Raw genomic sequence first — 57,671 nt, forward strand, 5'->3', positions numbered from 1 at the left:
GCGCCAGCGGCGACGAGGAGGCTCAGCGCCGGCCCCGCGGAAAGCGAAGCGCCTGGAACGGAAATCAACAGCCCCATTCCAGCACAAACCAAAAAAACTGTAGACAAGCTCGATTTCCATCGAGTTTGTCTACAGTCTGAAGCAAGGGCATCCCCTTGCTTATCTTACCATCATTTCTGGTCTCCTAAAACGTATTCAGCGATATTTACAGCGTGATCCCCAATTCGTTCGAGGTTGCTGATAATGTCAACGAATACAATCCCAGCCTGTCCGGAGCAGTTTCCTTCATTCATGCGAAGGATATGCTGCTTTCTAAGCGTACGTTCCATACTGTCAATCTCATTTTCTTTTTTAACAACTGCAGAAGCGATTTCAAGATTTTTCTGATCAAGTGCCTGTAATGCTTCATCAACTGTCTGTACAGTAAGATTGAACATGATTTCAAGATCATCCATCGCAGTATCAGTCATCTTCACTTTGTTAGCCTGCTGGTATTCAACCAATTCGATGATGTTTTCGAAATGGTCACCGATTCTTTCGATATCGCGGACTGTATCAATCAGCATGCTATGTTCTTCTGATTCATGTGCTGATAATGAGCTTGTTGCTAAATCAACGAGATAATCAGTTATCTTGCGGTCAAGATTATTAATTGCATCCTCAAGCTGATACGCACTGCTAGCATGCTTGGTATTATGCGTTTTTAAGAATTGATTTGTTTCTTCAAGTCCTTTTAATGCAAATTTACCCATACGGAGTACTTCTTCCTTCGCCTGACCTAACGCGATAGAAGGAGATTGTTCGATAAATACTGGATCAAGATGCTGCGCCTTATAATCAACGATCGTATCTTCACCAGGAATAAGTTTAGTAACAATCAAGGCTAAGATCGCGATGAATGGCAGCTGGATTAACGTATTGGTTGTATTGAAAATCCCATGCGCAAATGCAATGGACATTTCAGGATTTAGATGTAATTTATCACTTAATAATTCAATCAGGCTTGTAAATGGCCGTAAAAGAATCAAGAAAATCGTTGTACCGATAAGATTGAAAAGCACGTGTGTTGCAGCTGCCCTCTTCGCAGCTACAGATGTGCCAATTGCAGCAAGAACTGCAGTGATCGTGGTGCCGACATTGTCACCAAACAAGATTGGTAATGCCCCATCAAGATTAATCATGGATTCAGCATGAAGACTTTGAAGAATACCAATAGTTGCACTGGAACTTTGAACAATCACTGTAAAAATAGTTCCGACAACAACTCCCAGGATCGGGTTTGAGCTCATCTCTACAGTCAAATCATGAAATGATTCCAAGCTTCTTAATGGTTTCATTCCTCCACTCATTAATTCTAACCCATAGAATAACGCTCCAAATCCAAAGACAATTTGTCCAAAGTTATGGATCTGCTTATTTTTAAAGAAAAATAACATAATTGATCCGACTGCTATGATAGGCAATGCATATTCGCCAATATCAATACCGATGATAAACGCTGTGACTGTAGTTCCGATGTTGGCACCCATGATTACCCCGATAGCCTGTCTTAATGTCATAAAACCGGCGCTTACGAGCCCGACAGTAATAACCGTAGTACCACTGCTTGTTTGTAATAGTACGGTTACAAAGATCCCTGCTAAAACACCCATTAAAGGATTCGTTGTAAAACGGTCCAAAATGTCCCTCAACCGTTCACCTGCTGATTTTTGCAGTCCGTCTCCCATAAATTTAATGCCGTATAAAAAAATTCCAAGACCCCCAAAGAACTCAAACAGCATTTCTTGTAAATTCAATTCCATTTTTTCAACCCCTAGAAAAATTTCGACAAAGAATTACAAACCTTCATTATTATGAAGGGATTTTTAATTAAAAGTAAACTGTTTAAGGTCCAAATTTACAATACCTTAACAATAGGGCTTTATGTTACAAAAATGTTACAGAAAGTACCCTGTCGCTTGTTTTCTCCATGGTTAAAAAGCTAAAATAATAGGCGGAATTGATATAAGGACGTGTATATATGAACCTCTTAAAACAATTTGTGAAAAGCCTGTATTCACCTCGTGATATCGCAGCATTCAGGTATCAGGGAATCGGAAAGACTATTTCATATGTTTTCCTGTTAACATTTTTATCAATACTTCCCTCTTCATTCTATTTTGCTTCAAGCATTCAGGACGCTCTTACCTCTTCAAGAGCGGTGATTGAATCAGAGCTCCCAGAGTTCAGCATTCAAGAAGGCCAGCTGAGGTCGGAGGCCAGAGAGCCTATTACTATAAAGAATGGAAGTTTTACGATGGTCTTTGATTCTACAGGTGCTGTTGAGTTAGAAGATTTCGCAGAAACCAATTCTGTTTTTGGGCTGCTGAAAGATCATGCCGTTCTTAATGCTGGTGGGCAAAGCAACACAATCCCATACACTTTACTCGCCGATGAAATGCTATCCAAAAAAGATATGCTCAGTTTGATTGACAGAGCCGGAGCCTTTCTTCCAATCGTTACTGGTTTATTCTTTACAGCTATTTACATTCTCTCTAGCGGAATGAAGTTTATCGAAATAACCCTCCTTGCCCTCTTCGGCTTACTATTAAAGCAGGTTGCAGGAAAAACCCTGGAATATAGGCATTTGTGGCGGATGGCAGCCTACAGTGTGACACTTCCCAGTTTATTCTTCACTATAATGGCTTTGCTGAAGACTGATGTGCCGAACGGCTTCTTGATCAACTGGTTCGTCAGCTCAATGATTCTTTTATTGGCAATCAAGGAACTTCCCTCCCAGAAGAATGATTTGGAGTAAAATGCGCCTTTGGCGTATTTTTTTTGGCTTAGGCTGTGTTAAAGCTGAATGTTGATTTTTAACCCTGTTGATTGTAGTGGAAGGCGCGAAGACTCCTTCGGGATGAAGCGGGTAGGTGAGACCTAGGTAGAAATGGCCCGAAAAGAAGGGGCCATTTTACCCAGCAGGAGCAAAGCGACGAGGAGGCTCACCCCACGCCCCGAGGAAAGCGAAGCGCCTGGAACGAAAATCAACAGCCTCGTTTAACAGAGCCTTGGCTTAAGGGACTGTTGATATCAACATTGGCCTAAACCATATACTTTCAAAAAACGTTTTAAAATCTAGTAATAAGTGTTCTTAACTCTACTTCAGGTACATATCATTTGATATAGGCATGAAAGAGAGGCTGATCCTGTGAAAAAGCTAGTGGGATTATTGGTATTCATAATAGTAACGTATGCGGTTTACAATGACTTGACTGCTGGGACTCTTCCCGCAGCAAATATGAAAATAATAGAAGCAAAGGAAAAGGAAGTTAAAAAGATTGAAGAGGAATCGGCAGGGATACCATATTTTGAACACGAGGTTAAACCGGGAGACACCGTTTTATCCGTATTGGACAGCAACTCAAAAACACCGCTTGCTGTACCTGTTTCAAAGGCAGTCGACGACTTCAAGCGATTGAATGATGGAACAGATCCGCAAAAGATCAAATTTGGCAGGACATACAAATTCCCGGATTATAGCAAGGGAAATAGTGAAGGCTAACAAATAGTCTTTCCTTGTCAACGGAAGCAGAAGATTGATAAAATGGGGATGTGCATCAATAAGAATTTATTATTTGAATTCCATTTTTTCAAAGGAGCGAATCACTGTTGAGTGAAATTATACATCGTACCAAGACCCGTCCAATTCGGGTTGGAAATTTAACTATAGGCGGCAATAACGAGGTTGTCATCCAAAGTATGACAACCACAAAGACACATGATGTAGAGGCGACTGTAGCTGAAATCAAGCGTCTTGAAGAAGCAGGCTGCCAGATTGTCCGTGTTGCATGCCCTGATGAAAGAGCAGCAAATGCAATACCTGAAATCAAAAAACGCATCAATATCCCGCTTGTGGTCGATATTCATTTTGATTATCGCCTCGCACTAAAGGCGATTGAGGGCGGAGCAGATAAAATCAGGATCAATCCAGGGAATATCGGGAAACGCGAAAAAGTCGAGGCAGTCGTAAAAGCAGCCAAGGAACGCGGAATCCCAATCAGGATTGGTGTAAATGCTGGTTCACTTGAAAGGCGCATCCTGGAGAAATACGGATATCCAACGGCGGACGGCATGGTCGAAAGTGCGTTGCATCACATTAAAATCCTTGAGGACCTTGATTTCCACAACATCATTGTTTCCATGAAGGCTTCTGATGTGAACCTTGCAATTGAAGCTTATGAAAAAGCTGCAAAGGCATTTGACTACCCGCTGCATCTTGGAATTACTGAATCCGGAACATTATTTGCAGGAACAGTAAAGAGTGCCGCTGGTCTTGGCGCTATTCTGAGCAAGGGTATCGGGAATACAGTAAGGGTTAGCTTAAGTGCCGATCCTGTTGAAGAAGTCAAAGTTGCCAGAGAGCTTCTAAAAGCATTTGGCCTTGCAGCAAATGCGGCGACATTGATTTCATGTCCTACATGCGGAAGGATTGAAATTGACCTGATCAGCATTGCAAACGAGGTCGAAGAGTACATTTCAAAAATTAAAGCTCCTATTAAGGTAGCAGTTCTTGGCTGTGCTGTAAACGGCCCTGGCGAAGCGCGTGAGGCAGATATCGGGATTGCTGGTGCAAGAGGGGAAGGGCTATTATTCCGTAAAGGAGAAATCGTCCGAAAGGTTCCTGAAGCGACAATGGTGGAGGAACTAAAAAAAGAAATCGATAAGATTGCAGAGGAGAAATTGCGTGAAGCTGCTGAAGCAGCCGCTGCAGTCCAGCAATAAGCAGATGTAAGACCCGGGAACTTTTCCCGGGTCTTTTTATAGCTTGCTTTATGCACCGTTAAAAAAACGGCAGGATGAAGATGCCAATCAGGATTGAAATAACCCCGATTCCTATTGCCCAGGTACCCAGCTCAGAACCCCTTCTGCGGGCCATGAAGCCAAGGACAATTCCGGCTGCTCCGAAAAGAACAGGCAGTATAAACAGCGACAAGATCGATAAGGCAAGAGCTGAGTATGCCAGCCCTCTTCCTCCAGTCGTACTTTCTTCTTCTGAGCCTCTGTTTCTGATTACAGGTGCAGGTGCCGCAATTTCTGCCGCGGTTTCTTCGCGGTAGCGATCGTCACGTTCAGGAGAGGCAATTGCAGTCATTTCCTGGTAGTGTTCGTCACGCTCGGATGAGTCGATTGCCGTCATTTCCTGGTAGTGTTCATCACGTTCAGGCGAAGCAATTGCCGTCATGTTCTGATAGTGTTCATCACGTTCAGGAACAGCAATCTCGGTTGCGGTCTCTTCCTGGTAAATTTCAGCACGTGCATCCCTTACAGTGATGACGTCCTGCTCAGGTTCAGTAATATATTCGGTACCAAGCTGTTTACGTTCTTGATCTGCCACTATAATCCCTCGCTTTCTGTAGTGGAGCATTTATTATTGTTTACAACGGGGGTGTATTTCATCATGGCAATGTTTGACTTGCCATGTTTACGAAGTAAAAGTAACTTTTGCCGTATATGTACATCTGGTAAGATTAAGATATAGTTTTTATTAAGGAGAAATCTGCATGAAAAAACGATTTGGCATAGATATTGACGGAACAGTTACATGCCCAACCACCTTTGTTCCTTATTTGAATGAAGCATTTAATTTAAATATTACGCTGGATGACATAAAGCAGTATGATTTTATGCCGCTTGTAACAGTATCCGAAAAAGAATTTGCGGCATGGTTCAAAAAGATGGAGCCTGTCATTTACTCCCAGTCTCCACTGGCAGAAGGAGCAAAAGAAGTTTTAAAAAAATGGGAAAAGCAGCATGAATTATTTTTCATCAGTGCAAGAGGGAGCCATCTAATGGACCTGACGAAGGAGTGGTTTACAGCTCAGGAACTGGGGTTTGATGATATTCATTTGATTGGTTCACATGATAAAATCGAGGCAGCACGGAAATATAATGTTGATATTTTCTTTGAGGACAAACATGATAACGCAGTAATTCTCCATGAAGAGCTAAACATTCCGGTCCTGCTCTTCGATACTCCCTATAACCAGGAGCCCATTCCTGAGGGAGTCATCCGCGTAAAAACGTGGATTGAAGCGAGGGACTGGGTGGAGAATTGGCTTAATCATAGTTAAACGGCCCTGTTTCTGGCCGTTTTTTATTTTGGAGAACCTTATAATATAATTATCCGCTGCAAGAAAAGGCCTGGCTGCTGCCAGCCAGGCCTTTCATTTATGGTTTAATTATTGTACACAATCAGGGCAGCGGCCATAAATCTCAAATTTATGCCCGGAAATATCATACCCTTTAAAGCTGCCCTCGATATTTCTCATCGGACAAGTCTCAATTTCCTTGGTCTTGCCGCAATCCAGGCATATAAAATGATGGTGATGTTCTTTATGCGAACAAGTAAAACGGAAATGCTTCTCCCCAGACAGCTCTGTCATTTCCAGAATTCCAAGCTCAACAAACACGCTAAGGTTCCTGTAGATCGTATCAAAGCTTAATCCCGGGTAGTTCCCTTTCATCTGCTCCAAGACATCTCTTGCCGTCAAATATTTATCATTATCGGAAAAAAGCTGAAGCATGTCCTCCCGCTTTCCGGTATGTTTATAACCCTGTTCCTTCAGAAGGTTCATGGCATCATTTACATTCATAAGAGTCACCCCGCTAAATAGGTCTTGTTGAAGCGCGTTTCTTCAGCCATATGGCCAAGATCAGGATGAGTACCGCAATCATGACGATTGTGCCGCCTGGTGCAAGGTCCATGTAGTAAGAGAGAATAAGTCCTCCCAGTACAGAGATTTCGCCAAAAAGGATGGAGAAGAAGATGGTTTGCTTAAATCCCTTAGCAAATCTGATACTTGCTGCGACCGGCAGCGTCATCAAAGAAGATACAAGCAGGATACCGACTATTCTCATGGAAGCAGCAATAACCAATGCAACCATAATAATAAAGATGAAGTGCAGCGTCTTTGCAGCTATGCCTGTAGCCCGTGCATACTCTTCATCAAAAGATAATAAGAATAATTCCTTATACAGCAGAATAACCAGCGCAATGACGAGTATACTGATGATCGCAATCGTCCAGAGATCTGTCCTGCTGACAGCACTGACACTCCCAAACAAGTAACTGAACAAGTCTGTATTAAAACCATCGGCAAGCGAAATAAAGATGACACCAAGCCCGATTCCGCCTGACAAAATAATCGGTATAGCCAATTCTTGATAGTGCTTGTAAACAGATCTTAATTTTTCAATAAAGAGCGAGCCGCCTACCGAAAATGCCATCCCCATATATAACGGGTTCACACCGCTGAAAAGCATGAACTTCTTTTCAAGCAGCAAACTTGCCGCTATACCAGCCAATGTCACGTGGCTTAGGGCATCCGCAATGAGTGACAGCCGGCGGACAACAATAAAAACACCAAGAAGCGGAGCAATCACCCCAATGATCAATCCTGTCAGGAAAGCATTCTGCAAAAATTCATACTGCATCAAACCTCTGATCATGAATGGGCCCCCTCATGATGATGATGGTCATGTGTCAAAACATGGATATCATGCCCGTAGATTTCTGAAACCTCATTAACCTTCAGTTGTTCAAATTCTTCGGTACTTCCATGGAAGTGCATGTTTTTATTCAGGCAGGCTACATTTGTAACCTTATCGGATATCGTCCCGATATCATGAGTTACGAGCAGGAGCGTGATTCCGTTCTTTTTATTAAGCGTTTCAAGCATTTCATAAAAGGAATTGACATTCTTAGCATCCACACCGACTGTAGGTTCATCAAGAATCAGCAATTCCGGATTGCTGACAAGAGCTCTTGCAATAAAAATCCGCTGCTGCTGGCCCCCGGAAAGCTCTCCGATATTCCTGTCAATATACTCTGCCATTCCCACAGATTCTATGGCCTGCCTGATTTTATCATCATCCGTTTTTTTCAGAAATGTAAAAAGACCAAGCTTTTTTGTCAAACCGCTAGCAACCACTTCAAAAACAGTTGCCGGAAAACCAGTATTGAATGAATTTGCTTTCTGTGACACAAAGCCGATCTTATGCTGGTCCTTGAATTTATTGCTTTCCTGTCCAAATAATTTAATCAAGCCTTGCTGCGGTTTCAGCAGTCCCAGCATCAGCTTTAGAAGGGTTGATTTACCAGAACCGTTTGGCCCGACAATTGCCAGAAAGCTCCCCTTCTCAATATTCAAATTTATATTTTCAAGTACATTCTCTTTTTCGTATCGATAATACAAATCCTGCACCTGGACAATATATTCTTTATTGCTCATTTAATCACCCGCATAAAATAAGAATCATTACGATTTACATTAAGTAGTATATCTTTATCCTTGCTGATTGTAAACAATATGATTCGCATTATCCGAAATTCCCCACTCCTGATAGCAAAAACAGCACTTAAGAAAGAAAAAGTGTCACTATTTCCTCCGCTGGCTCATAGGCTACTATGGAGGAGTGATGAACTTTGGCTATTTTTGAAAATATCATAAACCATAAAATAAGCAATATTACGGCTGATGAACTGTTAAAATATGCGAAACAATTTCAAATCTCTGTCTCAAAACCGCAGGCTCAGAAAATTGCCGAGTACTTACGAGGGAAAAAAGTCAATATTTTCAATAATTCGGAACGGACTGCTTTGATCAAGGAAATTGCCAGGATCACAAACCCGGAAACAGCTCGGGAGGTTAACAAGCTTTTTATCCAGTTCACTAAATGAGACCTCATAAGTTAGTTGCTAATTTTACAATTCGGTTTTAAAGATAAATAAAAAGCTGCCGGTTCCTTTGCCTTATGGCTAAGTGTAAACCGTCAGCTTTTCTCTTTATCTCCTGCTTATCCCATCATGATCTTATCCAGCAGGCTTTCCTCAAATTGTTTGCTCTTCAGCATTGCGATTTCATGTTTGTACGGTGCTTTTTTATTGTTCTTGTCTTCCCCGACAAATGGGGTTTCGAGTATTTTCGGAATGGCTGTCAGCTGAGGATGGTGCACAATATAGCTTAGTGCATCAAAACCGATATGACCAAATCCGATATTCTCATGGCGGTCCTTCCTCATGCCCATAGCGTTTTTGCTGTCATTGATATGAAGAACCTTCAGCCGGTCAATACCAATGATTTTGTCAAATTCATTCAGGACACCGTCAAAATCCTCGACAACCGGATAGCCTGCATCATGAGTATGGCAAGTGTCAAAGCAGACAGAGAGTTTGTCATTGTAGTTGACCCCGTCGATAATCATTGCTAACTCTTCGAAGGACTTTCCGCATTCCGATCCCTTTCCCGCCATCGTCTCGAGGGCAATCTGGACATTGTCATTGACCGTTAGGACCTCATTCAGGCCCTCGACAATTTTCCGGATGCCTAATTCTGTGCCTGCACCGACATGCGCTCCAGGGTGCAGGACGATTTGCTTCGCTCCGAGTGCCTCTGTTCGATCGATTTCACTTCTGAGGAATCTTACACCCAAGTCGAAAGTATCGGGATTGGAGGTATTACCGATGTTGATGATATACGGGGCATGGACTACAATCTCACTGATGCCGTTCTGCTCCATATGTCTCCGGCCCTCTTCAATATTAAGGTCCTCGATTTTCTTCCGTCTAGTATTCTGGGGTGCCCCAGTATAAATCATAAAGGTATTTGCTCCATATGATACTGCTTCTTCACTGGCAGCCAGAAGCATTTTTTTGCCGCTCATTGAAACATGTGAGCCAATTAGCATACCTAATCTCTCCCTAACACATATTACTTTTTCTTCTGAAGACGGTTTTGTCTCTTTTTAATCTTATCCATTTCCGCCTGCATTTTCTTCTTGTAGCCCGGCTTTACCTTCTTCGGCTTGGAAACAAGCGATTTAGCAACTGCTTCGCCTGGTGATTCTTTTTTCTTTCTGTTCTGGCGCCTGTTGCGTTCTTCTATCTCAGTGAATTCACCCTTTTTCAAATCAATGTTCTTAAAGGTGACTCCCATTTTCTCAAGTCTCACTAATGCATCCTCATCACTTTGCTCATAAATCGTCAGCGCGATTCCTGATGAACCTGCACGTGCTGTCCTTCCCACCCTGTGGATATAAAAATCGAGGTCAGTAGGAAGTTCATAGTTAATTACATGGCTGATTCCCTGGATGTCAATTCCCCTAGCAGCAAGGTCGGTCGCAACAAGATACTGGAATTCAAGATCTTTAATCTGCTTCATGACCCTCTTCCGTTCACGCGGACTCAGGTCACCATGGATACGGCCAACTTTCATGCCCTTCTGGATTAAGCCATCGGCAATCTCATCTGCCTTTTTCTTCGTATTCGCGAATACGATTCCAAGGTAAGGGTTAAATGCAAGCAATGCCGAATGGACAAGGCCGATCTTATCCCTATGTCTTGATGGCAAAAGAATATGCTCGATATTTTCAGCTGTTGCCTGTTTAGGATCAACCTGGACATATTTTGGGTTTTCCATGTATTTTTTCAGGAATGGCTTCAATTTCTCCGGGATGGTAGCTGAAAAAACAAGCATTTGAAGCTTTTCAGGCATGCGGGATGCAAACTGGTCTATATCCTCAATGAAGCCCATATCAAGCATGAGATCCGCTTCGTCAACAACCAGTACCGATGCTGTATGCACGTATAAGGCATTTTCTTTTACGAGATCATTAATCCTGCCTGGAGTACCGATTACAATTTGAGGCTGAGTCTTAAGCTTTTCGATGGTTCTTTGCTTATCTGTACCGCCAATGTAGCAGCGAGCGGTAATTCTTTCATCCTCTGGAGCACTCTCGGCAATTTTCAATACTTCATGATAGATCTGGTTGGCAAGCTCGCGTGTAGGCGCCGCGATGACAGCCTGGACTTCATTGCGGGCAGCATCGATCTTGTTCATGATTGGCAAAACATAGGCATGCGTTTTGCCTGTACCTGTCTGCGACTGGCCAATCGCGCTCTCCCCTTTTAAAATGGTCGGAATCAAGCGCTCCTGTATTTCTGTTGGCTCATGAAAGCCAAGCTTTTTCACAGCATTTATGATGAAAGGCTTAAGTTCATATCGTTCAAATTTTGTTTCTGTCATTGTAAATCTCCTTTTTTACCCTTGTCCTTTTATCGCTCAGGACTTCAGCCCGTTCCGTAAGCTGGTCTCTTCAGGTTCATCCTGTAATTATAATAAAGATTGCAGAAAATCTCCAATCAGTACTATATTAACCTTTCCTTGTAAAAAAACAACCTGTTTCATGGCAAAAGCAATTTATTAAACCATTTCCAGTCAGCTGCATACTCTAATAGGAGACGATTAATGGAAAGGAGGGGTCTCTATGCTTCAAGGACCCCGTATGAATTCCCGAGGGATGCCGCAGCACTTCATGGGACCCATGCCCATGGGAAGGCCTGGCATGCCACCTCGCCAGATGCCCCCAGGAAGCTTTGCACCTATGCCAAGGATGCGCCAGGGACAGTTTGGCCCAATGAATAGCCGAGGGCCACAAAGAAAACAAGGTGGCGGCCTGCTGGCCAAAATTCTCGGCAAAGGAGGAGGAAGAGGTCCGGGGAGCCCTGTAAATGGCCTGCTATCAGCCGGAAGCAGTCCGGCACGTGCGGCTGCAGGCTCTGGAGGAGGCTTCCTGAAAACATTGACCGACCCGGCAGCCCTTAACGGCTTTCTTACCAATACACAAAAAGTGCTGAGCACAGCCCAGCAATTCGGTCCAATGATTCAGCAGTACGGCCCTCTCGTCCGCAACCTGCCTTCGATGTGGAAACTGTATAAAGGCCTTAAGGATATGCCCGATGCGGATGAGCAGGCAAAAAGTTCGCCTGTTGAATCGGAGAGCACAGAAGAAATTGAGTCGGTGCATGAACCCGTCAAGAAAAAAGCTTCAGCAAAAAAGCGCAGAAAAACATCAGCCGGTAAGGGAAAGCAGGCTCCTAAAGGATCTTCATCCCCAAAACTTTTTATATAGCCAGGCGGATCCTTTAATACATTCCAGTGAAAAAAGTCACTTTTGTATTCTTTCTGCAAGTCTTATATAATAAAAGAGAGAATCAGAGGTTTTCGCAGGAGGATGACGCAATGAATGTTATTAAAATTTCACCGCGCGGCTATTGCTATGGCGTAGTAGACGCTATGGTCATTGCACGCAATGCTGCACTCGACAAAAGCTTGCCGCGGCCTATATATATACTTGGGATGATTGTCCATAATAAACATGTCACCGATGCCTTCGAAGAAGAAGGCATTATCACACTAGATGGAAACAACCGCAGGGAAATCCTGGAGAAGGTTGATGGCGGGACCGTTATTTTTACTGCCCACGGAATTTCACCAGAGGTCCGGGAGCTGGCTAAAAAGAAAGGCCTGGTTTCCATCGACGCAACCTGTCCTGATGTCACGAACACCCACAACCTGATCCGTGCCAAGGAAGAAGAAGGCTACGAGGTCATTTATATCGGCAAAAAAGGTCACCCTGAACCCGAGGGCGCAGTTGGCGTCGCACCTGGAATTGTCCACCTCGTTGAAACAGCTGCAGATGTTGAAGCACTATCATTGGATGCTGAAAAACTGATTGTAACGAACCAGACGACAATGAGCCAGTGGGATGTTGCAGAAATCATGGAGAAAGTAAAAGAAAAATTCCCGCATGCAGAGGTCCATAAAGAAATCTGCATGGCAACCCAGGTTCGTCAGGAGGCTGTTGCGGAACAGGCAAAAGAGGCTGATGTCCTCATCGTTGTAGGCGATCCAAAAAGCAATAACTCCAATCGCCTGGCGCAGGTATCAGAAGAAATCGCTGGCACCAAAGCCTACAGGATTGCAGATATTACTGAATTGGATATTGATTGGATAAGAGAGGCAAAAACGGTCGCTGTGACCTCTGGAGCGTCGACACCTACGCCGATTACCAAAGAGGTCATTACCTTCATTGATCAATTTGACCCAGAGAACGAAGCAACATGGGTCAAAGAGAAAAAGGTTCCTTTAAGCAAAATCCTTCCAAAGGTAAAAAAGGCAGAAGCAAGTCTATAGACAATATAAAGCAGCCTGAATGAATTCAGGCTGCTTTGCTTTTATAAGGTTCTTTCGAAGTATCTTAAATAAATGTAAAAGGGTCGGTGCCGATTTCAGATGGAAGGAAAACGACATCATAGCCTTTTTCCTTGCAGAGCTTATCCATTGCTTTGGCTACCCCTTTTTTCATCACCTTTTCGACATTATGGCCTGGATCGATCATATTCAAGCCTGCCATCATGGCATCATGAGCAGTATGATAATATATGTCCCCAGTGATATAAACATCAGCTCCGCGGAATTTGGCCTGAGTATAATACTTATTGCCATCACCGCCCAGGACAGCAGCCTTTTTCACTTTTGCATTTAAATCACCGACAACACGGACCGTGTCAACCTCAAAGGCTTGCTTCACTTTTTCAGCAAATTCTCCAAGTGTGGTTTCAGCCACTTTACCGATGCGTCCAAGCCCCAGCTGTTCCCCTTTATTCTCAAGGCTGTAAACATCATAGGCGACCTCTTCATATGGATGAGCTTTAATCATAGCTTGTAATACTTTTTTTTCAAGACTTTGCGGAAAAATAGTCTCCACCCTGACTTCATTGACCGATTCAAGCTTTCCCTGTTTCCCTATATGAGGATTTGTATCTTCACCAGGAAGGAAGCGGCCTTCTCCCAATCCTGAAAACGAACAGTGGCTGTAATTGCCTATAGAACCAGCACCCGCATTGCCGAGAGCTTCCCTCAGTTTTTCAGCATTTTCCGCTGGAACAAAAACAACCAGCTTTTTCAATTTATCTTCGTATGTAGGTATCAGCACTTCCGGGTCCTGTAACCCCAGAGCATCGGAAAGCAAATCGTTCACTCCGCCGACAGCCACATCGAGATTTGTATGGGCAGCGTAAACCGCGATATCATGCTTGATTAGCTTTGCAATCATCCTGCCTGAAGGGGTTTCTGTCGCGATTTTCTGGAGCGGCCTGAAAATCGGTGGATGATGGGCGATGATTAATTGGACATTCTTTGCAATAGCTTCCTCCACCACTTCCTCAGTCACATCCAAAGCAACCAGGACATTTTGCACATGCTGATTTAATGCGCCTATTTGCAGCCCGATTTTATCACCTTCCATCGCGTAGGCCTTTGGGGAAAATTGTTCAAATAGCTGGATGACTTCATGTCCGTTTACCTTTTTCACTTAAGTACCTCCTCTGCCATCTTGATCTTAAGCTCAAGCTCCTGCCGTTTTTCAGCCGTTTCATCATTTTGGACTGCGATTTCAAGCTGCTGCTTGATTCGTTCCCAGTTCTTTTTTTCATGGTTCCATTTTTCTATGAAAGCTGGATGCTTTTCTTGCATTAAAAACGGGCCGAACAGGATGCCTTTCTCCCGGTCGATTTGCTCGTAAGGCTTTAATGGTTCCCCTTTTTCTGCTACGAGGATCTCGTAAATTTTTCCATCCTCTTTAAGGATTTCTTCCTTTATTAATTCCCATTGATGGTCGATCAGCCAGCGGCGTACTGCAAAGCTGCCTACATTCGGCTGCAGAATCAGCCGTTTGACTCCATCAAGTTTAGAATTTCCACGCTCCAGGATATTTGAAATCAAAGTCCCTCCCATACCTGCGATCGTGATGCACTCCACCTCGCCAGGCTGGATCACATCCAGGCCATCTCCCTTGCGGACTGTTATAAAATCTGTAAGTCCCTCAGATTTAACCTGTTCCAGTGCAGATAAAAAGGGCCCTTCTGCGACTTCACCTGCTATGGCAAAAGAGACATTTCCCTTCTTTACAGCATTGCAGGGCAGGTACGCGTGGTCAGAACCAATATCAGCCAGCCTGGCACCCTCCGGAATATTATTTGCAACGGCTTGCAGCCTGTTTGATAGCTTTTCAGCATTCATGAAAGTCACCTTCTAGTTCTTAGTTTGCTTTTATTAGTATATGAAAAGGTCGAGGCCCTTGTCCAATTGTGGAAAGAAATAAAAGTAAAGGCCCTTTGCTAAAGCAAAGAGCCTTTTAAACTTACTTCAATTCTGTAGTCAGCCATTCAGCCATTTGTTCTTCCTTGCCTGCAGCCATTCCAGGAGGCATGTTGCCTTTACCGTTAATCAGGATATCCTTGATTTCATCCTTGGAATACTTGCTGCCAACGCCCTTCAAAGAAGGACCTGACACACCTTCGTACTGATTGCCATGGCAGCCAGCACATGTTTGCTGATAGAACTCTTCTGGGTTAACCTCAGCAGTTTCTTCAGTCTTGCCGCCGCCTTCCTTTTCCTTCGCAAGGTCTTCGGAATCTCCGAGGCCTTTGAAAGAAAGCAGGAACATCAAGCCGATACCCATAACCATGATCAAAACGAATGGAATGATTGGATTACGATTCATTTAAATACCCTCCCTTATGTATAACATCACTTTTAAATAATAATTTCAAGCAACTATTATTTTACTTGAAAAACGTTTACAGGAAAAGCAAAAAAGCAAACTTTGTCACACTTGTTCACAATTTAGACAAAAAACCCCATCAAATGATGAAGTTTTTGTGGAAATTACTCTTTATACTATTTCCAACCTAGCAGCCAATTAATCTTGCGATGACCATTCTTTGAACTTCAGATGTTCCTTCGCCGATTTCCAGCAGCTTGGCGTCCCTCATATAACGTTCTACTTCATACTCTCTCATGTATCCATAGCCTCCATGAATCTGGACAGCCTGGTCAGCCACCTCCATGGCTATTTCAGAGGCATAGAGCTTGCACATGGAAGCTTCTTTAGAGAAAGGCCGGCCCTGATCCTTAAGCCATGCAGCTTTATAAACCATATTTCTGGCAAGCTCAATCTTCATTGCCATATCTGCAAGTTTAAATTGAATTGCCTGGAATTTTGACAGTGATTTGCCAAACTGTTTTCTTTCCTGTGCATATTGAAGTGCTTTTTCGTATGCAGCTTGGGCTACACCCACAGCCATTGCTCCAATACCAATACGGCCGCCATCCAGTGTGATCAGGAATTGCTTAAAGCCATGGCCTTTCTTCCCTAACAGGTTTTCTGCCGGCACCCGTACGTTTTCCATTACCAGCTCTGTCGTATTGGAAGCATTAAGACCCATTTTTTCATAGTTGTCGATCACTGTAAAACCGGCAGCGTCTGTTGGCACGATAATCGCACTGATTTCTTTGGTGCCGTTGTTTTCACCTGTAATGGCTGTCAGTGCCAGGTGCTTTGCATAGCTCGCATTTGTAATGAAGCATTTGCTTCCATTGATGACATATTCACCGTTTTCTTCTTTTGCTGTCGTCTGTGTCCCGCCTGCATCCGACCCGGCATTCGGCTCAGTCAGCCCAAAAGCGCCCATCGATTCACCCGTACAGATTGGAGCAAGATATTTTTGTTTTTGCTCTTCTGTTCCAAATAAATTTATCGGTGCACCGCCCAATGAAATATGAGCTGAGTAGGTAATACCAGTCGATGCACAGGCCCTGCTCAATTCCTCAGTAACGATAGCAAAACTGATCGTATCCGCTCCTGCTCCCCCATATTCCTCTGGAAACGGCAAACCAAGCATTCCTAGTTCGCCGAGTTTCTTGAAGATTTCTGTCGGAAACTGCTTTGTTTTATCTCTTTCAATCGCTCCAGGAGCAACCTCTTCCTCAGCAAACTCTCTAATTGTCCTTTTAATCATTGCCTGTTCAGATGTTAAATCAAAATTCATTTCCATCCCCCTTAAGCTGTTGAATACGTTTTCATTTTTCATTATAAAGGTGAACAGACAATATTCTCAACATTTAAAAACTTTTAAATATTTAATTATTATATGAATATAGTAATTGCCAGAATGACAATGCCTATGAAGCCGGAGATTTTATAGGAAACAATCCTCCAACTATAACCAGCAGCAATCCATAAAAGACAATTCCCAATCGTTACCGCATATAACGCAAAGGTATTGCCAGGATAAAGAATTTCCGCCAATTGGACGCTGACGATCAGAAGAATAAGCGAGGCGGCTAGCAAAGGGATTAATTTTCGATAAGATTTGGAGATCAAGTACCATGCGGTTACAATTGAGCATATGCCGAAAATAGCCACTAGGCCAATTTGCAAAGTGAGAGACAATTCAGTAAAATAAAATAAAAATATTGAAAGCGATAACAGGGCAAGCAGGATAACATCTATAAGTGATAAGAAAGAGAAACGCTTCCTGGCTGCAGCCGGTGATTCAGGCGAACTGCCTTCTGTATACAGATTCAAAAGAAAATCACAATAATGCTCAGGCAGCATGCGATTTGTTTTCCAGTAATTAATTTCATGAATAATAATTTTCTTTCGGTGATCTTCCATCATATCCACGTCCTGTCGAGTAAGTCGGTATAAAAAAAGGAATAATTTACTTTTATTTTAAAAAGTAAATTATTCCTTGGCAATCCTATTCTAAAAAGTCTTTCAGGCGTTTGCTGCGGCTTGGGTGCCTTAGCTTGCGAAGTGCTTTGGCTTCGATCTGGCGAATACGTTCACGCGTAACACCAAATACCTTGCCCACTTCTTCCAATGTGCGAGTACGGCCATCGTCCAGTCCAAAACGGAGGCGCAGAACATTCTCTTCACGGTCAGTGAGTGTGTCCAGAACATCTTCAAGCTGTTCCTTCAATAACTCGTATGCAGCATGTTCTGAAGGAGAAGTTGCGTCCTGGTCTTCAATGAAATCTCCAAGATGTGAATCGTCCTCTTCTCCAATAGGAGTTTCAAGGGAAACAGGCTCTTGAGCGATTTTAAGAATTTCACGTACCTTATCTGGTGACAGATCCATGTCTTCACCAATTTCTTCAGGAGTCGGTTCGCGCCCTAAATCCTGAAGAAGCTGTCTTTGGACTCGGATTAATTTATTGATGGTTTCAACCATGTGGACCGGAATCCTGATTGTACGCGCCTGGTCTGCAATCGCACGAGTGATCGCCTGGCGGATCCACCATGTAGCATACGTACTGAATTTGAAGCCCTTGCGGTAATCAAATTTTTCTACAGCCTTGATCAATCCCATGTTACCTTCCTGGATCAAATCCAGGAACAGCATGCCTCGGCCTACATAGCGCTTCGCTATGCTTACAACAAGTCGAAGGTTAGCTTCTGCAAGGCGTCTTTTAGCTTCTTCGTCCCCTTGCTCAATCCGTTCGGCAAGATTGATTTCTTCCTCTGCAGATAGCAAATCGACGCGTCCGATTTCCTTAAGATACATTCTTACAGGGTCATTGATTTTGACTCCTGGGGGAACACTCAAGTCATTCAGATCGAATTCTTCATCATCTTTTGAAAGCTGTTTCAGATCGGGATCCTCTGACTCATCGCTCTCGCCAACGAGTTCAATTCCCTGCTCTCCAAGGAACTCATAATATTCATCCATTTGGTCTGAATCGAGCTCAAAGCTTGAGAGCCTTTCAGCAATATCATCATAGGCAAGGACGCCTGTCTTTTTGCCCAGCGCAGTTAGCTGGTCTTTCACTTGTTCAACAGTCACTTCATTTTCTGTGACCTCTTTAGAACGGGCCGACTTTTCAGCCATTTGTCCCCCTCCTTCCAAAAATCAAAAACAATCAGCATAGGGATTTATAGTGTCTTGCGCAAGCTGATAATTTCAGCAGCTATTGCCGCAGCACGCAAGAAGTCATTTTGTCGTTCTGCCTGTTTTTGTTCTGCCACTTTTTCCTTTATTTTTAACATTTTTTGATAATTCAACACCTGCTTGATATAATCAGTTAATTCCTGATCGCTGAGCTCCTCGTTAAGGGGCATCATTTCTATATCAGCAACGACCCTTTTTAGCTTATTATCCTTTAGATAATTTAAGAACGCACTTGGGTCGGGATCATGTCCTTTTTCATAGTATGCAAATAAATAAGTAATAATAGCCTGATGTTCATCAATGTTGAACGTATTTCCCTGGAGCAGGCCCTGAACCTTGTAGGCTATATCCGAATCCCTCATCATGTGGAAAATCAGGCGCCTTTCAGCTGTATGATAGGCTGGCTTCAGTTCGGCTTTCCGGCTGAAAGCCACTGGGTTTCTTTCCGGCTGCTGCCTGGGCTGATCTTTTCCCCGTTGGTTATTAGCCTGTGACAGCTGGTTTTGCTGCTGCACAAGTGCATCAAGCGAAAGCGAAAATTCGTTGGCAAGCTGCCTCAAATACAGGTCTTTTTCAACGGCCTTTTCAAGCTGGCTAATTTCTTTAAGTACTTCTTCGATATATTGAAGACGATCTCCTTCATTCTGAAGGTTTTTCCCTCTTCGGTAATATGATAATTTAAAGGCCATCAAGGTTGAGCTTGCCCCGATGATGTCATTTTTGAACTTTTCCTCACCGTGGATCTTTATGAACTCATCGGGATCCAGACCATCAGGCATCATTGCTACCTTGATCGTAAATCCAGCTTTGGAAAGCATGCCAGAAGCTCTGAATGCCGCTTCTATACCAGCTTTATCTGCATCATAGCAAATTGTAACAGCCTGGACATTTCTCTTCAGCAAGGATATATGCTCTTCGGTAAGCGAAGTCCCCATCGTAGCTACGCCATTTTCGACACCAGCACGATTTGCTGAAATGACATCAGCAAAGCCTTCAAAGAGGACAGCCTGCTGCTGTTTCCTGATAGAGCCCCGAGCAAGATGGAAATTATATAAAACCTTGCTCTTGTTAAAGATTTGCGTTTCAGGGCTATTCAGATATTTGGGTTCTTCGCCCCCCCGTGCCCTGCCTGAAAACGCAATCGTGTTCCCTTGATGGTCAAGAATCGGAAACATAATTCTATCCCGGAACCGGTCAAAGTAGGTCCCGTCTTTTTCCCTCTGTATGACCAAGCCTGCTTTTTCAATCAGAGCTAATGAAAAGCCTCTCTTTTCAAGCAGTTTTGTCACAAAATCCCAAGAAGGCAGTGCATAGCCAATCTGGAAGCGGTCGATGGATTCCATTGTGAACCCCCTATTTAGCAGGTACTCCAATGCATCCTGACCTTCTTTTGTGTTTACAAGCAAATGATGATAGAATTTACGCAATAACTCATGCGCTTCAATCATTTGCCTTGAACCTTCAGGTAATTGCGGTCCCCTGCCTGAAGCAGGGCCTTCCAGCTGCAATTCGACATTTGCGCGCTCGGCAAGCTTGATTGCGGCTTCCTGGAAGGATAGTCCATCAATTTCCATTAAAAATGAAAAAACATTTCCACCGGCACCACAGCCAAAACAATGATAAATCTGCTTGTCAGGCGATACCGAAAAGGAAGGGGAGTTTTCCCCATGAAATGGACAGAGACCAAAATAGTTCCTGCCCTGTTTCTTCAGCTGGACATAATCACCAATGACATCGACTATTTCAACCGCCTGACGGATCTCATTGACTTTTTCCTCGGCAATCCTCTCTGCCATATGCATGACCTCTGATTAGTTGTGATTCTTTGAACATATCTTAAAATTCGACAAAAGCATGCTTAATCCCTTTATAAACTTCCCCCTGTCTCTTTCAGTAAAGGGTTTTGGCCCTTTTCCATAAACTCCCTGCCTTCTTGCCTTTGCGGAAAGATGCCTGAGTTCGAGAGCAGTTTGTATCTCTTTTTCTTCAAATAGAGTTCCCCTTGGAGAGATGGCATAAACCCCTTTCGCAAGTAGGGTGGAAGCAAGACCAATATCCTGCGTCACCGCAAAATCACCTTTCTTAACGTGATTCATTAAATAAAGGTCCACAGCCTCTTTGTGGGAATCTACAAATACCCAATTCTGCCCTTCAAGGTTGTTCCTCATGTGGGCATATGAAGCCACAAAAATCACTCCGATTGAAAACTCGGAAGCAATTTCGACAATTTCCTTCATGACTGGGCATGAATCAGCATCCACAAATAGAGTCTGATTGTTGATTTCACTAGTATTAATTCTACATCCCCCCGCGTATTCCTTCTTAGGGACTATATTTTTTACAGGGAACTTTGTCGAATTTTTTCATGGTCATTATCTTGACAACTGATAATAAATAGTTTATTCGTAATCTGTCAAGTCTAAACCTAAACAGATACATTTTTATCACAATTTTTTATTATAGTATAAGAAAGCCTATATTTCCATTATTTTTTCTTGGTAAAGAATATCGTTTATAAGACTCAAAAAGAAAAGCACATAAAAATGGATATGTGCTAGGAATTGAGATTTTTCTTGCGGACCATATTAAGGATCACATTAGCCGTTTCCTCGACCGCTTTATTGGTTACATCTATAACAGGACAGCCAATCTTCTCGACAACTCCATCGAAGAACTGGATCTCTTCCTTGATACGCTCAATGTTTGCATAAATGGCTTTATCATTCAGGCCAAGTGATATCAGGCGCTCTCTTCGAATTTGATTTAACTTGTCAGGAGTAATCCTTAAACCAAAACACTTTTCCTTCGGAACCAGGAACAATTCTTCCGGAGGATCTACCTCTGGAACCAATGGCACGTTTGCGACTTTGTACCTTTTATGGGCAAGATATTGTGACAGCGGCGTTTTTGAAGTCCTCGATACGCCGACAAGCACGATATCCGCCTTTAAAATTCCCCTCGGATCACGTCCGTCATCATATTTAACAGCAAACTCAATCGCTTCTACCTTCTTAAAATAATCTTCATCAAGCTTCCGGACCAGGCCTGGTTCATATAGTGGGGTTTCGCCGCTGATAATCTGGATTTGCTGCATAAGAGGGCCAATGATATCGCAGGCATATACGCCTTCCTTAGCTGCGGCCTCTTTTAGATAATCACTGATTTCAGGTTTAACCAGCGTATATGCAATCATTCCTGCATCATGCTTTGCTAGTGCTACTACTTCATCGATATGTACTTTATCTTCAACATACGGATATCTTTTTAGCGTCACATCCACATGCTCAAATTGGCTGATCGCTGCCTTTGTAACGAGTTCAGCTGTCTCGCCGACAGAGTCAGAAACCACATAAATTATTGGCGTTTTATTCATTTTAATAACCAGCCCCTTCAATAATTGCTCCTTATTCCTCTGCCAATGCTACGAATGCCTTCGTAATGTTGGTCTTTGTCAGCCTGCCTACAAGCTCGAATCCATCATCCGTATCTTTGATGATCGGAAGGGCGTCAATCTGCTTTTCAATCAATTCCTTTGCGGCATCGATCAACAAGTCATCACGCCTGCAGACTGTAATATTCGGCATCCGCGTCATGATAATATTGACCGGAAGCGTTGTCAATTCCTGTTTGCCGATGCTTGCTCTCAACAAATCCTTCCTTGAAAGAACACCGACAAGCTTTGAAGCTTTGTCCACTACAAACAATGTCCCTACATCCTCAAGGAACATGGTGCAGATGGCGTCATAAACTGAAACATTTTCAGGTACGACAACCGGTATGGACTGATAATCTCTGACACGAATTTTCTTAAGGTTCTCAGACATCAGCTGTGAACCTGATTTTCCAGTGTAAAAGTATCCAACCCGAGGCCTTGCATCCAAATAGCCGGCCATTGTCAGGATGGCAAGGTCCGGCCTTAATGTCGCCCTTGTCAGATTTAGCCTGTCGGCAATATGTTCACCAGTAATCGGGCCATTATCCTTTACAATCTGCAGGATCTGCTCCTGGCGCTTATTCAGTTCGATTGTCCTCACCACCTAACCGGATTAATCACTATTATTATTGAAAACCTAAATATATAGCCTCTATTAACTTAATGCAGTAAATCGGCTGTCAGTTTTGTATTCGGAAAAAATTAACTGAATACTGCTTTTAAGATATTATATCTTAATGCCGGTAAATAAAAAGCAGATATTTGATATTATATTGGAGAATATGCGACTTTTACAGTACATTTTTATGTGCCTCCCTGTGAAGGAAGGCACATTATGGAATTACTTCACAACAATATCATTGACCTTGCCCAGTTTCATGATCAAGACAGCTAGTGCAGCCATCTGGTTAAGGCGGTTTTCCTTAACAGCATCATTATCCGACATAACCATCGTATGGTCAAAATACTGGTTGATGACAGGTTTTAGGGAAACTAGCATTTGATAGTAAGATGATGCCTCAACGCCGGTTTCAGTATTCTTGGCGAGCTCAAGATATTGATTATATAAAGCTTGCTCATGTTCATTTTCAAACAGATCCGGGTTGATATCCCCCAAGACCTCTTTCTTGCTGGCGATGTTCAGAACCCTGCTTAAGGCTTCAATGCTTTCCTTGAATCCTTCCTGAGAACTTGCCTCCTGAAGGGCATCGGCCTTTTCCATCAGCTTTGCGACTACGCCTAGTTCACCGCCAAGGACTGCATCAATTATATCATAGCGGATACCGCGTTCCTGCAGCATATGCTTAACTCTCAGCTTGAAGAATTGGATTAAATCGTGATAAATTTCTTCTTCTGGCCGTTTTGCAATGCCAGCTTCAGAAATCAGGTTCAAAGACAGCCCAATCAAATTTTCCAAGGTCACTGCCCATTGTTTTTCGATGAGTATCTGAACGATTCCGGTCGCCTGCCTTCTTAATGCATATGGATCCTGTGAACCACTTGGTATGATTCCAAGGGCAAAGAAGGAAATGATCGTATCCAGCTTATCAGAAACCGCCACTAGAGCTCCAGCCGCGGATTTCGGAAGGGAATCTTCTGCATTCCTTGGCATGTAATGTTCATTGATTGCTGCAGCAACTTCGGCAGACTCACCCTTTTGAAGTGCATACTTTTCACCCATAATACCCTGCAGCTCAGGGAACTCATATACCATCTGTGATACCAGGTCAAATTTACTGATTTGCGAAGCTCTGTCTGCTGCGCTGATGACATTTGAAGATATCTCCATTCTGTCGGCAATCAGCTTTACAAGATTGCGGACACGTTCGCTCTTTTCTGCGATTGTCCCTATCTCTTCATGATAGACGATTGTCTTTAGCTTATCTAATGCAGTTTCTATCTGGAGCTTTTGATCTTCTTTATAGAAGAACGCAGCATCAGCCAATCTTGCCCTTAATACCTTTTCGTTTCCGCGTGCGACTTTTTCAATATGGAGGTGATCTCCATTGCGGACTGTGACAAAATGAGGCAGCAAGTCTCCTTCATTTGATTTCACAGGGAAGTAACGCTGGTGCTCCTTCATAGAGGTTATCAGCACCTCGCCTGGGATCTCCAGGAACTCCTCTTCAAATCTGCCATATAACGCAGTTGGATATTCAACTAGATTATTGACTTCTTCTAGTAAATCTTCATCGACAGGAATGCTCCAGCTATTTTCTTCCTCTATTTTTTCAAGCTGCGATAAAATGGCCTCTTTACGCTTTTGGGCATCAGCCACAACGTATTCTCCCAATAGGATTTCTTCATATTCTTCAGGGCTGGAAATGGCCACTTCCCCAGCTCCAAGAAAGCGATGTCCTCTTGTTACATTCCCTGTTTTCACTCCAGCAATTTCGAATGGGATGATATCACTGCCAAACAAGGCTACAAGCCATTTAATCGGACGCACATACCGCATGTCAAGATCTGCCCAGCGCATGTTTTTCGGGAAGTTCAGGCTTGTGATAATCCCTTCAAGTTCAATTAGCAAATCTGCTGTTTCCTGCCCCTTGATGAACTTTCTGATGTGTGCGTATTCAACACCATTAATCTCTTTAAAGAAAATATCTTCAACGGTCATTCCCTGGCCGCGCGTGAACCCGATTGCTGCCTTTGACCACTCCCCTGATTCAGAAAGAGCAATCTTTTTGGCTGGGCCCTTCGCTTCCTCTTCGCTGTCTTCCTGGCGTTCATCTACATTCATGACAAGCACCGCAAGCCTGCGCGGTGTCGAATATAAATTTATGCTTCCATATCCGATTTTGTTGCTGTTAAGCCAGCTCTCAACCTTCGCACCCAGCTGGTTGATTGAATCGGTGATAAATCTTGCAGGCATTTCTTCCAATCCAATTTCAAGCAATAAATTACGCTTAGTCATTTTCAATCTGCTCCTTCCGTTTAATAATCGGGAAACCTAATTTTTCTCTTTCTTCATTGAAGGTTTTCGCTACTTTCTTGGCCAGGTTCCGGCAGCGTGCAATATAGCCAGTTCTTTCGGTAACAGAAATCGCGCCGCGGGCATCAAGAATATTGAAAACGTGGGAGCATTTCAGCACGTAGTCATAGGCAGGATGTACAAGACCTTCATCCATTTGACGGTGTGCCTCTTTTTCATAAATATTGAAAAGGTTGAAAAGCATTTCCTGATCAGAAGTTTCGAATGTATATTTTGAATGCTCATATTCTGGCTGTCCGAAAATATCCCTTACTGTGAAGCCATTAGTCCATTCCAAATCAAAGACATTCTCTTTATCCTGGATATATGACGCAAGTCTTTCGATACCGTAGGTTATTTCAACGGAAACCGGTTTACAATCCAATCCCCCTACCTGCTGGAAGTATGTGAATTGGGTAATTTCCATCCCATCCAGCCATACCTCCCATCCAAGGCCTGCGCAGCCAAGCGATGGATTTTCCCAGTTGTCCTCTACAAAGCGGATGTCGTGTTCCAGCGGGTCGATTCCCAGAGCCTTCAATGATTGAAGGTAGAGTTCCTGGATATTGTCTGGAGAAGGTTTCATGATCACCTGGAATTGGTGGTGCTGGTACAGCCTGTTAGGGTTTTCTCCATAACGGCCATCAGCAGGGCGGCGTGACGGCTCTACATAGGCAACATTCCACGGTTCTGGACCGATTGCCCTCAGGAATGTGTAAGGGCTCATTGTTCCCGCGCCTTTTTCGACATCATATGCCTGCATAAGGATACAGCCTTGTTCTGACCAATGTTTTTGCAATGTTAATATCATGTTTTGAATATTCATCTGTACACCTCCGAAGATTTTCTGCATCTTTGCTAATCGTTAAAAAACCAAATAAAAAACTCCCGCCTCCTATGCATTGAATATGCATAGGGACGAGAGTATACCCGCGGGTCCACCCTATTTGCCGCCAAAAGACAGCCTCTTTGAGAAAATGTCGCTCCAGAACGCCTTCCTTATTTCTCCATAACCCGGCTCCCACCATACCCGGACTCGCTAATACAGAGGAAATAAGTACTCCTTTCCTTCACCGCAACATATGTAATTTTAATTTGAATAATAGCGAAAACAATGAATGATGTCAATAGCTATAGCCTGTCCCTGAATGAATCCATCTGATCCAGGAACTTTCTGGTTTTCAGATAAAGGCCCGAGTACTCATCATAATAGGCGGAAATAACCTTTTTCAGTTCTGCCTTCGTCTCTGGCTTTACCGAAATATTGCCCAGGCGGTTCAAATCCAGCAAGTAAAATAAGCGCAGAAGCCTTACTGTTCCGGGTGCAATCTTAAATCTGTAGGGATCCAGTTCAAAGCATCGGTGGCAAAGCAGGCCTCCCTCTTTAATTGAAAAATGGAATTCTCCCTCTGTACTGCCGCAATTTGCACATTTGTCGAGAATAGGATAGAGCCCCTGGACATTCAGCATCTTCATTTCATAAATGTTGGTAAGGATCTCCAGATCATACCCTTCATTCATGTAATTGAGTGTCTGAAGAAGCAGTTCAAATAAAAAAGGGTTGGATTTCCTGTCCTCGGTTACTTTATCTGTTAAATCAACAATATAGCTTGCATGGGCAGTCAGGAAAATGTCTTCTCTGATCGAGCGCATTGATGAGATCATTTCCCCTTGCTGAAGACTGCCAAGCCCCGTACTGGACTGAAAAAGATACTGGCCATACGTAAAAAGCTGGGTGACGGCAGAGAGCCTGCTATTAGGCTTTTTAGCGCCTCTTGCCATCACACCAACTTTCCCGAATTCCCGCGTATATAAAGTAACAATTTTATTTGTTTCACCGTAATCTGTTGTTCTAATGACGATGCCTTCGCATTTTTGGAGCATCATTGGTCACCATCCATTACCGCAGACAAACCTATGAAATTGGAAAATCGATTTCTGCTAGTTCTTCCTCCTGATAACCGGGTATTTCTTGATTGTCCTTCTCCAACTCCTTAAAGAGAAGATAAGTGTCAATGTTACCTGTCTGAGAAAACACCTTCCAGGTAAAATCCAACATCGAAAACCCCACCTTTCGTATTTTCACTAGCAATTTATATCCCAAATCCTTATGAATATCATAGCCTGTCGATCAGATTTTCATGTTACGAAAAAATTGTAAATAGGGATCATGAATAATTTTATAGTAAAGCTAATATGTTAATGATGGAGCATTTGTCCTTATCATCAGGCTTAGTACTCATCTTCCCTGAAACCAAAATCCCTCAGCTGAGAAGCTTTGTTCCGCCAATCCTTCTGCACCTTCACCCATAGCTCCAGGAACACCTTTGAGCCTAACAGGTTCTCAATATCATGGCGTGCCCTTTTGCCGATTTCTTTCAGCATGCCTCCCTGCTTCCCAATGATGATGCCTTTCTGGGAATCCCGTTCGACAATGATCGTTGCCATGACATGCACCATATCCTTTTCTGGCTGTCGCTCCATTTTTTCGATGACTACCGCCAGTGAATGAGGAATTTCCTCTCTCGTAAGGTGCAATGCTTTTTCTCTTATCAATTCGGAAACAATGAATCGTTCCGGGTGGTCGGTAACCTGGTCCGCTGGATAAAACTGAGGACCTTCAGGCATCCTCTCCTTGATTTGTTCGAGAAGCCTGTCGATATTATTGCCTTCAAGTGCAGAAATAGGAACGATTTCAGCAAAATTGAATTTTTCCTTGTATGATTCAATTAGTTCAAGCAGCTGGTCAGGATGAATCAGGTCAATTTTGTTAATGACAAGAAAAACCGGTGTCTTGACGTTCTGCAGCTTTTCTATGATAAATTCCTCTCCTCGCCCATATCCTTCCTGGGCATTGACCATGAATAAAACTAAATCAACTTCTTTTAATGTGTTTTGTGCGACCTTCATCATGAAATCGCCAAGACGATGCTTTGGTTTGTGTATACCAGGAGTATCGATGAAAATCAATTGTGCATCTTCAAGCGTAAGCACTCCCTGGACTTTGTTCCTAGTCGTCTGCGGCTTATCGCTCATGATGGCGATTTTTTGGCCTATCACCCGATTTAGAAAAGTCGATTTGCCGACATTAGGTCTGCCTATGATCGAGATAAAGCCTGACCGATGTGATGTATTGCTTTGATTTTGAAAATTCATTTCGTTATTCACTTCTCCTCTTAATTTTACCCTATTTTCACAGAGATTTCATCGTTTGTAGCAAAAATGAAACATAAAATTTTAAATTTTCTAAAAATATTGCCACAGTGATTATATACTGTTATGTCATTTTACTTAAGTTTTTCCCTGTTTTCAAATCGGTTGAAACTTGCATTTGAAAAATCAGCTCTGAAAAAGAAAAAGCTGCCCGCCAGGACAACTAAAATAATAGGGCTGTATATATTCTAGGGATAAAGATAATCAAACCAATGATCACACTAATAAACGCGAAAAACAGTACTGCTCCCGCAGCGATGTCTTTTGCTTGTTTGGCAAGCGGATGGAATTCCTGTGTATACATATCAACCGTTCGTTCAATTGCAGTATTCAGCATTTCCAGGGCAATCATGCCGCCAATCGCCAGCAGAATCGCAATCCACTCATATTGCGTAATTGAAAAGGCGAAACCAGCGATAATCACGAATATTGAGATTACGATATGGATCCGGACATTCCGTTCCTTCGCGGCTGCTGCAGCTATTCCCTGAAACCCATACCTGAAGGAAGAAGCAAGACTGTGCTTCTTCCGTTTATCAGCGTCCAAGACCAAAACCTTCCAGGATTTCTTTCTGTCTGTCAAACATCTTCTTTTCATCTTGTTCATTCATATGGTCGTACCCCAAAAGATGAAGGAATCCATGGACAGCGAGGAACCCTAGTTCTCTCATGAAGTTATGATTATACTCCTCTGCCTGCTCCCTGGCCTTTGGTATTGAAATGATAATGTCGCCAAGTACACGCGGGATGTCCGCTCCGACAACCTCAATCTCCCCTTCAGTCATTTCTTCGAGCGCAAAGGAAATGACATCCGTCGGCTGGTCCTTATCACGGTATTCCCTATTGATTTCCTGAATTCTGTCATTTGACACAAAAGTAACAGAAAGCTCGCTTCCTGCTTTGACATTCTCTTTGTCAGCAGCATAATTCAGCAGATTTTCAATTTGTTCCAGGTCTGCTTCTGTCAATTCATTTATTTCATCTAAAAAATCGATTTCTAAACTCATGCCTGCTTCACCTTCTGTTTATTCATTTCTGGGTACTCGATCCTTGAATGGAATATCCCTTTTAAAGTTTCACATAATGTATCTGCTACTGTATCCAGCTCTTTCAGTGTAATATCGCATTCGCTAAGCTGGCCATCCTGCAGTCTGTCAGCAATAATATTGCGCACAAGGGATTCAATCTGGTCATGTGTTGGGTGGGCAAGCGAGCGGACTGCAGCCTCCACACTATCCGCTATGCCTATGACAGCAGATTCTTTAGTTTGTGCCTTTGGACCAGGATAACGGAAATCTTCTTCCTTAACATCATGACCATTTTGCTTCTCTTTGTGATAGAAGAATTTCAATAAAGTTGTTCCATGATGCTGTTCAGCGATATCAATGATCTCCCGCGGCATTCGATACTTCCGGAGCATATCCGCTCCATCCGCTGCATGGGCAATAATAATATTCTTGCTTGTCAGCGCAGGAAGTTTATCATGCGGATTATCCATATTTATCTGATTCTCTATGAAAAACTGAGGCCTCTTCGTCTTCCCGATATCATGATAGTAACAGCCTACCCTTGCCAGAAGGCCATTTGCACCAATTGCCTCACAGGCTGCCTCCGACAGATTGGCAACCATTACGCTATGGTGGTATGTCCCTGGAGCTTCCGTAAGAATTTTTCTCAAAAGCGGATGATTAGGATTGGACAGTTCAATCAGCCTTAATGCGGAAAGAATGCCAAACCCTGCTTCGAAAAATGGCAAAAGCCCAATGGTTAAAACGGCAGAAGTAATACCGGAAATGAACGCAGCCAAAATATAGAATCCGTATTCAAGTCCTGAATACTGGGTGTTCCTCATAAACAGCATTGAAACAATGACAAGGAGATTCACCACAGATACAAATAATCCTGCCTGTAAAATCTTTGAGCGCTGGTTCTGTTTTTGCAAAAATAAAATCGCGGCAATTCCGCTGGCAAGAATATAGATTCCTGCCGTCACATTAAGGGTGCCTGTGATTCCCTCGTTAAAGATAATTGTCCCGCAAATCGCCAGCACAACCATCTGGAACAAAGCCAGCCGTTCGTTGATCAAGATTTTTATCAGCATTGCCCCCATCGCTGCCGGGAAAATATAGCCCATATCAGAGTATTCGAATTCCTCAAAAACGCTGATCAGCTTCATAAGAAGGACTGAGGTGATAAATATCAGGCTGAAAATCAGCAAATATTTTTGTTTTTTGTCCCTATTGTCCATTTCATTGAAAATAAAATAAAGCGCAAACAGGATAAGACCAATTATCATAGCCAGCCCTATGAACGGCATATAGGAGTGTTCACTCTCAAGGAGCCCGACGAGCTGGAGCTTCTTGTAAATATCCCTGCTGATCAGCTGGCCCTCATCGACGATAATCTGCCCTTCAAGGATTCTTACTGGCTCAACCGCATCCATCGCTTGCTGTCTTAGATCTTCTGTAGCCTCCGGGTCATAAAATTCATTCTGGACCACTGCATATCTTGCTATTTTGGTGACTGCATCCTTCAGGCTGCTGCCAAGGCTAGTATACTTTAATTCTTCTTCCACTATTTTTTTTGCATTTTCCACTTCATCTGCCGGAATGCTCTTACTCATGACATTATTGATAGCTGTTACAGTCAAATCCTTCGCAACACTCAAATCCGCTTTTGATGATTCCAGCAAAGTTGTAAAAACCTGATCCGACAGGCTCTTAGTCTCACTATCGGTCAATTTGGTTTTAAGGGTTTCAAGCTTTTCTTTTTCTGTTGCTTCGATGACTACGATGTCTTCAGTGTTTTCAAGTGCGGCTTTCTTTTTTCTTTCTGCTTGTTCTTTTGCTTCATCATTTACCTCGGATACCGAATCAAAGATGGAGGTGACGAGGTCTACCCTGTTTTGTGCATATTCCTTCTTGACTGTATAGACATCTTTTACTCTCTCTATGGCTTCCCTTCGGCTATTTTCCGTACTTTCCTTATCCTCAATGGTTATAGGAGACCTGATTGTTTTTTCTGCCACAGAGAACAAATCAAGGTTCAGCTTTTCAGGCTTTACATTGCTGTACATTGCAGCAAACATCACAAGGCCGAGCAGCAAGAAGAGCAAGACACGGAAAATTTTTATATTTAACAAGTTCAATATGGCAGTTAATTGGACTTGAAGCTTATCCATATACAGTCCCCCTATTTGGCATTACTCTGCCTGTTGAGAATTACTGGGAAAATCCAACTTTATGTACCATGATATCAGTTTTCTTCTGAACTTTCACCTTGAATTATTGCTTTTCAATAATGTTCGGATTTTCATGTCCTTCCCATATATAACCAAAAGTCCGCCTTGTGATGAGCAAGTGCGGACTGACAATGGTATTATTCATTTTTTCCATATGCTTCAATGATTCTTCCTACTAATGGATGGCGGACGACATCTGCCTGCTCCAAATGAATAAAGGATATACCTGAAACATCGTTAAGGACCCTCTCAGCTTCTACCAGCCCTGATTTTGCGCCTTTTGGCAAGTCGACCTGAGAGGTATCTCCTGTAATCACCATTTTAGAGCCGAATCCAAGTCGTGTTAAGAACATTTTCATTTGTGCCTGAGTGGTATTCTGTGCTTCATCCAGAATGACAAACGCATCATCCAGTGTACGCCCCCTCATATAAGCCAGCGGCGCAATTTCGATGGTTCCGCGCTCAATTAGGCGCAATGTATGTTCAGTGCCCAGAATATCATGAAGGGCATCGTAAAGCGGACGCAGATATGGGTCTACTTTTTCCTTCAGGTCTCCAGGAAGAAAACCCAGGCTTTCGCCAGCTTCAACCGCAGGCCTTGTCAGTATGATCTTTGATACCGTTCCATTTTTCAAAGCCGTAACAGCCATCACAACAGCAAGATAGGTTTTTCCGGTACCAGCTGGCCCGACTCCGAATACGAGGTCCCTGCTCTTAATGGCATTAATGTAATGCCGTTGGCCAAGCGTCTTGACCCTGATTGATTTTCCTTTTACGTTTTTGCTGATTTCTTCATCATATAAATCGCGGAAATACTCAAGCGTCCCCTTCTCTGCCATCTGGATTGCATAGACAGTTTCTCGCTGGCTGATGCTGATTCCCTTCCTGATCACTGCAAGAAGATTGTTCAAGACAGCCTGAGCCTGCTCCACCTTTTCCTGCGGCCCTGAAATGCCTACTGTTTCTCCGCGTGTAACGATTGAGACACCAAGCTCCTGCTCAATCAGCTTGAGGTTCATATCTGAATTTCCAAAAAGCGAAATCGCTTCATTTGGATTAGCCAATTGTATTTCAGTCGTTTTTAAGTCTTCTGTCATTCTCAGTCTCCTTGGATTATTGGTTGTCCTACAGCTATATCTTCTACGATTGTAAAATGAGTGGTTAGCTTTACTTTATCATTCTCAATTGACTGATGTAAAATTTTTTCCCCTTTGATGATAGCATTTTCAGGAAGATGGTTTTTTATATCTTTTCTTGCTAATTCTTTTGCACTTTCAATCGCTTCCTGTCTTGAATAAATTCGGGTAACTGTTTCTCGTTCACGCAGCGTCTTCTTTTCAACCGTAAAAGGAAGCTCCCATTTAAAGAATTTAATTGGGTATAAATCTTCTTCCGTTTCATATTCCTTAAATTCAGGTTTGCCAAACCCCCACACAGGAAGAGCCTTGCTGCCAATTTTCAAAGCGTACTTTCTTTTTTCATTGCCGTTAAAAGCCTGGAATGTACTCTTCAAAGGCAATTCTACTTTTGTCGAATACCAGGTTTCCCCCAGGATTTCACCAGTGGCGGCAACCGATTTCAAATCATCTTCTTTTCCATATAATCCAGAAACAAGCAGCTGCCCGGGAAGCACAAAATCATGTACTTTAACTACCGGCTCTCCTTTTTCCACAAACATTTTTACGATTGATGCTTTCCTTTTAGCGACTAAATGCCTGGGCCCAACTGCTTCCGCCTTCTTCGGCTCACTCTTTTCAACTACCTGAAAATGAAATGTCGTTCCTTTCAGCTCGACCCCAATCCAGGTGATTGCTTCAATCCGGTCTGTAAGCTCCCTTTGGACACCTTCTACATTATCAACGGAAAATTGCATTTTGCCCACACTGATCCCCATCTTGTCCAATTCTTTGCGAATCAAATGCTCAGTAGCCGGATTTGCCCCTTTGATTTCAATTCCCCACACCATGTTGGACAAAAGCATAATGACACCAAGAAATAGACAGGCTCCAATCAGAAATCCACTGTTTGTCCATAATCTCTTTAAAAAGAAAGGGCCCCCTGCCCTCTCCAGAAACCTGATTTTACACTCGCTTTCTCTTGCAGGAATCCTCAGCTTCTTAACATCCTGCAAATTCACATAAAAGGTAACCGCCTCCCCTCCATGCTTACGGACATTCCAGATTGCGATCCCATTCCGGGTCAGCTGGTTAAGGAATCTTTCTATTCCCTTTCCGGTAAGCTTGACCTTCACAGTACCAGAAAAGATGTGAATCCACTGATTTTTCATATGTCTCCCCCTCGTTTCACTCATTTATATATATCACCTGGTCGATTTTTCCTTCCAACAATATTTCTTCGGGTAAAATGGTCCTAATGACAAAGGCTTTTCCTTTTACAAGCAGCTGTCCATTTTTAATGAGCAGCCTTACCTCGCCATCTGAAAACGCAAGCAATCCCCGGTGATTTTCTATATAAATATGGACTTGCCCAACCATCGTGATTCTAGGGAGATCCATCATGACATCTTGAGGAAGATCCATTTTTTGTGTCATCCATTTACGTACATACTGGCCCCATTTTTTTGCCATAAAAAAAGAACCCCCTTTCATCTCATATGTATGAGAAAAAAGAAGGTTCTAGCACCTTTTTTCGCTGAACAATAGTAACTTGCCGGCTTTTAAAAGCTGCAGCGATGTTTTCGTCAGATTAACTAATTCTGCAATTTCAAAGTTTTTTTATTCAGCCTCGGGAACCTGTCTGATAAGGCTTCTTCGAACGAGGCTTGCCAAGAACCTCTGCCCAGATCAATCCCTCTATCAGCCGATCCTGATCGGGTTCAAACTGGAAGGAAGGCTCAGAACTCGCTTCTGCCCTTCTTAGTCTTCCCGGCTCCGCATTTGCCGTCAGCCTGCCGGATGATGCTGTCCTTTGTCTGCTGTCTTTTGTTACAGCCTCTTGCTTTCTTTCCTGATAGACTTTTTGCATATCATTCGCATTTACAGCAGTCGGCTTTGCCTGCACAGGTGCCTGCTGCGCTGGACGCGGACCAGCCGGCCTGGGAGCAGGTTTAGGTTTATACTTTGGTTCGGCAGGCATGCTCATGACTTCGGGTTTCCCAACTGGCCGGACCGGCCGTCGCTTCTGCTGTTCCTGGCCGCTTCCTTTCGCTTTGTTAAAAAGGCTTGAAAGGATTCCGATCACAATAAAGATGAGAATCGGATTACCCAGAAGATCAAACAAAGCTTCCATAAGGAGCACCCCTTTCTTTTAACGGATACTCTCGTTAATTGTTATTTTGATCATCCTTTTTATTATTGGACAATTTTCCAATCGAGCCTCTCATATCTGTATCAGCAGATATATTTTGGATGTTCATGTAATCCATGACCCCAATATTGCCCTCGCGAAGCGCTTCTGCCATCGCAAGCGGAACAGTTGCTTCAGCTTCAACTACCTTCGCCCTCATTTCCTGGACGCGGGCTTTCATTTCCTGTTCCTGGGCTACTGCCATTGCGCGGCGTTCTTCTGCCTTTGCCTGGGCAATTTTCTTATCAGCCTCCGCTTGTTCTGTTTGCAGCTCTGCTCCGATGTTTTTGCCGATGTCTACATCGGCGATATCGATGGAGAGGATTTCAAATGCTGTTCCTGCATCCAGCCCTTTTGAAAGAACGGTCTGAGAAATCATATCTGGGTTTTCCAGCACCTTTTTATGGTTATCAGAAGAACCAATCGTTGATACAATGCCCTCGCCGACACGAGCAACAATCGTTTCTTCACCAGCACCCCCAACGAGTCTGTCGATATTCGCTCTCACAGTGATTCTTGCTTTTGCTTTTACCTCGATACCATCCATCGCCACACCAGCAATGAAAGGTGTTTCAATAACCTTTGGATTGACGCTCATTTGAACTGCTTCCAATACATCACGGCCTGCAAGGTCAATCGCCGCCGCTCTTTCAAAGGATAGTTCGATGTTGGCACGGTGTGCAGCAATCAAGGCATTGACGACCCTGTCTACATTACCTCCAGCAAGATAATGGCTCTCAAGCTGGTTCGTAGTCACATTCAAACCTGCTTTGTGGGCTTTGATCATCGGGTTGATGACCCTGCTTGGGATAACCCTTCTCAATCTCATCCCAATCAACGTGAATATGCTTACTCTTACACCTGCTGCCAGGGCCGAGATCCATAGCATCACTGGAACGAATGTCAGCAATACGCCAAGCAAAATGATCGCAAGTACAATAGCAACTAAGATAAATGCTGTTCCTGCTTCTAACATAGTTTTGCCTCCTCATTGTCTCTTTTCAATTCTTAAAAATTTTTATCATTCAGAGGCCGGAACCTCTCGAACCACAATTCTTGCACCTTCTGTTTTAACAATCCTAACTTTTCGATCCTTCGGAATGAATGCTCCTTCACTGACAGCATCAATCCGTTCGTCATCAACAAGGATTGTTCCTGAAGGCCTCAGCGCCGTCAGTGTGACTCCCTCCACTCCAATCAGCTCAAGGCGGTTCTTATTGGATACATAACCCTTTTCAGTGCTGGTTGAATCAGTCAGTATGATACGTTTAAATAATTTCATCCTTTTTCCAAACACCTTTATCATTAAGATGGAAAGAATTATTGAAGCACTTAAGGCAATCAGCAGCGATATTCCCATATGGACAATATTATCTGATGCAATGAAAAAGCTTGCGATCACTGCTAAGAATCCGACCGCCCCGGCAATTCCGCCCGGCACGAAGAATTCCAGCAGGATCAAACCAATACCAAGGGCAAACAGGATGAGTGCTTCAAACCCTGCCAACCCCGCGACCATGTGGCCGTAAAAGAACAATAGCAGCGATGACAGCCCGGCCAGACCTGGCAAGCCAAAACCAGGCGAATAGAGCTCAAGCACTAAGCCGAGGCTTCCAATCGTAAGGAGGATTGGAATCACGACAGGATGTGTCAGGAACCTCGCCAGCTTCTCGGCAAATGTTTCATGGACATCCCTGATTTCTGCATTTTCATATCCCAGTCTATCGAGCAGATCATCCAGATCTTTTACAGTTCCTTCCGAGTATCCTACTTCCAAAGCCTGGTCAGCTGTCAGTGTGAGCAGCTTCCCTTTACCGGCACCGTACTCCGGAAGATCAATACTTTCATCAGCCATTGCCTGTGCATAAATTGGGTCCCTGCCGCTTTCGACCGCTGCACTTTTCATAGCAGCAAACCAATAGGATTCAGCTTTTTTCCCAGCTGTATTCCCCTCCTGGTCAATGATAGCCGCAGAGCCCATGGTTGAACCAGGAACCATATAGATTTCATCCGTATTCAATGAAATATAAGCTCCGGCAGATAATGCCTGCTTATTCACGAACGCAATCGTTTTCAATTGTGTGCCTGTAAGAAGTTTGGCAATGCCTCCAGCCGCGTCAACAGCCCCTCCCGGAGTATTGACATCAAAAATAATGGCCTCAGCACCAGCATCTTCGGCTTCCTCCACCGCTCTCTCAAGAAAGGCCAGCAGCCCTTTCTCAACAGTTTCTTCGATTGGCACGACATAGACGATTTGTTTCTTCGCCTCAGCAGAATAAGGACTGAACAGCCCGGCAAACGATAATACAAGAATCAGGCTGGCAATCACTGCTTTAATATTCAAGTCGGCACCCCCATCCATCATTAAATTATGCCATAGTGGTAGTACGGAGCGGGATTGAAAAAGGTTTCAAAATTTTACCCAATTTTTGCTTCCAAGCTTTTATGTACATCATTAGTATACGCTAAAAAGGCCGCAAGAATATCTTACGGCCTTCGAGCTTTTATGAAAGGTGTTGTTGTACGAGTTTATTAACGAGAGATCCGTCTGCTTTACCTTTAACTTTAGGCATAATGACAGCCATTACTCTACCCATATCGGCTTTTGATGCCGCACCTGTTTCCGCGATAGCTGATTTGACGATATCCGCCACTTCTTCTTCGCTTAGCTGCTGTGGCATGTAAATCTCGACATGCTTTAGTTCAGTTTGTATCTTTTCAACGAGGTCTTCACGACCTGCTTTTTCAAATTCCTGGAGGGAATCTTTGCGTTGTTTCACTTCACGAGAAAGTACAGTTAACTCTTCTTCTTCAGATAGTTCCTGCTTGCCAAGCTTGATCGCTTCGTTCTGCAGGGATGCTTTGACCATCCGAATAGTAGTGAGTCTGTCCTTTTCTTTGTTCTTCATCGCTTGTTTCATATCATTATTTAAACGCTCGAGCAGGCTCAATTTGATTCCACCCTCTCTTAGAACTTGCGTTTTCTAGCAGCTTCAGACTTTTTCTTACGCTTTACACTAGGTTTTTCGTAGAATTCGCGCTTTCTAGCTTCTTGGATAGTACCTGATTTAGATACCGTACGTTTGAAGCGTCGAAGAGCATCTTCAAGCGATTCGTTTTTACGAACGACAGTTTTAGACATTCTCTTTCCCTCCCTCCGAGCACAACACACTAACACCAAAACACATGGGAAACCATGTACCTTGCAATTATAATATAACACCTTCATGAGGTCAACTGTAATTAGCCCTTGTTTTAAATTATGTACGATTGCCTTTATATTTTTTCTAGTAAATTTTGTATGCATGTCCAGATTCCCTTTTCATACATTTAAATGAAAGGGTGAGCGCAATGGTTTATCTATTTTTGTTCCTATTATTCCTTGGAACCTTCCTGGGCGGGATGGCGTTATTAAGAAGAGGCCTTTTTCGGCTCTCGGCAAGCAGGATGAAAAATTGGCTAGCCGCCATGACCGATACACCGTTAAAGGGACTGATTGCCGGCATGGCTGTAACCGCACTCCTGCATAGCAGTTCAGCGGTAATGGTGATTACGATCGGCTTGATCGCCGCCGGGCTGCTAAAATTTTCCCAGTCAATCGGCATCATACTTGGCTCGAACATCGGAACTACCTTTACACTTGAAATCATCACTTTCAATATAGATATCTTTATTGTGCCGTTTGCTGTCGGTGGCGCTATCATGATTCTGATGAAAAACAGGACATGGCAGAATCTTGGAGCAATTTCTTTTGGTATAGCTGCTGTTTTTGCTGCGATGAGGGGATTCTCGTTTTTAGCAGACCCGGTTACAAGTATCCCACTTGTCGAGAATGCCCTCCAAAATCTTAATAACAGCCATATAGTAAGTATTTTAACCGGGACTATTGTAACAGGGCTGATCCAATCAAGCACAGCGATGACAGGTATCCTTATGGGTTTTCTGACAGAAGGAACCCTCAAAATGGACTCTGCGATCGCCGCCATGCTCGGAGCCAATATCGGCACTTGCATTACCGCCTTGCTTGCTTCCATTGGTGCCGGCCGCGAAGGCAAACTTACAGCTTACGCCCATATTTGGCTCAATCTTGCTGGGGCGTTGGCCTTCTACCCTTTTATTGATGATGTTGCCAGACTTGTTCCATTGTCAGCGGAACGCCCTGAGGTGCAGCTCGCCCATGTAAGTGTCATATACAATATTTTCGCTTCCCTGCTGGTGCTGCCTTTTGCTGAGAAATTCGGAAGATTGGTCGAGTGGGTTCATGGGGGCAGGAGCCACATTTAACGGCAGCGGCGGTGTATGTGGGAAATTGGACAAGGATTAACATTTTCAGAGTGGTCTGGATGAGCTGGAAAAAAACTCGGATTTTTTCCAATTCGTCGATATATTTTATTTTTCGTCGATATAATTGGTTTTTCGTCAATATATTATTTTTCTCGTTGATATCCTAAATATTTTTGCTGATACTCTAAATGTTTTAACCGATATTCTAAATATTTTTGCTGTTATTCTAAATATTTTCCCGGTACCCTAAATATTTTCACAGGTAGCCTAAATATTTTCATCGATATCAATTATTTTTTTCGCTGTTAAACTAGTTTTTTTATAAAAAATACTTATTTCAGAAATTCTTTCAATGAATTAAACGAAAAATGAGCTGGCGTAATCGCCAGCTCATCTGTAATTTATACTGCAGCCTCTTCGACAGCATGTTCATCTTCTACTACACGCACAAACTGCCCTTCATTGAATGGGTAGCCGGCTTTCGAGATTTTGACTTTCACGATCTTCCCGATCATCTCTTCGGTTGCAGGGAATACAACTTTCAGGTAGTTGTCTGTATAGCCTACGTACAGGCCGCTTTCAGGTGCTTCCTTATAAATTTCTTCAGGAATGACCTCGAGTACCTCGTTTTCGAACTGAGAAGCATATTCTTTTGCAAGCTGATCGGAAAGCTGTATTAAACGGTGTACACGTTCATTTTTAACTTCCTCATCAACCTGGTCTTCCATTCTTGCAGCAGGTGTGCCCGTACGTTTTGAATAAGGGAACACATGCAGCTCGGAAAACTTGTGTTTTTTGATGAAGTTGTAAGTTTCCATGAACTCTTCTTCAGTTTCGCCAGGGAAACCGACGATGATATCGGATGTTACCGCTAGTCCAGGAAGAACTTCCTTCAAACGGTCCAGGCGCTCGCCAAAGAATTCCATCGTGTACTTACGCCGCATTCTTTTCAAGACCGTATCTGAACCCGATTGAAGCGGAATATGAAGATGGCGCACGATAATATTAGACTGGTCAATTACCTCAATGACTTCATCGGTAATCTGGCTAGCCTCAATAGAAGAAATGCGCAGGCGCTTGATGCCCTTGACTTGAGCCTCAAGATCTCTCAGCAGCCCTGCCAAATTATAATCCTTCATATCTTCGCCGTATCCGCCTGTGTGGATTCCTGTAAGGACAATCTCCTTGTAGCCGGCATCAACAAGCTGCTGTGCCTGGCGGATGACTTCCTGCGGATCGCGTGAACGCATAAGGCCTCGAGCCCAAGGGATGATACAGAAGGTGCAGAAATTGTTGCAGCCTTCCTGGATCTTGAGTGATGCTCTTGTCCGGTCTGTAAACGCAGGTACATCAAGCTCCTCATAGACACGATTCTTCATGATGTTTCCAACCGCATTGATTGGCTGGCGCTCTTGCTTGTACTGTTCGATGTAGTCAAGCATCTTAACCCTATCCTGTGTGCCTACGACGATATCCACACCAGGAATCGCCATAATTTCAGCAGGAGATGTCTGGGCATAGCAGCCGGTTACACAGATCACCGCATCGGGATTTTTGCGGACTGCACGGCGAATAACCTGACGGCTCTTCTTGTCACCGGTATTGGTCACGGTACATGTATTGATAACATAAACATCTGATGTAGCTTCGAAGTCTACTCTCTCATATCCTTGTTCTTTGAATAACTGCCAGATCGCTTCTGTTTCGTAATGGTTTACTTTACAACCTAATGTATGGAACGCAACTGATGGCATTATGTTCACCTCAATAATTCAAAATGATAGGAAACAGCAGATAATGCATATAATGGCGCTGTTTCTGTACGCAAGATGCGCGGTCCTAGAGCACATGGTATAAATCCGTTTTCTTTTAGCAGACTGACCTCTTCCCCGGTCAATCCCCCTTCCGGACCAAACACGATCAATAGCTTTTCCCCTGCCTGTATTTCCTTTAGAGTCTGTGACAGGGCGGAGGATTCTCCTTCTCTCGCCTTTTCTTCATAGGCTACAAGCTTATGATCATAACGGCTGCTTGCTTTGATCAGTTCCTTGACACTGATGGGTTCTGCAACGGAAGGGATTGTACTGCGGTGTGACTGTTCTGCAGCTTCCTTGGCAATCTTTTGCCATCTCTCAACCTTTTTTGCAGCCTTTTTGCCGTCCCATTTGACGACTGAGCGGGATGCGGTGAAGGGGACAAATTCATAGGCACCCAATTCTGTTCCTTTTTGGATAATCCATTCGAGCTTATCCCCTTTAGGCAGACCGCTCGCTATAGTGATATGGATCGGCAGCTCAGAAGTCCCTTCCTCCCATTTTACAACGTTTGCCACAACCATTTCATCGGTAATTTCTTCAATCCGGGAAATAGCGGTCTTGCCGCCAGGCACAACACATATTATTTGATCGCCAGCCTTCATTCTCATAACACGTACAATGTGATGATAATCATCGCCGATAATATTGAATTGATCCTTGCTTCCTTGTCCATCAATAAAATAACGCTGCACCACAGCACCTGCTTTCAACATAATTAGGCTGTAAAAAAAAGACAGAAAAAAGGGGTGTTGCCTGTTCCCCTTTTCCCTAGATTATTTCTTTTTGGCAATGATTGCAACCCAGTCCTCCATTGAGATAATTTCTTCAATCTCAAAGCCGGCGTTGATCATCGCATCTTTTACTACTTCTTTTTTCTGCTGGATAATGCCAGAAGTGATGAAGTATCCTCCATCCCTTACGATTCTGCCCGCGTCATCCGCAAAACGGAGAATGACTTCAGCCAGTATATTCGCGACGACAATGTCGGCACCTTCTGGCACACCATCCAACAGATTGTTTTGAGACACAGTGGCGACGTTCTGAACCTTATTAAGCTTAATGTTCAGTTTCGCCACCTGTACTGCAACATCATCGAGGTCCATTGCTTCAATCTTTGCAGCCCCAAGCTTAGCAGCAGCGATGCTCAGTACTCCTGATCCAGTCCCGACATCCACAACCCGGTCCCCTGGTTTTACAGTTCTTTCTAATGCCTGTATACACATAACAGTGGTTGGGTGGGTCCCAGTTCCGAATGCCATTCCAGGGTCGAGCTCGATGATCAGCTCATCTGTATTTACCGGTGTATAGTCTTCCCAAGTCGGAACGATCGTGAACTTTTCAGATATCTTGACCGGATTGTAATACTTTTTCCATGCTGTTGCCCATTCTTCCTCATTCACTTCACTGATGGATACCTTGTTCAGGCCAATATCAATATTGAAGATAATGAGATTATTGATCGCTTCCTTGATTTCGTCGACTGTTTCTCCCAAAAAGCTATTGACCGGAAGATAAGCCTTTATGATGACACCTTCTTCAGGATAATCGTCTGGATTAAGTTGGTATATTTCTCCGAACTGGTCCTCTCTTTCCTTCACAAGCTCCAGCGGATCCTCGATTACAACTCCGCTAGCTCCTGCCTCATGCAGAATATTTGAAATCGGCTCAACCGCTTCGTTTGTTGTCAAAATGCTGATTTCAGACCATTTCATTTATACCAGCTCCATTCAATTATTCACCTTTAAAGGCCCTTTTAACTTTAGAGAAAAAGCTTTCTTCATGATCGCCAAGCGGCATTTGCCCGCTTACTTCAGCAAACTCCTTCAACAGCTGCTTTTGCTTTTCTGATAGCTTTGTTGGGGTCACGATCTTCACAAGTACATGCTGGTCACCAGTGCCATAACCACGCACATTAGGCACACCCTTGCCTTTTAACCTGAACTTGGTTCCAGTCTGTGTGCCTGCTGGTACCTTCAGTTTTACTTTTCCGTGCAGAGTTGGGACTTCTACCTCGTCACCAAGTGCTGCCTGGACAAACGTAATCGGCATTTCACAATAAATATCATCGCCATCGCGTTCAAAAAATTCATGCGACCTGATGTGGAAGACAATGTACAGATCCCCTGAAGGTCCGCCATTGATGCCTGCTTCCCCTTTTCCAGCCACTCTTAGCTGCTGGCCATCGTCAACGCCTGCAGGGATTTTCACATGAATTTTGTTTCTGCGCGTCACTTTTCCAGTGCCAGAACATGTAGAACATTTTTCCTTGATCTCTTTACCCGTTCCATTACAATAATGGCAAACACGGCGGTTCACTATACGTCCGAACGGGGTGTTCTGCTCAACATTCAACTGGCCGCTTCCATGGCAATGCTTACATGTATCAACTTTGGTGCCAGGTTTAGCGCCGGATCCGTCACAAGTATCACATGTCTCTTCACGCGGAATTTCAATATCCGTTTCCTTGCCGAATACTGCTTCCTCAAACTTTAAGGTCATCGTGTATTGGAGATCGGCACCCTGCCTTGGGGCATTAGGGTCACGGCGTCTGCCGCCGCCGCCTCCAAAGAAGGAATTGAAGATATCTTCAAAACCGCCAAAACCGCCGCCAAAATCTGCCCCGCCAAAGCCCTGGTTAGGGTCTACATGGCCGAACTGGTCATATTGGGCGCGCTTTTGGTCATCACTCAGGACTTCATATGCTTCCTTCACTTCTTTAAACTTTTCATCTGCTCCCGGCTCTTTGTTGATGTCCGGATGGAATTGTTTTGAAAGCTTGCGATAAGCTTTCTTTAATTCATCCTTGGTAGCCGATTTACCGACTCCGAGGACTTCATAGTAATCCCGTTTGCTCATGATTACCACTCCCGAATCTTTTCACATAAAGATAATTCTAACATTCCTGTATATTCAAGCGCAATAATTAAAACATCTATTATGCGGTATTTTGTTGGCTCATTTTTAGATGGTACTTTCGTAAAATACACCACAAACAAAAAGCCAAAGCCAAGTATGACCTGACTTTGACTTGTTGTCATGAGAATTATTTTTCGTCGTTTACTTCTTCGAATTCTGCGTCTACGACGTTGTCGTCTTTCTTTGTTCCTTCTTGTCCTGCTTCGCCTTGCTGAGCCTGCTGTGCTTTTGCAGCTTCTTCATAAAGCTTTACGCTCAGGTTTGTAACGATTTCCTGAAGAGCATCCTTTTTAGCACGGATTTCTTCAATTTCGTTCTTTTCAATTGCAGCCTTCAGCTCGTCTTTCGCTTCGTTCGCTTTCTTGACTTCTTCTTCATCTACTTTGCCTTCAAGATCCTTCAAAGTCTTTTCAGTAGTGAATACTAGCTGGTCTGCTTCATTGCGCAATTCTACTTCTTCTTTAAGCTTCTTATCTGCTTCAGCATTTTCTTCCGCTTCTCTTACCATGCGGTCGATTTCTTCATCAGAAAGGCCCGTAGAAGACTTGATCGTGATCTGCTGTTCCTTGTTAGTACCAAGGTCTTTTGCACGGACGTTAACGATACCGTTCTTATCAATATCGAATGTTACTTCGATTTGAGGGATCCCGCGCGGTGCTGGCGGGATATCGGTCAATTGGAAACGGCCAAGAGTTTTGTTGGCAGATGCCATAGAGCGCTCACCCTGAAGCACGTGGATATCAACAGCCGTCTGATTATCAGCAGCTGTAGAGAATACCTGTGATTTAGAAGTCGGGATTGTAGTATTGCGATCGATCAGTTTTGTGAAAACACCGCCCATTGTTTCAATACCAAGTGAAAGCGGAGTAACGTCAAGTAATACAACATCCTTAACATCACCAGAGATAACGCCACCCTGGATAGCAGCACCCATTGCTACTACTTCGTCAGGGTTAACTCCTCTATGCGGCTCTTTGCCTGTTTCTTTTTTAATCGCTTCTTGCACGGCCGGAATACGAGTTGATCCGCCGACAAGGATAACCTTATCAAGATCTGATGGGTTTAGGCCTGCATCCTTAAGCGCCTGGCGAGTAGGCCCCATAGTGCGCTCTACCAATCCAGCAGAAAGCTCTTCGAACTTTGCACGAGTCATGTTCACTTCCAGGTGAAGCGGTCCTGCTTCTCCTGCTGTGATGAATGGAAGTGAAATTTGTGTTGAAGTGACACCAGAAAGGTCCTTCTTAGCTTTTTCAGCAGCATCTTTAAGACGCTGAAGAGCCATCTTGTCTTTTGAAAGGTCAATACCGTTTTCTTTCTTGAATTGTTCAACTAGGTAATCAATGATAACCTGGTCGAAATCGTCACCGCCAAGACGGTTGTCACCAGCAGTCGCTTTTACTTCGAATACCCCATCCCCAAGCTCAAGGATGGAAACGTCGAAAGTTCCGCCTCCAAGGTCATAAACAAGGATTGTCTGGTCTTCGTCCATTTTTTCCAAACCATATGCAAGAGCAGCTGCAGTTGGCTCGTTGATGATACGCTCTACTTCTAAACCAGCGATTTTACCTGCGTCCTTAGTAGCCTGGCGTTCAGCATCATTGAAGTATGCCGGGACAGTAATAACAGCTTTCGTTACAGGTTCACCAAGATAATCTTCAGCATAAGACTTCAAGTATTGAAGAATGACTGCCGATAATTCCTGTGGTGAATATTCCTTGCCTTCAACTTCAACTTTATGGTCTGTACCCATGTGGCGCTTAATTGAAATGATTGTATTAGGGTTTGTGATTGCCTGGCGTTTAGCAACCTCACCAACCTGGCGCTCACCGTTTTTGAAAGCAATGACAGAAGGAGTGGTCCTGTTTCCTTCCGGATTTGGAATAACTTTAGGCTCGCCGCCTTCTAGTACTGCTACGCAAGAGTTTGTTGTACCTAAGTCAATACCGATAATTTTACTCATAATCAATTACCTCCTGGCTCATTTATGTAGGGTCTTTTCGTAAAAACCACTTTTATTGGTTTACTTTTACCATTGCTGGACGAATGACACGATCCTTAAGCATGTAGCCTTTCTGGAATTCTTCAACAACAATGTTAGGACCGAAGTTTTCATCTTCTGCCTGCATGACTGCCTGATGCAGATGAGGGTCAAATTCCTTGCCGACAGCTTCGATCACTTCAACACCCTCGTTTTTAAGGGCATCAAGCAAGCTGCGGTAAACCATCTCAACACCCTGCATAAGGGATTTCGCCTGGTCGTTATCGACTTCCATCTTCATCGCTCTTTCAAAGTTGTCGATAGCAGGGAGCAGATCAGTTATGATGCTTTGTGCTCTATATTTAGCGCTCGCTTCAAGTTCAATCCTTGATCTGCGGCGGAAGTTATCAAAATCAGCCTGAAGTCTCAAGTAACGGTTATCAGCTTCCTCAAGCTTCCCTTCCAGCTCGGCAATTTTCTGCTGTGCAGGATCCTCTGCTGGAGTATCTGCTGTTTGTTCAGAAGCTTCTTCTTCAGCAAAAACTTCTTCAACCGTTTCTTCCTCAACCTGGCTGTTCAATTCTTGCTCTGTGTTTTTTTCTTCTGTCACGTTCTTTCACCTCCCTTAAAGTATCAGCAGCGACAAGCAGCTGCTGCAATAAGCCGGGCATCCGGCAAAGCATTTATTTCAACGAGCTCTCAGCTTCCTGATTACTCTTCGAAAACACATGACAATTCGGGATGGAACTGGCCGTTCCACCCTTAATCAATATTTCCATGGCTACTTATTTTGATACAACTCTGTCAGCACCTTCGATAGGTCTGAGCTGACCAATTGAAGCAAGCTGATGACGCGCGAATATTCCATCCGCGTTGGCCCAAGAAGTGCGATTGTGCCCAATTTTTCTGCACCAATTGAATAGGTGGCGGTAATCAGGCTGCAATTTTCCATCGCAGAGTTATCATTTTCAGTGCCGATTTTAATATTGATTCCTGCAGGATTCTTCTTGATCAGCTGATAAAGCCCTTCTTCCTGCTCAATCATATTCAGTATGCCGCGAATTTTTTCAACATCATTGAATTCAGGCTGGCTCAGGATATTTGTCTTGCCGCCAAAAAAGACCTTTTCATGCGCCGGTATGGTCAAGGTGTCTGTCAGCGTATTGAGCAGCAAATCATAGCTGCTGATATGCTGGCGCAGCAGCACAGCTATCTCCTTATAAATCTTGGAGTTTAGGTTTGTGAGCGGTACACCTGCCAGTCGTTCATTAAGGATGTTGACCATTTTTTCTACATCAGAAGGATCTACGCTTGTTGGAAAATGGAACATTCGATTTTCCACATGCCCAGTATCCGTCACAATGATAGCAATGGCAGTATCCTTATTGAGCGGCACAATCTGGAGCTTTTTGAGCTTGTTGTCCTTTACCGCCGGCCCAAGTACGATTGATGTATAATTTGTCATTTCAGACAGGATCTTTGCTGATTTCTGTACGATTTTTTCAAGCTCGTAAATTCTTTCAGCAAAAATCGATTTAATTGCAGCCATATCTGTCTGATTCAGCTTTTGCGGCATCAGAAGATTATCTACATAAAAGCGATACCCTTTTTCAGAAGGAATCCTTCCCGACGAGGTATGAGTCTTTTCAATGAATCCCAGTTCCTCTAGGTCTGCCATTTCATTTCGGATCGTAGCCGAACTGAAATTTATTTCTTCCTTTTTCGACAAGCTCCTTGAACCTATCGGCTGAGCTGAACGAATAAAGTCATCAACAATCACCTGTAAAATAAGTACCTGACGATCTGTTAACAACATCATCACCTCTGTTAGCACTCTATAAGAACGAGTGCTAATTCTAAAAATAATTTATCAGTAATAGCCGAGGATGTCAATGATTTGATACCCCAATGAATGATTGAAAAACTTCATTTCCAAGAAGGCGTCCCTGCCTTGTTAAATAGATGTTTCCATTATTGGATTCCAGCAAGCCCTTGCTGCGCCATTCCTCGATTTGCTCGGAAAATAGCTCCAGGGGATTTTCTTCGAATTTTTCCAGGAAATGCCGAACAGATACACCATCCGTCTTTCTCAGTCCCAGGAACATCTCTTCTTCCATTCTCTCGTCATGAGATACATCGTGGGAATCCATGATTGGAAGTTGCCCCTTCGACAGTGGTTCCATGTATTTTTTCAACGGGCCGTAATTGGATTGCCTCTTGCCATTCACATAGCTGTGTGCGCCAGCACCGAATCCAAAGTATTCCTCGTTATTCCAGTAAGTGAGATTATGCCTGCTTTCATAGCCCGGCAAAGCAAAATTGCTGATTTCATATTGTCGCAGTCCATGCTGCTCCATTAGCTCCATAAGCGTTTCATACATTTCAGCCTCAGCATCCTCACCCGGAAGCGGTAGCTTGCCTTTTTGCATCAGGTTATAAAAAACCGTCTTAGGCTCAATGATCAGCGAGTAACCTGAATAATGGGGCAAGTCCAGACTTAATGCAGTGCGTAATGAGTCGACGAAGTCTTGCTTTGTCTGGCCAGGCAAACTATAAATCATGTCAACGCTGATATTCTTGAAACCAACCTCTTTTGCCGCTTCTATTGATTCAAACACATCCCTGGCACGATGGCTCCTGCCAATCCTTTGCAGCAGTTCATCATTGAAGGTCTGGACGCCAAAGCTTAAACGATTGACTCCGCCTTCTTTTAAAATCTTCAGCTTTTCCCTGGATAAGTCGCCTGGATTCGCTTCAAATGTATATTCTGTCTTAGCATCTATCGTCAGCTGTCCTTGAATTGCTTCCACCAGGTTTCCAAGCTGGACTTCATTCAAAGCTGTCGGTGTGCCGCCCCCGACAAATACCGTATCAAGCACATTTTTGCTGTTCCTGGTCATAATCTCCATTTCTGTTTCCAATGCCAAAAGGTACTCATCAACCGGCTGGCCTTTCATGAATACCTTGTTAAAATCGCAATAATGGCATATATGGTGGCAAAATGGAATGTGTATATAAGCTGCTTTCATTATAAAATCACTTCCTAGCTGGCTTCGTCGCCAGAATTTGCATGAAGCTATTGAAAAAGAGGCCAGAACCGCTTGTTGCCCAAGCTCATCCAGCCTCCCCTGTTATTTTATTTCTTTGTATTAGTGTCGTCCATTTTCAGGACTGCCATGAACGCTTCCTGCGGAACTTCAACAGAACCAACCTGCTTCATGCGCTTTTTACCTTCTTTTTGCTTCTCAAGAAGCTTACGCTTACGTGAGATGTCTCCGCCGTAACATTTTGCCAATACGTTTTTACGCATGGCTTTAATCGTTGAACGGGCAACGATTTTTTGTCCGATCGCTGCCTGGATTGGCACTTCGAACTGCTGGCGAGGGATTAAGTCCTTTAATTTGTCTACGATGACTTTACCACGCTCATAAGCAAAATCGTTATGAACAATGAAGCTTAATGCATCAACTTTTTCCGCATTAAGGAGTATATCCATCTTCACCAGCTTTGATTGTTTATAACCGATCAGCTCATAATCGAATGAAGCATAACCCTTCGTGCTCGACTTAAGCTGGTCAAAGAAATCATAAACGATTTCGGATAATGGAATCTCATATATGATGCTGACACGGGTTTCATCCATATACTGCATATCGATGAAAATACCCCGTTTTTCCTGGCAAAGCTCCATGATTGCTCCAACATAATCATTTGGCGCCATCATCGTTGCTTTTACATAAGGCTCTTCGACACGGTTGATTTTCTGCGGGTCAGGCATATTTGATGGGTTGTCGACCTTAATCTGTGAACCATCAGTCATGATTACATCATAGATAACGCTTGGCGCTGTTGTGATCAAATCAATCTTGAATTCTCTCTCGATGCGCTCCTGGATGATTTCCATGTGGAGCAGACCCAGGAATCCACAGCGGAATCCAAATCCAAGAGCCTGTGAAGTCTCCGGCTCGAATTGAAGCGCTGAATCGTTAAGCTCAAGTTTTTCAAGTGCTTCCCTTAGATCATTAAACTTGGCTGAATCGATTGGATAAAGACCGCAATATACCATCGGATTCAGGCGGCGATAGCCTGGAAGCGGCTCAGTCGCGCCATTTTTGGCATTGGTAATCGTATCACCTACACGAGTGTCCCCAACATTTTTGATAGCCGCTGTCAGGAAGCCAACGTCGCCGACTGTCAGTTCTGCTGTAGGTGTGGACTTTGGAGTGAATACTCCGACTTCCGTAACCTCAAACTCCTTGCCTGTTGCCATCATTTTGATCTTGTCCCCGACTTTGACGGTTCCATCAACCACACGTATATAGGCAACAACACCACGGTAAGCGTCATATAAAGAGTCAAAGATCAATGCTTTAAGCGGTGCTTCCGGATCTCCCTCAGGAGCAGGCACCTTCTCAACGATTTGCTCAAGGATATCCTCGATGCCGATTCCTGCTTTTGCTGACGCAAGAACAGCTTCAGAAGCATCCAGTCCGATGACTTCTTCGATCTCATTCCTTACTCGTTCCGGATCCGCGCTTGGCAAATCGATTTTATTGATGACCGGCACGATTTCCAGGTCATTATCGATTGCAAGATAAACATTCGCCAGCGTCTGTGCCTCGATTCCCTGTGCCGCATCGACGACAAGAACTGCTCCTTCACATGCTGCAAGGCTTCGAGAAACCTCATAGGTAAAGTCGACGTGCCCTGGAGTATCGATCAAATGGAAGGTATAGATTTCTCCATCCTTTGCCTTATACTTCAATTGTACTGAGTTCAATTTTATCGTAATTCCGCGCTCACGCTCTAAATCCATGGAATCCAATAGCTGATCCTTCATCTCACGCGCAGTCAAAGCGTTCGTTTTTTCAAGGATTCTGTCAGCCAGTGTCGATTTACCATGGTCAATATGGGCGATAATCGAAAAATTTCGTATTTTACTTTGTCTATTAAGTCTATCTTCTCTGTTCATTGCGTTCACTCCTACTATACTCGCGCATGTACACTATTGTTGATTATATCAGCAGGAATATCAAGATTCAATGAAAAACGAAAAGTGCAGGCTGCGCAGGGATAGGATTGTTTGGTTAATCGGTAAATATCTTCTTGTGCTTCTTCAGTATGATTGCTTTTATATTTTATGCTGCGCAGCAAAAACTGTCCTAAAACGTTCTCTGTGTATTTGCATTGTTTTCCATAAAATATGGGGGCGTATGGATCATTAGTGGCACCTCATTTTCGGATCCCAAGCAGATTCATTGGTTACCTTTTTTTCAATGCTCCCGGAATTTGAGTCAACAATACGCTGCATTGGTTACATTTTTTCCGCTGCTCACGGATTTTGGTAACCAATAAGCTTTTTCCCTACCCCAAAAAGAAAAAAACAGCGGGCCTACCCCGCTGCTTCCCTACTTCCCTGTTAACAAATCCACTGTTTTTTCCATAACAAGCGAGATACCTTCTGCGAGTGTCTTTCCCAGTGATGAGAAAAAATTATAAGCTTTCATTTCTTCGAGCTTTTTTCTTTTTTGTTCGAGGTCATGGCTGGAGACATCGTTGCCCAGGATGGCGCTCTGGTAGGTTCCGTCTTTTTCCTCTTTAATCTTGAATGCGCTTTTGAATTGAGGATCGTCGTAGCCTTTCATTTTATGGATGCCTTCGTTTGCCTGCTGCATGCCGAATAGTACGGAAAGGAACATTAAAGAAGCTAGCATGAAGCTTTTAAGCATAAACATTTTCATCTCGATCACCTTGCTTGTTTTATTTCTTATCAGGTTGCTGCTGGACTGGCGCTCCTACTTTTTCTGCCTGCCAGTAAAATTCACTGAATACATCGGCTATGGCGTCAGCGGAACGGTTTAATTCCTCGAAGGTATTATCCACGCCCCCAAATTCGATGAGCAAGGCGTTCTCTGATAAGTCCTGATTGAATTTCCCGTTCGTTGACGCGCCTTTTTTCTCAACAATCCCGCGGCTGAGTCCCTTGCCGTATTTTTTATCTAACAAATTATGAAGTTTTTTTGCGAGGGCAAGGTTCTTTTCGTAATTTGCGTTTTCACCGCCGATGACAAATGCGACCTTGGCATACGGTTTTCCATTGATCTGGATGGTCGTTTTATCCTTGCGGTATCCATCCCTATGGATGTCGATGAAATATTGAAGATCTCTGTTGCCTGTCATTGCCGCCTCTACTACAGGCCGTGATTCTTGATAAGCTTTGCCGAATCCGAGCCCTTTTTTATTAAGATTCGCCATGATATCGGTTTTGTCTACGACTGTGCCTATTCCCCGCTTTTCAAGACCCGCTTTCAACTGATCGCCAACTTTCGTGATGTTCAGCTTTGAATGGTAAGCCTTGTCCGGATCAGTCACACCTTTTAGATACGGAAGGTAAGATTCCCGTGTGTGAGTAAAATAAATGTACACTGCTTTTTTATCACCGGTGGTTAATGGGGCATTTCCAGCATCTGTTTTAGGTTCTGGCGGAAGTTCATGGGTATTCTGCAAGGTTGCCTCCTGTTCCGCTTTCAAAATTTCGATCGGAGGCGCACTTTCCATCGGCATATTTGTATAGTTGGTACCCTCGCCTGCTACAAGAATCTTGCCGTCAAACAAGGAGAAGCCTGGCAGCTCTCTTCCCAGCAAGCTCCGCGGATCATCCAGATTGATATTGGTTGAAAGCTTGAACATCACATTGGTCAGCTTGGGCGCCTGGTGCTCCTTTGGAAGGGCGTGCAGGAACTGGTGGTTCTCCCAGCCCATCAGTGAGAACAGAAGCTGTCCGTTCAGGTTGGTTGCCGCCTGGTTCACTGAATTGGAAGTAATCCGATATTCAGGACGCAGCGAGGTCATGATCCCGCTGATTGAAAAAATACCAATGAGAAAGAATACAAATGCTAGTGCCGCTTTTACCAGATTAGTCCCTTGGACAGCTACGATGATTCCAGATCTTTTATTGATTCTCATTGTTCCACCTCTCTGTGCAAGTCTAGTAAATGTTATGACTTGGCCAGAAAAGATAGAACCACGATCCGTTTTTTAATATATTTGAAACAAACTTTCATTTAATGAGTATACATACCGGTATTATCCTGGTCGATTTTTGTGTGCAGTGCCGAGTTCAGGCCGCCCGCAATCAGATTGGCCATATCCTCGATAAAGACATCCACTTCCTTAGGCGTTACCATCAGATTATGGCCGAGAGGAGAAAGCACCTCATAAATCAGCTTGCGCTTTTCTTCGTCCTCCAGCGTTCCTATCATGCCAAGGAAGGTTTGGCGATGCTGTTCCTCCGGAAGATCCTCTTCAGTTAGCTTCCTTCTTTTTCCAAAGCTCATTCCCGCCGGTACAAGAGATCTTGAAGGTTTACCGCCTTCCCGCATTTCTTTTCCGAAGTGCTTGAGGATAAAGTCGATTGTGTCGCTTGTAATCGAAACCGCATCGACCACAGTAGGCACACCGATTGCGATAACCGGGATACCTAGTGTTTCCTTGCTTAATTCTTTTCTTTTATTCCCGACACCGGAACCAGGATGGATGCCTGTGTCCGAGATTTGGATGGTTGCGTTCACCCTTTCGATCGAACGGGAGGCAAGCGCATCGATTGCGATCACAAAATCAGGCTTAGTTTTTTCAACTACTCCGAAAATAATATCGGAAGTTTCAATACCGGTAAGACCCATTACGCCAGGAGAGAGCGCACTGACCGGACGATATCCTTCTTCAACCTGTTCTGGCTGCAGTTCGAATAAATGCCTTGTTACCAGCAAATTCTCACAGACTAGCGGTCCAAGGGCATCAGGAGTCACATTCCAGTTTCCAAGCCCCACCACCAATGCCGATGCATCTTGATTGATCCCTGCCTGTTTCAGGAAATGGGCAAATTCCGTGGCAAAAACTTTTTCTACCTTCCCTTGCAGCTCACTATCCTGCTGACGGATGCCGACAACCTCGATCGTTAGGTATTGCCCTGGTTTTTTTCCGAGATTCTTTTCGCCCTCTGGTGTTACTTCCACTAAAGATATTTTTATATCATTTTCTTCTTTTTCTTTGATAATGACGCCTTCTATATGTGAGAGATTCTCTTGTCCATGTACTGTAGCAGCCTGGTCTGCCAGCACCATCTCCCGTGCTTCTACGGCCAGGTCCGTCCTGATCGAATACATGCTCAAATCTATTGATTCATTCATACTCGCATTCCTCCACCTTCGGTTTGGCTGTCAAATCAGCATACTATTGCCTATCTTTTCCTTTTATTTAAAAAAACATTCATGTTACACTAGAGTTAAATTGAAGCAGAGTATTGCAATATTAGAACCTGTTTGATAAAATATCATTTGTTCTTAATAAATAAGAAATGTACTGGAAATGTCGAGTTCCATAAAATCTCGATGCTTTTTTAGGAGGTGAACGGAATGCCAAACATTAAATCTGCAATCAAACGTGTAAAAACAAGTGAAGCGAGCAAAGCTCAAAACAGCACTGTAAAATCTACTATGCGTACAGCGGTTAAGAAAGCAGAAGCAGCAATCGTGAACAACGATGCTGAAGCAACAGCTTCTTTCGCTCAAGCTGCTAGCAAGCTTGATAAGGCAGCTGCTAAAGGTCTTATCCATAAGAACGCTGCAGCCCGCAAAAAAGCCCGTCTAATGAAAAAATTAAACGCTAACGGTTAATTTTTAATAGACAAAAAACGACCCATTCCGGGTCGTTTTTTTTTATTTCCTGCCGTTTATCTGGAAAAGGATCATTTCGATCAGCATTTCCTTCCTCATCCCGCCAGTTTTCATCTGATAATCAGCATCCGCCAGCAATTTCATGATCCTGGTCAGTTCTTCGTCGGAGAAGGAGCCAGCCTGTCCGGCTGCAAGCTTGACCCGGAATGGATGGATTTTCAGTGCACCAGCAATCTGCTGCTGTCCGTATCCTTTGCGCGAAAGCTCCTTAACCTGATAAATCAGGCGGAACTGTCCTGTAATAACGGATAAAATCTTGATTGGTTCTTCATTCTGTTTTAATAAATCATAATAAATCCTTAATGCTGCTTCTACGTTTCGGTGGACTACCTTATCGACTAGGCTGAAAATATTCTGTTCAAGCGACCTTGCCGTCAGCTTATCAACCATGTCCCTGTCAATTTTCTTCTGATCCCCGGCGTAAAGGACCAGTTTATCGATTTCTGAAGTCAGCATGAAAAGATTTGTTCCGGATAGTGACAAAAGCAGTTCAATCGCATCTCTGTCAATCTCGGAACCTGCAGTCTCTGCCCGGTTCTTGATCCATGCGACTAATTCCTGCTCTGTCAGCTTCTTGGCTTCAACAACGGTCGCTTTTCGTTTCAATTCCTTTGTGACTTTTTTCCGTTCATCCAATTTTTCGTAAGGAGCTGAAATGACAACAATCGAATACGGAGCAGGCTGAGCAAGATATTCCTCCAGCTTGCCAACATTATGTTCAACCTTCCCTTTTGATTTTTCAGATGTTAAGAAAGAAGGATTTTGCAGGATCACAAGCCTCTTTTCACCCATGAACGGAAAGGTTTCCGCATCCTCGAGTGCTGCCTCGATTGGTGTTTCTTCCAAATCGTATACCGATAAGTTAAAGTCCTTTTCTTCCTCATCCAGAACATGTTCAATTAACAGCTGCTTCGTCTCATTTATAAGAAAAGCTTCCGTCCCAAATAATAAATAAACAGGATCAATCTGCTTTTTGTTAATTTTCTTCCATACATCCACTACCAATGTCCTTCGCTCCGATCAATACTTTTTTGCCATAATCCTATCGTAAAGAAGCTTGGACATTTTGACAAGCATTCTAAGGGAATTGGCCAGCCATCCCGGTCCAATTCCCCTATTTATATTGAACGCTGGATGATAAGGCCTAGGATACTTATTTACCAGCGGTGAATCTTAGTAAGATTATTTTTGCACCAGGCGGGAAAAGTATTTGTGACAATCCTTGTCAAATCGGATAAGCCTTCTCATAAAAGAAATTTGTCTATAACTATCCTTGCGTAACTGCCTTTTTAAAAAAGGGTTGAATTGCTGTCAGGACAGTACTGGATTTTTTAAAATGAATCGCTTATACTATTAAGGAAATAGGGGGGTTTTGACTGTGAATCAATTTGAAGAGAATGTCCAAAGCAATCGCAATGACGCTGTTGACTCAGGTGTTGGATTCGGAGTTTCTTTTGGATTCTTCGCAACAATGTTCATTATTGCGACAGTCGTGCAGTTAATCGGGAGTTAATCACGGCTACATAGGTTAAAGTTACGGAGACTGCATTTCATTATGCAGTCTCTTTTCATTTGTAAACACATTGATTTTTCGGGGATAAATGGTCCATATTCTTGATATATCCTATGGAATCTGGGTGAAAAATGTTCCTGCATCTCCCCTGAATTTGTATATTATAGCGCCATCAGTATCTGTGCGCATTATGTTTATCTGATGTTCCTCCAGTCTGTCGATCACCTCCTTTCCAGGATGGCCGTAACGGTTCTTTGCCCCAACTGAAATCACTGCAATTTCAGGCTTCAGGCTGCTGACGAAGCCTTCTGAGGTTGAAAATTTGCTGCCATGGTGACCCGCTTTCAAAACATCGATATCAAGTGCTCCTATTTTGCCGATCAGACGCTCTTCCCCCTCCATCCCCAAATCACCTGTAAATAGCCATTTCTTGCCCCCTACATCCGCTAACAAGACAATGGAATTGTCATTCCGGTCACCTGTATCGCTTTCCGGATTGAGGATGAAAAACCTGCTGCCGCCTGATGCCCAGCCTGATCCAGCGCCTGCCGCCAAAATCCGTGTTCCTTCAGTTGTGGCCATCTTCATGATAACTGCCTCTTGTTCTGACCTTTCCTTACCCTTCGGCAAAATCAACTGGTTTACCTGAATTTCTTTAAACAAAGCCATCGCTCCCCCAATATGATCGGTATCTCCATGTGTCAGGATGAGCTTGTCCAGACTGCTGACTCCTTCACTTTTCAGCAGCGGCACAACGATATCTTTTCCGGGATCGAATACTTCCCCTCTTTCTTGCCAACCCTGCCGGTCGAAACCTGTTCTTCCGCCTGTATCAATCAGATAATTACCTTTGTTGAACGGCAGCTGAATAAAAATGCTGTCGCCCTGTCCAACATCGATAAACATAACTTGACCATATGGATTTAAAAAAGGACTGATAAGCTGAATGGTCACCGGAAGGAATGGCAGCAGGAAGATCCATACTTTTGGCCTGAGTTTCTTCAACATGATTTTTTCATAAAGGCTAAAAAATATCGGAATAAGAAAAATTTGAAAAACCACAATCGCAGCTGCAGGCCTGCCGGTGATAAGGGTGGAACCAGGAACCTCGGCCAGCAGGCCTGAAGCATGATTGACTATCTTTATTAATTTTTCAAGAACAATCAAATAGAAATCAGGGATGCCGCTAATCATCTTAACGATAAGGTAGGTAAACAGCAATAGCGGAAGCAGGATGAAAGAAAACAGCGGGACAAAAAGCAGATTTGCAATGATGGAGATGACGGAAATTTCATAAAAGGAGTACAGGATTACCGGCATGCTTGCTAGCTGGGAAATCATTGAGGCTGCCGCAGTCTGCGCCAAAAACGAGGTGTTCGCCTTAAGGAGTTTGGGAGCGGAAAGAAGCAGGGAAAAGCTTACAGAAAATGATAGCTGGAATCCAAGATCATAGATGATATACGGGTCTGTAATCGTTATCAGCATGAATGCGATTGAAATGGCATCCATTGATGTCAATCTCCAATGAATTCGTTTTGCACCGATTAAGAGCATCAGCATGGCTGCAGACCTTATTACCGGGGGAGCCAGTCCGGTCAGCACTGCATAAAACGGTAAAAATACCAGCAGAAATAAATCCGTT

At 43.6% G+C, this 57,671-nt stretch carries 57 protein-coding genes (1 of these 57 running past the window's edge); 10 read left to right on the forward strand and 47 right to left on the reverse strand.

What is annotated here, in order from left to right; genetic code table 11:
- Window positions 1-170: 170 nt before the first annotated feature.
- Window positions 171-1,802: a Na/Pi cotransporter family protein gene (locus AC3EBE_RS04995; protein WP_488593920.1), complete on the reverse strand. Its 1,632-nt coding sequence runs from the start codon at window positions 1,800-1,802 to the stop codon at window positions 171-173.
- A gap of 218 nt (window positions 1,803-2,020) precedes the next feature.
- Here AC3EBE_RS04995 and AC3EBE_RS05000 point away from each other — a divergent pair, with 218 nt between their 5' ends.
- The 3 genes from AC3EBE_RS05000 to ispG all read left to right on the forward strand — a co-directional run bounded on the left by AC3EBE_RS05000 (window position 2,021) and on the right by ispG (window position 4,764).
- Window positions 2,021-2,797, forward strand: a complete 777-nt coding sequence (locus AC3EBE_RS05000; protein WP_488593921.1) for a DUF1189 domain-containing protein — start codon at window positions 2,021-2,023, stop codon at window positions 2,795-2,797.
- Between the two features lie 393 nt (window positions 2,798-3,190).
- Window positions 3,191-3,544 carry a LysM peptidoglycan-binding domain-containing protein gene (locus AC3EBE_RS05005; RefSeq protein ID WP_488593922.1) on the forward strand — a complete coding sequence of 118 codons (354 nt, stop codon included), beginning with the start codon at window positions 3,191-3,193 and terminating at the stop codon, window positions 3,542-3,544.
- Window positions 3,545-3,660: 116 nt separating this feature from the next.
- Window positions 3,661-4,764 (forward strand): flavodoxin-dependent (E)-4-hydroxy-3-methylbut-2-enyl-diphosphate synthase, encoded by a 1,104-nt coding sequence (ispG, locus tag AC3EBE_RS05010; RefSeq protein WP_488594010.1) that lies wholly within the window; start codon window positions 3,661-3,663, stop codon window positions 4,762-4,764.
- 58 nt (window positions 4,765-4,822) lie between these two features.
- Here the strand turns inward: ispG and AC3EBE_RS05015 are convergent, their stop codons facing one another.
- Window positions 4,823-5,377 carry a DUF4190 domain-containing protein gene (locus AC3EBE_RS05015; protein WP_488593923.1) on the reverse strand — a complete coding sequence of 185 codons (555 nt, stop codon included), beginning with the start codon at window positions 5,375-5,377 and terminating at the stop codon, window positions 4,823-4,825.
- Between the two features lie 166 nt (window positions 5,378-5,543).
- Between AC3EBE_RS05015 and AC3EBE_RS05020 the strand changes: the two genes are divergently transcribed.
- On the forward strand, window positions 5,544-6,113 hold the full coding sequence (locus AC3EBE_RS05020) for a hypothetical protein (RefSeq protein WP_488593924.1): 570 nt from the start codon (window positions 5,544-5,546) through the stop codon (window positions 6,111-6,113).
- Between the two features lie 108 nt (window positions 6,114-6,221).
- Here the strand turns inward: AC3EBE_RS05020 and zur are convergent, their stop codons facing one another.
- The 3 genes from zur to AC3EBE_RS05035 are packed head-to-tail and all read right to left on the reverse strand — an operon-like array spanning window position 6,222 to window position 8,273.
- Window positions 6,222-6,635 (reverse strand): zinc uptake transcriptional repressor Zur, encoded by a 414-nt coding sequence (gene zur, locus AC3EBE_RS05025; protein WP_488593925.1) that lies wholly within the window; start codon window positions 6,633-6,635, stop codon window positions 6,222-6,224.
- A gap of 13 nt (window positions 6,636-6,648) precedes the next feature.
- Complete coding sequence (locus AC3EBE_RS05030) at window positions 6,649-7,491, reverse strand: metal ABC transporter permease (RefSeq protein WP_488593926.1); 843 nt, start codon at window positions 7,489-7,491, stop codon at window positions 6,649-6,651.
- A complete protein-coding gene (locus tag AC3EBE_RS05035; RefSeq protein ID WP_488593927.1) occupies window positions 7,488-8,273 on the reverse strand; it encodes a metal ABC transporter ATP-binding protein in 786 nt (261 codons plus the stop codon). Before AC3EBE_RS05035 ends, AC3EBE_RS05030 begins: the two co-directional genes overlap by 4 nt.
- A gap of 194 nt (window positions 8,274-8,467) precedes the next feature.
- Between AC3EBE_RS05035 and AC3EBE_RS05040 the strand changes: the two genes are divergently transcribed.
- On the forward strand, window positions 8,468-8,722 hold the full coding sequence (locus AC3EBE_RS05040; protein ID WP_488593928.1) for a DUF2624 domain-containing protein: 255 nt from the start codon (window positions 8,468-8,470) through the stop codon (window positions 8,720-8,722).
- Between the two features lie 116 nt (window positions 8,723-8,838).
- On the opposite strand, the gene AC3EBE_RS05045 is transcribed toward AC3EBE_RS05040, so the two are convergent.
- Window positions 8,839-9,729 (reverse strand): deoxyribonuclease IV, encoded by an 891-nt coding sequence (locus tag AC3EBE_RS05045; RefSeq protein WP_488593929.1) that lies wholly within the window; start codon window positions 9,727-9,729, stop codon window positions 8,839-8,841.
- Between the two features lie 23 nt (window positions 9,730-9,752).
- A complete protein-coding gene (locus tag AC3EBE_RS05050; RefSeq protein ID WP_488593930.1) occupies window positions 9,753-11,066 on the reverse strand; it encodes a DEAD/DEAH box helicase in 1,314 nt (437 codons plus the stop codon).
- A gap of 241 nt (window positions 11,067-11,307) precedes the next feature.
- Here AC3EBE_RS05050 and vrrA point away from each other — a divergent pair, with 241 nt between their 5' ends.
- The gene (gene vrrA, locus AC3EBE_RS05055) at window positions 11,308-11,952 is read left to right on the forward strand and encodes a VrrA/YqfQ family protein (protein WP_488593931.1); all 645 of its coding nucleotides are present in this window, start codon (window positions 11,308-11,310) and stop codon (window positions 11,950-11,952) included.
- A 110-nt stretch (window positions 11,953-12,062) separates the two neighbouring features.
- Window positions 12,063-13,016, forward strand: a complete 954-nt coding sequence (locus tag AC3EBE_RS05060) for a 4-hydroxy-3-methylbut-2-enyl diphosphate reductase (RefSeq protein ID WP_488593932.1) — start codon at window positions 12,063-12,065, stop codon at window positions 13,014-13,016.
- 64 nt (window positions 13,017-13,080) lie between these two features.
- On the opposite strand, the gene AC3EBE_RS05065 is transcribed toward AC3EBE_RS05060, so the two are convergent.
- The 26 genes from AC3EBE_RS05065 to rpsU all read right to left on the reverse strand — a co-directional run bounded on the left by AC3EBE_RS05065 (window position 13,081) and on the right by rpsU (window position 37,928).
- Window positions 13,081-14,196, reverse strand: a complete 1,116-nt coding sequence (locus AC3EBE_RS05065; RefSeq protein WP_488593933.1) for a Nif3-like dinuclear metal center hexameric protein — start codon at window positions 14,194-14,196, stop codon at window positions 13,081-13,083.
- Window positions 14,193-14,903, reverse strand: a complete 711-nt coding sequence (locus tag AC3EBE_RS05070; RefSeq protein WP_488593934.1) for a tRNA (adenine(22)-N(1))-methyltransferase — start codon at window positions 14,901-14,903, stop codon at window positions 14,193-14,195. Before AC3EBE_RS05070 ends, AC3EBE_RS05065 begins: the two co-directional genes overlap by 4 nt.
- Before the next feature lie 121 nt (window positions 14,904-15,024).
- The gene (cccA, locus tag AC3EBE_RS05075) at window positions 15,025-15,387 is read right to left on the reverse strand and encodes a cytochrome c550 (RefSeq protein WP_488593935.1); all 363 of its coding nucleotides are present in this window, start codon (window positions 15,385-15,387) and stop codon (window positions 15,025-15,027) included.
- Between the two features lie 187 nt (window positions 15,388-15,574).
- Window positions 15,575-16,714 (reverse strand): acyl-CoA dehydrogenase family protein, encoded by a 1,140-nt coding sequence (locus AC3EBE_RS05080; protein WP_488593936.1) that lies wholly within the window; start codon window positions 16,712-16,714, stop codon window positions 15,575-15,577.
- A gap of 98 nt (window positions 16,715-16,812) precedes the next feature.
- On the reverse strand, window positions 16,813-17,346 hold the full coding sequence (locus AC3EBE_RS05085; protein WP_488593937.1) for a hypothetical protein: 534 nt from the start codon (window positions 17,344-17,346) through the stop codon (window positions 16,813-16,815).
- A gap of 82 nt (window positions 17,347-17,428) precedes the next feature.
- Window positions 17,429-18,559, reverse strand: coding sequence for an RNA polymerase sigma factor RpoD (rpoD, locus tag AC3EBE_RS05090; RefSeq protein WP_488593938.1), 1,131 nt, complete (start codon window positions 18,557-18,559; stop codon window positions 17,429-17,431).
- Window positions 18,560-18,603: 44 nt separating this feature from the next.
- On the reverse strand, window positions 18,604-20,415 hold the full coding sequence (gene dnaG / locus AC3EBE_RS05095; protein ID WP_488593939.1) for a DNA primase: 1,812 nt from the start codon (window positions 20,413-20,415) through the stop codon (window positions 18,604-18,606).
- 15 nt (window positions 20,416-20,430) lie between these two features.
- Window positions 20,431-20,880, reverse strand: coding sequence for a YaiI/YqxD family protein (locus AC3EBE_RS05100; RefSeq protein ID WP_488593940.1), 450 nt, complete (start codon window positions 20,878-20,880; stop codon window positions 20,431-20,433).
- A 293-nt stretch (window positions 20,881-21,173) separates the two neighbouring features.
- Window positions 21,174-21,992, reverse strand: coding sequence for a pyruvate, water dikinase regulatory protein (locus AC3EBE_RS05105; RefSeq protein WP_488593941.1), 819 nt, complete (start codon window positions 21,990-21,992; stop codon window positions 21,174-21,176).
- Between the two features lie 31 nt (window positions 21,993-22,023).
- Entirely contained in the window at window positions 22,024-22,656 is a 633-nt protein-coding gene (ccpN, locus tag AC3EBE_RS05110) for a transcriptional regulator CcpN (protein WP_488593942.1), read from the reverse strand.
- Window positions 22,657-22,893: 237 nt separating this feature from the next.
- Entirely contained in the window at window positions 22,894-24,969 is a 2,076-nt protein-coding gene (gene glyS / locus AC3EBE_RS05115; protein WP_488593943.1) for a glycine--tRNA ligase subunit beta, read from the reverse strand.
- Window positions 24,962-25,852, reverse strand: a complete 891-nt coding sequence (glyQ, locus tag AC3EBE_RS05120) for a glycine--tRNA ligase subunit alpha (protein WP_488593944.1) — start codon at window positions 25,850-25,852, stop codon at window positions 24,962-24,964. Before glyQ ends, glyS begins: the two co-directional genes overlap by 8 nt.
- Before the next feature lie 305 nt (window positions 25,853-26,157).
- Entirely contained in the window at window positions 26,158-26,910 is a 753-nt protein-coding gene (recO, locus tag AC3EBE_RS05125; RefSeq protein WP_488594011.1) for a DNA repair protein RecO, read from the reverse strand.
- A 31-nt stretch (window positions 26,911-26,941) separates the two neighbouring features.
- The gene (locus AC3EBE_RS05130; protein WP_423993817.1) at window positions 26,942-27,085 is read right to left on the reverse strand and encodes a YqzL family protein; all 144 of its coding nucleotides are present in this window, start codon (window positions 27,083-27,085) and stop codon (window positions 26,942-26,944) included.
- A gap of 173 nt (window positions 27,086-27,258) precedes the next feature.
- The gene (gene era / locus AC3EBE_RS05135; RefSeq protein ID WP_488593945.1) at window positions 27,259-28,182 is read right to left on the reverse strand and encodes a GTPase Era; all 924 of its coding nucleotides are present in this window, start codon (window positions 28,180-28,182) and stop codon (window positions 27,259-27,261) included.
- 220 nt (window positions 28,183-28,402) lie between these two features.
- Entirely contained in the window at window positions 28,403-28,786 is a 384-nt protein-coding gene (locus AC3EBE_RS05140; protein ID WP_488593946.1) for a diacylglycerol kinase family protein, read from the reverse strand.
- Window positions 28,776-29,246 (reverse strand): rRNA maturation RNase YbeY, encoded by a 471-nt coding sequence (gene ybeY, locus AC3EBE_RS05145; protein ID WP_488593947.1) that lies wholly within the window; start codon window positions 29,244-29,246, stop codon window positions 28,776-28,778. Before ybeY ends, AC3EBE_RS05140 begins: the two co-directional genes overlap by 11 nt.
- On the reverse strand, window positions 29,243-31,420 hold the full coding sequence (locus tag AC3EBE_RS05150) for an HD family phosphohydrolase (RefSeq protein ID WP_488593948.1): 2,178 nt from the start codon (window positions 31,418-31,420) through the stop codon (window positions 29,243-29,245). The genes ybeY and AC3EBE_RS05150 overlap by 4 nt, the downstream gene beginning before the upstream one ends.
- 197 nt (window positions 31,421-31,617) lie before the next feature.
- Window positions 31,618-32,577 carry a PhoH family protein gene (locus AC3EBE_RS05155; protein WP_488593949.1) on the reverse strand — a complete coding sequence of 320 codons (960 nt, stop codon included), beginning with the start codon at window positions 32,575-32,577 and terminating at the stop codon, window positions 31,618-31,620.
- A 2-nt stretch (window positions 32,578-32,579) separates the two neighbouring features.
- Window positions 32,580-33,767: a sporulation protein YqfD gene (yqfD, locus tag AC3EBE_RS05160; RefSeq protein WP_488593950.1), complete on the reverse strand. Its 1,188-nt coding sequence runs from the start codon at window positions 33,765-33,767 to the stop codon at window positions 32,580-32,582.
- A 16-nt stretch (window positions 33,768-33,783) separates the two neighbouring features.
- A complete protein-coding gene (gene yqfC / locus AC3EBE_RS05165) occupies window positions 33,784-34,068 on the reverse strand; it encodes a sporulation protein YqfC (RefSeq protein ID WP_488593951.1) in 285 nt (94 codons plus the stop codon).
- Window positions 34,069-34,219: 151 nt separating this feature from the next.
- Complete coding sequence (locus tag AC3EBE_RS05170; RefSeq protein WP_488593952.1) at window positions 34,220-34,729, reverse strand: hypothetical protein; 510 nt, start codon at window positions 34,727-34,729, stop codon at window positions 34,220-34,222.
- A gap of 34 nt (window positions 34,730-34,763) precedes the next feature.
- Window positions 34,764-35,762, reverse strand: a complete 999-nt coding sequence (floA, locus tag AC3EBE_RS05175; RefSeq protein WP_488593953.1) for a flotillin-like protein FloA — start codon at window positions 35,760-35,762, stop codon at window positions 34,764-34,766.
- A 45-nt stretch (window positions 35,763-35,807) separates the two neighbouring features.
- Complete coding sequence (locus AC3EBE_RS05180; RefSeq protein WP_488594012.1) at window positions 35,808-37,124, reverse strand: NfeD family protein; 1,317 nt, start codon at window positions 37,122-37,124, stop codon at window positions 35,808-35,810.
- A gap of 166 nt (window positions 37,125-37,290) precedes the next feature.
- The gene (locus tag AC3EBE_RS05185) at window positions 37,291-37,737 is read right to left on the reverse strand and encodes a GatB/YqeY domain-containing protein (RefSeq protein ID WP_488593954.1); all 447 of its coding nucleotides are present in this window, start codon (window positions 37,735-37,737) and stop codon (window positions 37,291-37,293) included.
- Between the two features lie 17 nt (window positions 37,738-37,754).
- Entirely contained in the window at window positions 37,755-37,928 is a 174-nt protein-coding gene (gene rpsU, locus AC3EBE_RS05190) for a 30S ribosomal protein S21 (protein ID WP_015595024.1), read from the reverse strand.
- A gap of 209 nt (window positions 37,929-38,137) precedes the next feature.
- On the opposite strand from rpsU, the gene AC3EBE_RS05195 reads away from it, so the two are divergent.
- Window positions 38,138-39,070, forward strand: a complete 933-nt coding sequence (locus AC3EBE_RS05195) for a Na/Pi symporter (RefSeq protein WP_488593955.1) — start codon at window positions 38,138-38,140, stop codon at window positions 39,068-39,070.
- Window positions 39,071-39,471: 401 nt separating this feature from the next.
- On the opposite strand, the gene mtaB is transcribed toward AC3EBE_RS05195, so the two are convergent.
- The 12 genes from mtaB to gpr form a co-directional block, all read right to left on the reverse strand.
- Window positions 39,472-40,824: a tRNA (N(6)-L-threonylcarbamoyladenosine(37)-C(2))-methylthiotransferase MtaB gene (gene mtaB / locus AC3EBE_RS05200; protein ID WP_488593956.1), complete on the reverse strand. Its 1,353-nt coding sequence runs from the start codon at window positions 40,822-40,824 to the stop codon at window positions 39,472-39,474.
- 5 nt (window positions 40,825-40,829) lie between these two features.
- The gene (locus AC3EBE_RS05205) at window positions 40,830-41,579 is read right to left on the reverse strand and encodes a 16S rRNA (uracil(1498)-N(3))-methyltransferase (RefSeq protein ID WP_488593957.1); all 750 of its coding nucleotides are present in this window, start codon (window positions 41,577-41,579) and stop codon (window positions 40,830-40,832) included.
- A gap of 81 nt (window positions 41,580-41,660) precedes the next feature.
- Entirely contained in the window at window positions 41,661-42,599 is a 939-nt protein-coding gene (gene prmA, locus AC3EBE_RS05210) for a 50S ribosomal protein L11 methyltransferase (RefSeq protein WP_488593958.1), read from the reverse strand.
- Window positions 42,600-42,618: 19 nt separating this feature from the next.
- A complete protein-coding gene (gene dnaJ, locus AC3EBE_RS05215; RefSeq protein ID WP_488593959.1) occupies window positions 42,619-43,743 on the reverse strand; it encodes a molecular chaperone DnaJ in 1,125 nt (374 codons plus the stop codon).
- A gap of 187 nt (window positions 43,744-43,930) precedes the next feature.
- Window positions 43,931-45,763 (reverse strand): molecular chaperone DnaK, encoded by a 1,833-nt coding sequence (dnaK, locus tag AC3EBE_RS05220; RefSeq protein ID WP_488593960.1) that lies wholly within the window; start codon window positions 45,761-45,763, stop codon window positions 43,931-43,933.
- Window positions 45,764-45,815: 52 nt separating this feature from the next.
- Entirely contained in the window at window positions 45,816-46,391 is a 576-nt protein-coding gene (grpE, locus tag AC3EBE_RS05225) for a nucleotide exchange factor GrpE (RefSeq protein WP_488593961.1), read from the reverse strand.
- Between the two features lie 171 nt (window positions 46,392-46,562).
- Complete coding sequence (gene hrcA / locus AC3EBE_RS05230) at window positions 46,563-47,594, reverse strand: heat-inducible transcriptional repressor HrcA (protein WP_488594013.1); 1,032 nt, start codon at window positions 47,592-47,594, stop codon at window positions 46,563-46,565.
- Between the two features lie 76 nt (window positions 47,595-47,670).
- The gene (gene hemW, locus AC3EBE_RS05235) at window positions 47,671-48,813 is read right to left on the reverse strand and encodes a radical SAM family heme chaperone HemW (RefSeq protein WP_488594014.1); all 1,143 of its coding nucleotides are present in this window, start codon (window positions 48,811-48,813) and stop codon (window positions 47,671-47,673) included.
- A gap of 104 nt (window positions 48,814-48,917) precedes the next feature.
- Window positions 48,918-50,753, reverse strand: coding sequence for a translation elongation factor 4 (gene lepA, locus AC3EBE_RS05240; RefSeq protein WP_488593962.1), 1,836 nt, complete (start codon window positions 50,751-50,753; stop codon window positions 48,918-48,920).
- Window positions 50,754-51,189: 436 nt separating this feature from the next.
- Window positions 51,190-51,522, reverse strand: a complete 333-nt coding sequence (locus tag AC3EBE_RS05245; protein WP_488593963.1) for a YqxA family protein — start codon at window positions 51,520-51,522, stop codon at window positions 51,190-51,192.
- Window positions 51,523-51,541: 19 nt separating this feature from the next.
- Window positions 51,542-52,747, reverse strand: a complete 1,206-nt coding sequence (gene spoIIP, locus AC3EBE_RS05250; protein ID WP_488593964.1) for a stage II sporulation protein P — start codon at window positions 52,745-52,747, stop codon at window positions 51,542-51,544.
- A 98-nt stretch (window positions 52,748-52,845) separates the two neighbouring features.
- Window positions 52,846-53,970 (reverse strand): GPR endopeptidase, encoded by a 1,125-nt coding sequence (gpr, locus tag AC3EBE_RS05255; protein WP_488593965.1) that lies wholly within the window; start codon window positions 53,968-53,970, stop codon window positions 52,846-52,848.
- Between the two features lie 225 nt (window positions 53,971-54,195).
- Here gpr and rpsT point away from each other — a divergent pair, with 225 nt between their 5' ends.
- Window positions 54,196-54,456, forward strand: coding sequence for a 30S ribosomal protein S20 (rpsT, locus tag AC3EBE_RS05260; protein ID WP_488593966.1), 261 nt, complete (start codon window positions 54,196-54,198; stop codon window positions 54,454-54,456).
- A 42-nt stretch (window positions 54,457-54,498) separates the two neighbouring features.
- On the opposite strand, the gene holA is transcribed toward rpsT, so the two are convergent.
- On the reverse strand, window positions 54,499-55,521 hold the full coding sequence (holA, locus tag AC3EBE_RS05265) for a DNA polymerase III subunit delta (RefSeq protein ID WP_488593967.1): 1,023 nt from the start codon (window positions 55,519-55,521) through the stop codon (window positions 54,499-54,501).
- 373 nt (window positions 55,522-55,894) lie between these two features.
- Between holA and AC3EBE_RS05270 the strand changes: the two genes are divergently transcribed.
- Window positions 55,895-56,029, forward strand: a complete 135-nt coding sequence (locus AC3EBE_RS05270) for a YqzM family protein (RefSeq protein ID WP_335431066.1) — start codon at window positions 55,895-55,897, stop codon at window positions 56,027-56,029.
- Between the two features lie 111 nt (window positions 56,030-56,140).
- Here the strand turns inward: AC3EBE_RS05270 and AC3EBE_RS05275 are convergent, their stop codons facing one another.
- Window positions 56,141-57,671, reverse strand: partial view of a DNA internalization-related competence protein ComEC/Rec2 gene (locus tag AC3EBE_RS05275; RefSeq protein ID WP_488593968.1) — the 3' portion only. Its footprint extends 824 nt past the window's final position; only the last 1,531 of its 2,355 coding nucleotides appear in the window; the start codon falls outside the window, past its right edge; it ends in the stop codon at window positions 56,141-56,143.

This window comes from Mesobacillus sp. (genome assembly GCF_057785455.1).

Bases quoted from the DNA above. Each gene is read 5' to 3' on its own strand.
- dnaK (WP_488593960.1), bottom strand. From the start codon at position 45,763: ATGAGTAAAATTATCGGTATTGACTTAGGTACAACAAACTCTTGCGTA.
- AC3EBE_RS05085 (WP_488593937.1), bottom strand. From the start codon at position 17,346: ATGATGGAAGATCACCGAAAGAAAATTATTATTCATGAAATTAATTAC.
- AC3EBE_RS05130 (WP_423993817.1), bottom strand. From the start codon at position 27,085: ATGTTGGATTTTACCTGGAAGGTGTTTTCTCAGACAGGTAACATTGAC.
- yqfD (WP_488593950.1), bottom strand. From the start codon at position 33,767: ATGAAAAATCAGTGGATTCACATCTTTTCTGGTACTGTGAAGGTCAAG.
- AC3EBE_RS04995 (WP_488593920.1), bottom strand. From the start codon at position 1,802: ATGGAATTGAATTTACAAGAAATGCTGTTTGAGTTCTTTGGGGGTCTT.
- era (WP_488593945.1), bottom strand. From the start codon at position 28,182: ATGAATTTTCAAAATCAAAGCAATACATCACATCGGTCAGGCTTTATC.
- AC3EBE_RS05080 (WP_488593936.1), bottom strand. From the start codon at position 16,714: ATGAATTTTGATTTAACATCTGAACAGGCAATGATTAAAAGGACAATT.
- AC3EBE_RS05195 (WP_488593955.1), top strand. From the start codon at position 38,138: ATGGTTTATCTATTTTTGTTCCTATTATTCCTTGGAACCTTCCTGGGC.
- cccA (WP_488593935.1), bottom strand. From the start codon at position 15,387: ATGAATCGTAATCCAATCATTCCATTCGTTTTGATCATGGTTATGGGT.
- glyQ (WP_488593944.1), bottom strand. From the start codon at position 25,852: ATGAATATTCAAAACATGATATTAACATTGCAAAAACATTGGTCAGAA.
- AC3EBE_RS05050 (WP_488593930.1), bottom strand. From the start codon at position 11,066: ATGACAGAAACAAAATTTGAACGATATGAACTTAAGCCTTTCATCATA.
- AC3EBE_RS05045 (WP_488593929.1), bottom strand. From the start codon at position 9,729: ATGCTAATTGGCTCACATGTTTCAATGAGCGGCAAAAAAATGCTTCTG.
- gpr (WP_488593965.1), bottom strand. From the start codon at position 53,970: ATGAATGAATCAATAGATTTGAGCATGTATTCGATCAGGACGGACCTG.
- AC3EBE_RS05245 (WP_488593963.1), bottom strand. From the start codon at position 51,522: ATGAAAATGTTTATGCTTAAAAGCTTCATGCTAGCTTCTTTAATGTTC.
- AC3EBE_RS05155 (WP_488593949.1), bottom strand. From the start codon at position 32,577: ATGACAGAAGACTTAAAAACGACTGAAATACAATTGGCTAATCCAAAT.
- prmA (WP_488593958.1), bottom strand. From the start codon at position 42,599: ATGAAATGGTCTGAAATCAGCATTTTGACAACAAACGAAGCGGTTGAG.
- ybeY (WP_488593947.1), bottom strand. From the start codon at position 29,246: ATGAGTTTAGAAATCGATTTTTTAGATGAAATAAATGAATTGACAGAA.
- rpoD (WP_488593938.1), bottom strand. From the start codon at position 18,559: ATGGCTGAAAAGTCGGCCCGTTCTAAAGAGGTCACAGAAAATGAAGTG.
- AC3EBE_RS05105 (WP_488593941.1), bottom strand. From the start codon at position 21,992: ATGAATAAAACGCCAATAATTTATGTGGTTTCTGACTCTGTCGGCGAG.
- AC3EBE_RS05060 (WP_488593932.1), top strand. From the start codon at position 12,063: ATGAATGTTATTAAAATTTCACCGCGCGGCTATTGCTATGGCGTAGTA.
- AC3EBE_RS05150 (WP_488593948.1), bottom strand. From the start codon at position 31,420: ATGGATAAGCTTCAAGTCCAATTAACTGCCATATTGAACTTGTTAAAT.
- zur (WP_488593925.1), bottom strand. From the start codon at position 6,635: ATGAATGTAAATGATGCCATGAACCTTCTGAAGGAACAGGGTTATAAA.
- mtaB (WP_488593956.1), bottom strand. From the start codon at position 40,824: ATGCCATCAGTTGCGTTCCATACATTAGGTTGTAAAGTAAACCATTAC.
- AC3EBE_RS05030 (WP_488593926.1), bottom strand. From the start codon at position 7,491: ATGATCAGAGGTTTGATGCAGTATGAATTTTTGCAGAATGCTTTCCTG.
- glyS (WP_488593943.1), bottom strand. From the start codon at position 24,969: ATGACTAAGCGTAATTTATTGCTTGAAATTGGATTGGAAGAAATGCCT.
- AC3EBE_RS05020 (WP_488593924.1), top strand. From the start codon at position 5,544: ATGAAAAAACGATTTGGCATAGATATTGACGGAACAGTTACATGCCCA.
- AC3EBE_RS05035 (WP_488593927.1), bottom strand. From the start codon at position 8,273: ATGAGCAATAAAGAATATATTGTCCAGGTGCAGGATTTGTATTATCGA.
- AC3EBE_RS05070 (WP_488593934.1), bottom strand. From the start codon at position 14,903: ATGAATGCTGAAAAGCTATCAAACAGGCTGCAAGCCGTTGCAAATAAT.
- rpsU (WP_015595024.1), bottom strand. From the start codon at position 37,928: ATGTCTAAAACTGTCGTTCGTAAAAACGAATCGCTTGAAGATGCTCTT.
- recO (WP_488594011.1), bottom strand. From the start codon at position 26,910: ATGCTCCAAAAATGCGAAGGCATCGTCATTAGAACAACAGATTACGGT.
- floA (WP_488593953.1), bottom strand. From the start codon at position 35,762: ATGTTAGAAGCAGGAACAGCATTTATCTTAGTTGCTATTGTACTTGCG.
- yqfC (WP_488593951.1), bottom strand. From the start codon at position 34,068: ATGGCAAAAAAATGGGGCCAGTATGTACGTAAATGGATGACACAAAAA.
- dnaG (WP_488593939.1), bottom strand. From the start codon at position 20,415: ATGGCAGAGAGGATTGCCGAGGAAAAAGTCAATGAGATCCGTCAGGCG.
- spoIIP (WP_488593964.1), bottom strand. From the start codon at position 52,747: ATGAGAATCAATAAAAGATCTGGAATCATCGTAGCTGTCCAAGGGACT.
- lepA (WP_488593962.1), bottom strand. From the start codon at position 50,753: ATGAACAGAGAAGATAGACTTAATAGACAAAGTAAAATACGAAATTTT.
- rpsT (WP_488593966.1), top strand. From the start codon at position 54,196: ATGCCAAACATTAAATCTGCAATCAAACGTGTAAAAACAAGTGAAGCG.
- AC3EBE_RS05170 (WP_488593952.1), bottom strand. From the start codon at position 34,729: ATGGAAGCTTTGTTTGATCTTCTGGGTAATCCGATTCTCATCTTTATT.
- dnaJ (WP_488593959.1), bottom strand. From the start codon at position 43,743: ATGAGCAAACGGGATTACTATGAAGTCCTCGGAGTCGGTAAATCGGCT.
- vrrA (WP_488593931.1), top strand. From the start codon at position 11,308: ATGCTTCAAGGACCCCGTATGAATTCCCGAGGGATGCCGCAGCACTTC.
- AC3EBE_RS05000 (WP_488593921.1), top strand. From the start codon at position 2,021: ATGAACCTCTTAAAACAATTTGTGAAAAGCCTGTATTCACCTCGTGAT.